Below are 48,941 nucleotides of genomic sequence, written 5' to 3'. Positions count from 1 at the left end.
TTTCGAAATTCAATTGTTACTTAAAGGCTTAGAGGCGACCAATATTTGCTTGTTGTAAATCTTTGAACCCGGTAAAACGGTCTTACATAGGTTAGCATTTCATTAATGATTTATTGCATCATTAGAATGATCTTATTTCTGAAAATTTGCAGCACTATTTGTATTTTTTTGGGTATAAAAAACAATATTTAGTAAACATTAAATTAATAACTAAATAATATCAAATCAGGTGATTGTCTGATAATTCTTGGATCTGGTATACAATAAGCATCATTTATAATTTAATTATTGTCGAATTTATATTACTTTTTTAAAGTATTTCGTTTAAATAAATTAAAAAATAGCGATCTTAAAATGAAATTTTTAAAATTATTTAGCTGTTAGTCAGTGTGTTAATTATTTTTTCAGCCCTATCCTTTAATTTTACATAATTTAACGTTTCCACTTTATCTTTTCTTGAAAAAATATATATATTTGTTCTTACCCTTTCGAGGGTATGTTTTTCATAGGTAGATGTAGGGTCGAATACTTGTATTCGGCCCTTTTTTGTTTTTTGGAGAATTTAAAAATGTATGTTTGTGGTATGATAAAGAAGAAAGTTGTTGTTGCAGTTACTGGTGCCAGTGGATCAATTTATGCTAAAGTTTTGTTCGATAAATTGATAGAACTTCAAGATCAAATTGAGGCTGTTGGTGTGGTAATGAGCGATAACGCAAAAGAAGTTTGGCAATTTGAATTGGGAAACCAGAACTATGCCGATTATACCAATTTTACTTTCTTCAGCAAAAACGATTTTAATGCACCCTTTGCCTCAGGTTCAGCTAAGTATGATACCATGATTATTGTGCCCTGTTCCATGGGAACATTAGGTCGCATTGCACATGGCATATCAAACGATTTGATTTCAAGAGCGGCTGATGTGGTTTTAAAAGAACGCAGAAAACTGATTGCCGTAGTAAGAGACACACCATTCAGTTTGATTCATATAAATAACATGAAAACAGTTACAGAGGCAGGAGGAATTATTTGTCCGGCGAATCCATCTTTCTATAGCTTACCAAAAACAATTGAAGAAGTAGCCGGAACAGTGATCAGCAGGGTGCTGGATTTGGCTGGTTTTGAGCAGGAAAGTTATCGCTGGCAGGAAAAATAGCTCCGTTTCAATTGCATGGTGATAGCTGAGAATTGCGAATTGATCACCTAATGTTATCTCACTGTAATTTATCAGTTCAGCAGGATCCATTCTGTCAACTCCGAACTTATTTCTTATCTTTGCAGGCTCAATGAAAAAGGTCGCGTTTTATACATTAGGTTGTAAATTAAATTTTTCTGAAACCTCCACAATCGGTCGTTTATTTACCGATGCAGGTTATGCTGTGGTTGAATTTCAGGATCAGGCTGATGTGTATGTGATCAACACTTGCTCTGTTACGGAGCATGCGGATAAAAAATGCCGTAAAGTAGTTAAAGAAGCTTTAAAATATTCTCCAAATGCTTTTATCACCATTGTTGGGTGTTATGCTCAGCTCAAGCCACAGGAAATTGCTGAGATTGAAGGGGTGGATATGGTTCTGGGTGCAGCGGAAAAATTTAGAATTGTAGAATATATTACTGATTTGACCAAGCAACCAAAAGCGGTGGTTCATCAGCAAAACATAGAAAAAGTAAACCATAATTTCATTGCATCTTATTCTATCGGCGATAGAACGCGTACTTTTTTAAAAGTGCAGGATGGATGTGATTATCCTTGTACCTATTGCACTATTCCATTGGCGCGTGGTGCCAGCCGGAGTGATACCATTGAGAACGTGGTGAACAGGGCTAAAATGATTGCAGAAAGTGGGGTAAAAGAAATTGTGCTTACCGGTGTTAACCTTGGTGATTTTGGCATTCGAAATGGCGAAAGGGAAGATAAGTTTTTTGATCTGGTAAAAGCATTAGATGAGGTTGACGGCATTGAAAGAATTCGCATTTCATCTATAGAACCAAATCTGCTTAGTAATGAGATTATTGAATTTGTAGCCCTATCTAAACGTTTTGTGCCTCATTTTCATATTCCCTTACAATCCGGATCTGATAAAATTCTGGGCTTGATGCGTCGCCGTTACCGTAGCGATTTATACGTGGAGCGGGTAGCAAAAATTAAAGAGGTAATGCCGCATTGCTGTATTGGTGTGGATGTAATTGTTGGCTTCCCCGGCGAAACCAAGGATGATTTTAGGGATACCTATCAGTTTTTAAACCAGCTGGATATCTCTTATTTGCATGTATTTACCTATTCCGAACGTGAACTGACCGTTGCAGCCGAAATGAAAGGTATTGTATCCGGTAGCGAGCGTAACGAAAGAAGTAAGATGTTGCATATCCTGTCGGATAAAAAACGCAGGGCTTTTTATCAGTCGCAGATTGGCAGTAATGCAGAAGTGCTGTTTGAAGCTGATCAAAAAATGGGTTATATGCATGGATTTACCAAAAACTATGTAAAAGTACGCGCTAAATATGATCCGGTAATGGTAAATGAGCTAAAGGCTGTTAAGCTTCTCGAAATGACCCCGGATGGTGAGGTTGAGGTGGCTGAATTGGAAACAGCTTACGCACATCATTAGCATTTAATTAACATGCTGAATTTAGTTTAGTACCCTTTAAGTCAATATCCTCAAACAAGTTTAAGAAAACGTTTTTCTCGTAAATCGTTAATTGCGAGGAGGTAAACCCGGCTTTTTGGGAAGCAATCTGCTTTTGTGGCATCTATGACGAAGATTTCAGCAAATGAAAAATCTGATTCGCAATGACGAATTTTTTATGGAAGCTTGTACCAGTTCCAATGCTAAATTGATAGCAGCCGACTTTACCGACACTTATTAACAATTAATCTGCTTTTTCTTTTCATCTTTAGTGCTTTAGTCTTTCCGCTTTAGCCTTTCAGCTTTCTTTCCTATCTTCGCAACAAATTATTTGTATGTTTCCTACCGTCTCCCATTTTTTAGAATATTTATTTGGTATTAACCTGCCATTGCCGTTTAATACTTTTGGCGTTTTTGTAGCGCTGGCCTTTGTGGCCGGGTATTGGGCTTTTACCAAAGAATTACAGCGGAAGGAGGCATTAGGAATTCTTCATCCCATTACTAAAACAATTATAATTGGCAAGCAAGCCACCACCTCTGAGCTGATCATGAATGCCTTATTCGGGTTTTTGATTGGCTACAAACTGGTATATGCCCTCCTAAATTATTCTTTGTTCGTGAGTGATGCCCAATCCATTCTGATGTCGGCCAGGGGCAATATTATTGGTGGTTTATTATTCGCCGCTTTATTTGCCTACTGGGATTATAAGGAAAAAGATAAAACAAAATTAGATCAGCCAAAAGAAACTAAAGTAACCATACATCCTTACCAGATCATGAGCAACCTGATTGTATGGGCCGCAATATGGGGTTTTCTAGGGGCTAAATTTTTTGACAATTTAGAATATTGGGATGATTTTGTTCAGCATCCTATTGAGCGTTTGCTGTCATTCAGCGGTTTAACCTTCTATGGCGGGTTGATTTGTGGTGGTGCAGCAGTGCTGATTATTGCCAGAAAAAATGGAATCAAGCCTTTGCATATGCTGGATGTTGGTGGGCCGGGCATGATGCTGGCCTATGCGGTAGGGCGTATTGGCTGTCATTTATCGGGCGATGGCGATTGGGGAATTGTGAACCCACATCCAAAACCTTTCTCTTGGTTGCCTGATTGGTTGTGGTCATATACCTATCCAAATAATGTTGTGGGTGAGGGTATTCCCATCCCGGGCTGTACAGGTAAATTTTGCAATGAGCTGGCACAGGGCGTTTATCCTACGCCATTATATGAAGTAATTGTATGTTTAATCCTTTTTGCCTTCCTGTGGAGCATTCGCGATAAAATTAAAGCACCAGGCCTGATGTTCGGTATTTACATGATTCTGAATGGTATTGAACGCTTTTGTATCGAACTGATTCGGGTAAACTCGAAGTACCATGTATTCGGATTATCGTTTACACAGGCAGAGATGATTTCGACGTTCCTGGTTATTGGAGGGATTGCTTTAAGTGTTTATGCACTCCGGAATAAAAATGTGGTCAGTTAATTTAGGCAAAAGCTTAATCAATCAACATCCAGCTATTTTTAATATAAATTTATGAATTACGAATTAATATGTAATAAGGTCATCTCCATTGTCAGGCTAACCGGAAATTTCATCCGCAAAGAATCCTTACAATTTGATGCGAGTAAAATAGAATACAAGGGTTTAAATGATATGGTTTCTTATGTTGATCAGACAGCAGAAAAGAAACTGGTTCAAAACCTTGAAAAATTAATTCCCGATGCGGGTTTCATTACAGAAGAAAAAACGATGACCAGGGTTGGAAAGACCTATACCTGGATTATCGATCCTTTAGATGGGACTACCAATTTTATACATGGCATTCCTGCCTACGGGATCAGTGTTGCTTTGTATGAAGATGGTTTACCTGTTATCGGTGTGGTTTATGAATTGAACAGAAGTGAGATGTTCTATTCTTATAAAGGTGGCGAAGCTTTTATGAATAAGAAACAAATTCATGTTTCTAACAATCCAGATCTAACTTCCAGTTTGCTGGCTACTGGCTTTCCGTATTATCAGTTTGATAAACAAACTCAATATTTAAAGTTGCTGGAAGAAATGATGCAGAAATGCCATGGCGTTCGCCGCATTGGTGCTGCAGCAATTGATCTGGTTTATACCGCCTGCGGTCGTTTCGATGCTTTTTTCGAATACAATTTACAACAATGGGATTTTGCAGCCGGATGTTTTATTGTTCAGCAGGCTGGTGGACAGGTTTTTGATTTTTCAGGTGGAGATGAATATTTTACCAAACGCGAAATACTGGCCACCAATGGCAAACTGACTGCTGAAATGCTGGAAGCGATTAAGAGGCACTTTGTACTATAAGTTGCTTTTAAACCTGGGTAGCAGTACCGTCATCATCTGAAATAAGATCGTAACGTAATTAGTATCAATATTATCTAACAAGAGTTTTTTTTAGTTCATTTAAATAAAGAATGGCTCGCTTTTCGGCGAGCCATTCTCATTATGATAATCTACTATGAAAAATGGGCAATTATAAGGCTTCAGATACCACTTCAGTCACTTCAGGAACCATTCTCTGTAACAGGTTCTGAATGCCTGATTTCAGCGTAATGGTTGAAGATGGGCATCCACTGCATGATCCTCTGAGTTCTACGGTTACCACACCCTCATCAAACGATTTATAGGTAATGGCACCACCATCCTGCTCCACAGCCGGACGGACGTAATCATGTAAGATTTGCTGAATTTTTATTTCAGTTTCCGTACCTTCAAAAGATGGCGCTTCTTCCGAAGTGGCTTCTTTAATTTTTAATTCAGATTCTACCGCACCTTTTACAAATTCCTTTAAAATGGCTTCAATATCAGCCCATTCCGCATCATCTGTTTTGGTAATAGTTACAAAGTTGCTGGCAAAAAACACGCCCGACACAAAGTTGAATTTAAATAACTCTTTGGCGAAAGGAGAATGCTCTGCACTTTCTTTTGTGGCGAAATCCTCACTACCGTTAATCAGCAGCTTATTTACCATGAATTTCATGGTAGCCGGGTTAGGAGTCTGTTCTGTATATACGTTAATCGTCATGTCTTAATCAATTTGAATAAACAAAATTAACAATTACTCATTAATAAAGCTTTTACAGGCTGTCTGTTTAGCGTCAATTTAATTGCTTAGAAAATGCCTGTATAGTTAAATGGTGTGATGGTCCGCAACTGCACTTTTACGGCTTCTGCCACTTCCAATCCTTCAATAAACACAGCGATACTGTCTGCATTAATTTTGGAGTGGGTTCTGGTTAGTTCCTTCAGGGCTTCATATGGGTTTGGATAATTCTCCCTGCGTAAAACGGTTTGAATCGCTTCAGCCACAACTGCCCAGTTGGCATCAAGATCAGCATGTAAAGCAGATTCATTTAGTAAAATTTTGTTTAATCCCCTTAAGGTGGATTGAATGGCAATAATGGTATGTCCGAAAGGAACGCCAATGTTTCTTAGTACCGTAGAATCTGTTAAATCTCTTTGCAAACGTGAAATCGGAAGCTTGGCTGCAAAAAATTCGAATAATGCATTAGCAATCCCGGCGTTTCCTTCAGCGTTTTCAAAATCAATTGGATTTACTTTATGCGGCATAGCCGATGAGCCAATTTCTCCGGCTTTGATTTTTTGTTTGAAGTAGTTTTTGGAAATGTACGTCCAGATGTCACGGTCTAAATCAATGATAATGTTATTTATGCGCTTCAGGGCATCACATTGTGCAGCAAACTGATCGTAATGTTCAATTTGCGTGGTATGTTGTGCCCGGGTTAAGCCCAAAGTTTCCTGAACAAACTGATTGGAAAAATCAACCCAGTTTACTTGTGGATAAGCGATGTGATGTGCATTGAAATTTCCTGTTGCACCACCAAACTTTGCACTGTTGGGAATCGACTTTAGGTTTTCCAGCTGGATGTTCAAACGGTCTGCAAAAACAAGAAATTCCTTTCCGAGTTTTGTTGGAGAGGCCGGCTGTCCATGTGTATGTGCCAGCATGGGAATGTCTTTCCATTCGGCAGCCAACGCTTCTATCTTTGCAATCAATGTGGAAATTGCCGGATAATAACTTTCTTCTAAAGCCAGTTTAATAGAGTAGGGGATTGCCGTATTGTTGATGTCTTGAGAGGTAAGTCCGAAATGGATAAATTCTTTATATTCCTGAAGGGCCAGGCTATCAAATTTATTTTTAATAAAATATTCCACCGCTTTCACGTCATGGTTGGTAACTTTTTCTGTTTCCTTAATTTCTAAAGCATCAGTTTCAGAAAAATTTTCATGAATTTTACGTAAATCTGTATACTGGTTTTTATCAAATTTTTCCAGTCCAGGAAGGTTAGCCTCGCATAATGAAATAAAATATTCAATTTCTACAAAGACACGATATTTAATTAAAGCTTCTTCAGAAAAGTAAGCGGATAAACTTTCGGTAGTTTTTCTATATCGGCCATCTATTGGCGAAATGGCTTGTAGTGATGTTAAATTCATTATGCGGATTATTTTTGCCGCAAATTTACTACAATTGATGGAATTTCCGGACTTTCAGCTTGAAAGAAATCCCTTTATGAAAAGAAAACATACTGAATACTGTAATGTGTAACTTATATTGGCTTAGGGTGTGGAGTTGCAACCAAGAGCAAAATGGTTTTTGGTTTGCTTTTTCATGAAAAAAGGTATTGATTCGAAAATCAATACCTTTTTATTTAATAGGAAGATTAAACTAGTGTTTAACTTCTTCAGTAGTTTTAGTAGTTGCTTTTACAGTAGTATCTTTTACAGTAGAATCTTTAACAACAGTATCAACACCTGTTGTATCTGTAACGATTGTAGAAGAATCAGTTAAAGTTGTATCAGCACCATCAGCTTTTTTTTCTGAATTACATGCTGCAACTGATAAAGATAAAGCCAGGGCTAAAAAGCCTAATTTGAATGTATTTTTCATTTTAATTATGTTTTAGGTGAATATATACCTTTATATACCCATTATGTAAAAAGGTAACCCTGTAAAATAGAAAAAAAATAAAAATGGCCTTAAAAATTAATTTAAGGCCATTTTTATTATAATTAAAGTCAGACTAGTGTTTAACTTCTTCAGTAGTTTTAGTAGTTGCTTTTACAGTAGTATCTTTTACTGTAGAATCTTTAACAACAGTATCAACACCAGTAGTGTCAGTAACGATAGTAGAAGAGTCAGTTAAAGTTGTATCAGCACCTTCAGCTTTTTTTTCTGAGTTACAAGCAACAACTGATAAAGATAAAGCTAAAGCTAAGAAGCCTAATTTGAATGCATTTTTCATGTTAAATATTTTTTTAGTAATTAATTAATTTACCCTTAATACAGTTAAATCAAAAAGGTAACCCAAAAAGGCTAAAAAAAGTAAATAAAAATAAAAATGGCCTTGAAAGATACATTCAAGGCCATTTTTTATAAATAAAGTCAGACTAGTGTTTAACTTCAGTTTTAGTTGTAGTCGCTTTTACAGTAGTATCTTTAACTGTAGAATCTTTAACTGTAGTGTCTTTTGCAGTAGTATCAGTAACGATAGTAGAAGAATCAGTTAAAGTTGTATCAGCACCTTCAGCTTTTTTTTCTGAGTTACAAGCAACAACTGATAAAGATAAAGCTAAAGCTAAAAAGCCTAATTTGAATGCATTTTTCATTTTGAATTTTTTTTAAGTAATTAATTTTCTTGTTAATACCGCAAAGGTAGAAAGGTAACCCGGTTTTTTTTAAAAAAGTAAAAATATTTTTTCCATGCCAATCCAAGGCATAACGTTGATTAAACTTATTATAGCCTATAATTTTTTTTGTCTAATATTGGGTTACCATTTACCGAAAAAAGTATTAACCAGTGAATAACAGTTTAAAGAGTTCAGTTCCAACGGATAGGGAAGTTATTTTAGGTATTTTAAATAACTCTGCAGATACACTTAACAAGTTATATAAGGCATATTATGCAATGGTTTTGCAATTTATCCTGAATAATAGTGGCGATGAAGATGATGCAAAAGATGTGTATCAGGAGGCTATCATTATTTTATATAACAAAATTAAGGAAGGAAATTTTGAACTCAGCAGTAAACTTAAAACATACATATATTCGGTTTGCCGGAGGATTTGGTTAAAAAAGCTTCATCAGCGAAGCAAAAAAACGGGCAATATTACCGACTATGAAGATGTATTTGCTGTTGAGGAAGATGTGGAGCAACATGAGGAAAAAGATGCTGCTTTTGTGAAAATGCAATCGGCTTTGGATCACCTCGGAGAACCTTGTAAAACCATTATTCAGGATTTTTATATCCACAGTTTATCCATGCAGGATATTTGCGAAAAGTTTGGTTATACCAATACGGATAATGCAAAAACACAGAAGTATAAGTGCCTGCAGCGGTTAAAGAAAATATTTTTTCAACCATAAATATTGAAATGAGAAACGATTTAGAGTTAGATGCGATTATTGAAGATTATCTTTTAGGTAAACTGAATCCACAGGAAACTTTGGCTTTCGAACAACTGCGTATAAGTGACCCGGCGGTGGATCATAAGGTGGTTTCTCATAAGTTCTTTCTGGAATCTATGGATATGTTTGCTGAACAGATTCGACTGAAAGCGCAATTAAATCATATTCATGGAGAAATTGATGTGGAAAGTATCGCTTCTTCACTCAGACCGCATCCTTCGCGGGTAGTGCAGCTCTGGAGAAAACATAAATCTGCCATTGCTGTTGCCGCTTCTTTTCTGGTTTTATCTTTAGTTTCGGTTTATTCCATCCAGCACAATACCAAACAAAAAGAACAACTTGTGTTGTTGAGCAACCAGGTTAATAAAGCGATTAAAACGCAAAACAGTTTAATCAGGAAAATAAACAACAATGCCACCATTCCTGGAAAGCCAGCCATCCAGAATAGTTTTGGAGGTACGGGCTTTGCCATTTCTACCAATGGTTACATTCTGACTAACCTGCATGTTATTAACGGAGCTGATTCTTTATATGTTCAGAATAATAAGGGAGAATCATTTAAGGTAAAATCAATTTACACCGATCCCCAGAATGATATCGCTATCCTTAAAATAAGCGATAAAAATTTCAGCCATTTATCATCCATACCTTATACCATTAAAAAGAATACCAGTAGTATTGGAGAAACAGTTTATACTTTAGGCTATCCTAAAGATGATGCAGTTTTAGGAGAAGGTTATGTCAGTTCGAAAAATGGTTTCGTAGGTGATACCACTCAATATCAGGTTTCTATACCAGTGAATCCAGGAAATAGTGGTGGTCCGCTTTTAGATTCGAATGGTAATTTAGTGGGGATTATCAGTGGCAAGCCAGATCAAACTGAGGGGGCTGCATTCGCCATCAAATCTAAATATATCTTGGAAGCCATGAGGGCAATTCCTCAGGATTCATTAGGAAACAACCGGCTTTCATCCAACAAGAAAAGCATGCTTTCCGGTTTAAAACGTACAAAGCAAATTGAGAAATTGCAGGATTATGTTTTTATGATTAAAGTGTACAATTAATAACCCAAACAAATTAATATTGTTGAGACCCTGAAGCTAACTACTTTAGGGTTTTTTTGTGTTTATAATTTGGATGTATTAAATAATATATTGTCTATGTATTTACTATAGTATTGATTAGATTTGTTTAATTCAATTTAAAAAATAAAATTATGAGTATAAGATTAGGCGATACCGCACCGAATTTTCAGGCAGAAACTTCTATCGGAAAAATTGACTTTTATGAATATTTAGGAGATAGCTGGGGTGTTTTATTTTCTCACCCAGCTGATTATACACCTGTTTGTACTACAGAATTAGGAAGAACCGCTGCATTAAAGGGTGAGTTTCAAAAGCGTAACGTAAAAGTATTGGCATTAAGTGTTGATACTGCTGAATCGCATAAGGGATGGATAAACGATATTAATGAAACCCAGCATACCTCTGTAGAATTTCCGATTATTGCCGATCCGGATAAAACGGTTGCGAATCTTTATGATATGATTCATCCAAATGCATCCGAAACTTTAACCGTAAGATCACTGTTTGTGATTAGTCCTGATAAAAAAGTTAAATTAATCATTACTTATCCTGCATCAACAGGAAGAAATTTCAATGAAGTTTTAAGGGTAATTGATTCATTACAGCTTACCGCTCAGTATGCCGTTGCTACACCTGCAGATTGGAAAGATGGTGAGGATGTTATTGTAGTAAACAGTATTAAAACAGAGGATATTCCTGAAAAATTTCCAAAAGGACATCAGGTAATCAAACCTTATTTACGGACCACACCACAGCCAAATAAATAAACATATAAAAACCCCGCCCATACGCAACATTATCGTTAACATACCTGTATTTATGTTGCTCTTAAGGTGTATTTATTATATTTGATTGTTTTGTTTTGAAAAATTAACGCTTAATCCAGCTAATTGAATACCAAATTTTTAAGGAAATGAAAAACAAAGCGTAAAAGGTTATTTATTTATCATTATTTTTATTTTTTTATGGCAACCGGAAAAGTTAAATGGTTTAATACACAAAAAGGTTTTGGATTTATTATTCAGGAAGATAACAAAGATCTTTTTGTTCATTTTAAAGATGTTTTAGGTGGGATTGATAGCCTGAAAGAAAACGATAAAGTTGAATTTGAAGTGGCTGAAGGCCGAAAAGGTTTGCAGGCGATAAATGTAAAGAAAATTTAGGGCCAACACCTTAAACCTATTAATAAAAAAGCCTTTCAGTGCATGATGAAGGGCTTTTTTATTAATAGTGCTGTATAATTTTGGATTTGATAATGAGATATGCTTCTTTTGCGGTCTTGGTAAAGATTAGAAACTGATCATGATCCGGCTTGATTTTATATTTTTTAGCCAGGTTTTCAGGTTCAGCAGGATAGTTCCTTACGATAATATTACCGGTTAAATCAGTTGCTTTTTTTAATTCTGCCGCTGCCAGGATCGACTGGATTTCGAAGATCCTTCCGGGAAAAAGATGATTAACGGAATGGCCAACATAAAGCTGCGTTTGTGGATGCAGTTTCGTTAAATTATAAGTTTGCCCAATCAGATTAAATGCTCCAGATTTAAGTAAGGCTGCATCAGGTTCATATAAATATTTAAAGTCAGAGATTTCATCCGCATATTGTGGATTGACATGGCTTTCTGATTTTTTAAAAGAAAATACCTTTTCTTTTTCGTTGAGTGAAACAGAAAAAATGGTTGGCTCACCTTTAAATTCATGATCAATAATCCATAACAACTCCTTGCATTCATTTTTTATACTTACAATATGAATTTCACTAACTTGTTTAAGTTCATTTAAACCTGCCGTAATATCCAGCAGAGGAGCTGTTTTAATCATCAGCCGCTGCGATTTTTGTAATAATAAATCGAGATGAGTGTTTACATCAGGCGTACAGTCTTTCAACATAAATACTTTGCCTGATCCAGCCCTGCGGGCAGGGTCTACATAAATGGTATCATATTGTTTTGTCGTTTCAGTCAGATATGCTATGCCATTCACAGGTTTGAAATGAATGTTGTCTGATTTTAGCACCCTGGAATTATAGGCCGCTATACCTGATAACTCCGTATTAATTTCACAATGGGTAACGGTATCCAACTGTTTGGCAAAGTAATGCGCATCTACACCAAAGCCACCCGTGAGGTCGATTAATGAACGTCCTGCAGCTAATTTTGATTTGTATCTGGCCGTAATTTCTGATGATGTCTGCTCAATAGATAAAGCTGGCGGATAGTAAATGCCTGAGGTATGAAACCAGCTTGGTAATTTCTTTTCTGATTTTTTTTTACTCAGAATCTGGCCCGCCAGTTCGGCAGAAGTGACACCCGGAAACTTACTTTTAGCTAAAGCAATTTTGTTAACATCTGCATGGAGGTTGGCATTGATGTATTCCTGTACGGCTTTAGTTAAAAGTTGATCATTCATTTTTTTTAATTAAATCATCAGAAGCATGGTCCGTTTCGTTTGAAAGCGGATGGATACTTAATTTCTGAAAGGCTTATCTTATTAGGCCTTATTTTTCATCACCATTTGGCAGGTATGGCGGCTTTTTACTTCCAGTAATATTTCTTTATCCACCGTAACCCTGTCTATCGTGTTCTGGTTGTAATAACGGATGGTAACTAACTCAAGTCCTTTATTATACTTAATCGTAAATTCGGTGGAAAGATCTTTAATCAGGCATTCGATTCTTTCAGGATGATCGTCAATACTAACCGAAAAACTAATGGCCGAGTTCAGCATGGTATTGATCTTAATCTTATGCTTATGGAAAAGTTCAAAGATATTACTGAGATTTTCTTCGATAATGAAAGAATAGTCTTTTGGAAAAATGGAAATCAGTGCCTGGTTAATCTTAAATATAAAAGAGGGTACAGGCAAAGGATTATTATTTTTGGTAATGGCTGTGCCCTTACCTTCAGGCTGAATAAAAGATCTCACGAATAACGGAATGCCCTTGTTTTGTAAAGGTTTTATCGTTTTTGGATGAATCACTGTAGCACCATAGTAGGTGAGTTCAATGGCATCATGATAGGAAAGCTGGGCAATCAGTTCCGTTTCATCAAACCATTTAGGGTCAGCATTTAAAACACCTGGTACATCTTTCCAGATGGTTAAGGCTACTGCATCCAGGCAGGAAGCAAATATGGCAGCAGAATAATCAGAACCTTCTCTGCCCAAAGTAGTGGTATAGTTTTCACTTGTACCACCAATAAAACCCTGGGTAACTATAATATTCTGCTCAAGTAAAGGTACAAGGTCTTTCTGAATGATCTGGCTGGTCTTTGTCCAGTCAACTTTTCCTTCCCGATAGGTATTATCGGTTTGGATAAAATTCCGGGCATCTGTCCACAAGGCTTTATTGCCACATTCATTCAGCCAGGCTGCTACGATTTTTGTGGAAACCACCTCGCCGATAGATACAATCTGATCGTAAATATAATCTGCATCGTTATCCGGTTCCTCTTCGATTAACCAATCAATTTCTACAAAGGTGTTGGCCACATCATCATAAATGGAATGTGATTTGCCTTCAAAAAGTTCTTCAATAATCTGAAAATGGAAGTGTTTAATTTCCTCAAAGCGTACAGATGTATCCTCACTTCCATTCAGATAAGCTGCTGTTAATTCTTCCAGCTTATTTGTGATTTTCCCCATTGCAGAAACCACGATCAGTAATTTACCGTTCTGATAATCGCGTACAATGGCTGAAAGGTTTTTTATGCCAGCAGCATCTTTTACTGAGGCACCTCCGAATTTGTAAATATCCATATTAAAATGCCTTAACCTGATCTGTAGAAAGTGAGGCGTTTAACCATCCGCTTTCTAGATGTGCTTGATACTTATGATAGAAATTAATAGCGGGTTCATTCCAGTCTAACACCTGCCAAACCATTCCGCTATAGTTTCCGCTTTTAGCGGTTTCAATTACTTTTTCAAAAAGTATCTTTCCAATGCCCCGGCCCCTGAACTCCTCTGTCACAATAAAATCTTCTAGGTATAACCTACAGCCTTTCCAGGTCGAATAGCGGGTATAATATAAGGCAAAGCCAATAACCTGATCATTTACTTCTGCAACAAATGCTTTCCAAACCGGGTTTTGCCCGAAGCCTGCTTCCATAAAATGCTCAGGACTTACGGTAACTTCTTCCGGTGCACGTTCATAAACCGCCAGCTCATGAATAAGTTCCATCATCCGGCTGCAATCTTTAGCTTCTGCTACTCTTATTTTTAAATTCATGAAGGATTTTCTGAGGTGTTTTTAAAATGCTTGATGATGCGCTTCCCGAAAATACTGCTTCCGATGCGTACCATCGTGCTTCCTTCTTCTATCGCGATTTTATAGTCGGCACTCATCCCGGTTGAAATCTCTTTAAAAGAATCTTCATTTTTGAAAAAGCTCGCTTTTAATCCGTCAAAAAACACCTTCAATTCATTAAATTCGATTGTAATTTGCTTTTCGTTTTTGGTGTTTGTTGCAATCCCCATTAAACCGGTAATGCGAATGTTTTTCATTTCAGCGTATTCAGCTGAGCGAAGTAATTCAATAGCCTCATCATGGGCAAGTCCGAATTTAGTTTCTTCATCTGCAATATAGATTTGCAGCAGACAGTCAATAACCCGTTTATGTTTAAGCGCCTGCTTATTAATTTCCTGTAGTAATTTCAAGCTGTCCACACCATGAATCAGGCGAACGAAAGGGGCAATATATTTTACCTTATTGCTTTGCAGATGACCAATTAAATGCCATTCAATATCTTCGGGAAGCTGTGCCTGTTTATCTACCATCTCCTGAACCATATTTTCGCCAAAAATACGTTGTCCTGCCTCGTAAGCTTCTAATATGGTCTCTGCCGACTGTGTTTTTGAAACAGCAATCAGCCTTACACCGTCTGCCTCTACTTCGCTTTTATATTGTTTAAGATTATCAGCTATGCTCATTTATAACTATTTTTGGGTAAAATTAACAACCTTGCCGCAATTTGGGCAAAAAATAATATTTTAATTGAGCATGAAAAGATTAATGTGGGGTTTAATTGTTGCTGTGGTGGGTTTGGGCTGCAAATCCAAAACACCTGAAGGCATCATTGATACGGAAAGAATGGAGGGGATTTTATATGACATCCACGTGGTAGACGGTTATATCTCTACCATTTACGTGCAGGATTCTGCACGCAAAGTGGCGGCTACCTATTATAAGGGGATTTATAAAAAATTTAATACTGATTCTGCACAATATACCAGAAGCTTAAACTATTATTACCAGAACCCTGAAAAATTGCAGGACATCTATAAGGTCATCTCGGCTCGTTTAGACCATCAAAAGCTTAAACTCAAGCAGGCCGACTCATTGATGCAAAAAAAGAGATTTAAAGCAGACTCACTTAAGATTGTTAAAACATTCAAAGCTGATTCTTTATCCATCAGAAAAAAGATGAAAACGGATTCTTTATCCAAAGTTAAAGCTGAAGCACAAATTAAAAAAAAGAAGGCACAAGCTGATTCGCTTATAAACACTAAAAAAAACAGTGATTATAAACCATTATCAGTAGCTGTAAAATAATATGTTATATCCCGAAAATTGTTTAGAACGTTTAGGTTTTGTTGAGATAAGGCAACTCATTAGCAAGCATTGTTTAAGTCCGATGGGCCAATCGATGGTGTTAAAGATGCAGGTGATGAACCGTTTTGATCAGATCGATAAATTTTTACGTCAAACCCACGAGTTTAAAAGTATCCTGCAAAATCAGGAACCATTACAAATCAATACCTTTTTTGATATCAAATCTCTGGTTGATAAGATCAGGGTGGAAGGCACCTATCTCCTGGAAGAGGAGTGGTTTCAGGTTTACACATCATTGCAAACTGTTTTTTCAGTTTTGCGGTTTTTTGAAGAAAGAGCAGAGGTTTATCCAACACTGGAGGCACTTTTTGAGCATTTGCCGATTGAAAAAAATATTCTCCGTAAAATCGAAACCGTTATTGATGCCAAAGGCAAAATCAAGCCAAATGCTTCGAAAGAATTACAGGAAATTACTTCCGCCATTTCACGTGCAGAGCAGGATGTGCGTAAGCGGATGGATTCCATTTACAAGCAAGCCATAGCCAATAACTGGGTAGCTGATGGAAGTTTAACCATTCGCGACGGCAGAATGTGTATCCCGGTTTTAGCAGAAAATAAGCGAAAACTGAAAGGATTTGTACACGATGAATCAGCAACAGGTCAAACGGTTTATATTGAGCCCGAAGAAGTATTTACACTTAACAATAAGCTGCGTGATTTAGAATTTGATAAAAGGCGTGAGATCATTAAGATTTTAGTGGCACTTACGGATGACCTTCGCCCTTATTCCCCCTTATTGCTTTCCTATCATGGCTTTCTGACTAAATTAGATTTTGTACGGGCGAAGGCTTTGTTCGCTTTGGATATTGAGGCTGAAATGCCTGGTTTAATGAAGGAGCCGAAAACAAAACTAATCAATGCCCGGCATCCGCTTCTGGCCATCTCTTTCGCGGCAGAGAAAAAATCAGTAACACCACTGAATATTCATATTGACGCTGAAACCAGAGTGGTATTGGTATCCGGACCAAATGCTGGTGGTAAATCGGTTTGTATGAAAACAGTTGGTTTGTTGCAGATTATGTTGCAAACCGGTCTTTTAATCCCGGTAGATGCCAATAGTGAGGTGGGAATTTTTGAAAATATCTTTGCTGACATCGGAGATGATCAGTCGATAGAAAGTGACTTAAGTACTTACAGTGCTCACCTGAAAAAGATGCGCTATTTTGTGGAGCATGCTTCGCCGAAAACAATGGTTTTAATTGACGAATTTGGTACAGGTACCGATCCGCAGTTTGGCGGACCAATGGCAGAAGCTGTTCTGGAAGTATTAAATAATAAAAAGGTTCGCGGTGTGATTACCACTCACTATTCTAATTTGAAGTTGTTTGCCGGGAACACACCTGGTTTGGAAAATGCGTCCATGCTTTTCGATAATGCCAAAATGAAACCGCTTTACATCCTGGAAATGGGTAAACCAGGAAGTTCATATGCTTTCGAAATTGCGCAGAATATAGGTTTGCCGAAAGAAGTTATTCAGTTGGCCAGAGAGAAAACGGGATCTAACCAAAATCGTGTAGATACCATGCTTGTGGATTTAGAACGAGATAAAAAGAATGTTTACGATGCAAAAGTAAGTCTGGCCAATCAACAAAATAAGGCTAAAAACTTAATCGCAGAAAATGAAAAATTAAGGGCATTTCTGGATGAAAACAGAAGGGTTTTAATTAAAGAAGCAAAGCAGGAGGCGCAGAATATTATTAAAAATGCCAATAAACTGGTAGAAAATACTATCGCTGAGATTAAAGAAAATCAGGCCGACAAAGCCGTTACCAAAGTGCTTCGTCAGAATTTGCAACAGGAGCTGATTAAAAATACCTTACCGAAAGAGCGGCCGAAACCTGCACCTGTTGTAGTGGGTGGTGAAATAAGCATTGGAGACTGGGTAAAGTTTACCGACAGTGAAACTACAGGGGTTGTACTGGAAATTAATCGGAATGAACTGGTTTTGGCTATCGGTGATTTACGTTCTACAGTAAAAAAAAGCCGTGTACAGCGGATTAGCAATAAGGAAGCCAAAAAAGTGGTGCAAAGCAGTGGCGGTTCTTTTGCCGGCAGGATGAATGAGGCTGTTTCCGGTTTCCGTGCTGAACTGGATCTTCGTGGTAAACGAACTGAAGATGCATTGTTTGAAGTAGAGAAATACCTGGATAAAGCCATTATGCTGGGCTTCCCATCTATCAAATTAATTCATGGAAAAGGTGATGGTATTCTAAGAAAAATGATTCGCGAATATCTACGGAAGTATAGCCAGGTAAACCGGATGGAAGATGAGCATGCCGATCGTGGTGGTGATGGAATTACTTATGTTTATTTGAATTAAAAGCGGGGAGTAGGTGAGTTGTGAAGAGGAAATCGGGAATTTAAACGAAAAACATTCGGGTGAATGGGAATATAGAGATAGGAAGTTGAACAAAAAAGTTAAGCGAAAAAACGATTAATTAAAAAAACTACTTCTTTTTATCGCCCGGACATTTTTTGCAGCGTTTTCCTTTTTTATATTTTTCACAACATTTTTTATGTTCAGCTGTACAGCTAAAAATAAAACCCATGCCTTTTTGAAATTCAGGATCTGTTGGGATAATAAATGTTTTGTCTTCGTCTCTCTCGTAAATCATTGCAGAACAAAGGTAAGTGTTGTTTAGATCAATTCCAATTAAATGATAGTCGAAAAAGATTTAAACAGGTAGATGTATGAAATTGATCAGGGCATTTACTAATTTAGCACACTAACCAAAAATTCATAATATGATAAACAAAGTGGTATCAGGCGCTGAAGAAGCGATCAAAGATATTTCAGATGGTGCTACCCTAATGCTTGGTGGTTTCGGCCTTTGTGGTATTCCAGAAAATTGCATTAATGCCCTGGTGAAGAAAGCTGTAACCAACCTGACTTGTATTTCCAACAATGCCGGTGTTGACGATTTTGGCATCGGTTTAATGCTGAAACAGCGTCAGGTAAAGAAAATGATCTCTTCATATGTGGGTGAAAATGCTGAATTTGAACGACAATTGTTAAGTGGTGAATTAGAGGTAGACCTGATACCGCAAGGTACACTGGCTACCCGTTGTTTAGCCGCCGGATATGGAATGCCTGCTATTTTTACTCCTGCAGGTGTAGGTACTGAAGTGGCTGAAGGGAAAGAAATCAGGAATTTTGATGGAAAAGATTACCTGCTGGAATATGCATTTGATGCTGACTTTGCTATCGTAAAAGCCTGGAAAGGAGATTCAGCAGGAAATTTAATTTTTAGATCGACGAGTAGAAATTTTAATCCGGTAATGGCCATGGCTGGTAAAGTAACCATAGCAGAGGTAGAAGAACTGGTACCAGTTGGAGAATTAGATCCCGATCATATCCATACCCCAGGTATCTATGTGCACCGTATCTTTCAGGGAAAAGATTATGAAAAAAGAATAGAACAGCGAACGGTTAGGGTTAAGTCCTGATGCCTTAGTCGAAAGTCTTTAGTCAATAATTATTTAATTATTCCGCTCATTCAAAACTATATATGTCACTATCAAAAGAAGATATCGCGAAACGCATCGCAAAAGAAATAAAAGACGGTTATTATGTAAACCTTGGAATAGGGATCCCTACTTTGGTTGCTAATTATATTCCTGAGAACATTAACGTTGTTTTACAATCTGAAAATGGCTTGCTCGGCATGGGACCATTTCCTTTTGAGGGGGAAGAGGATGCTGATTTAATCAACGCCGGAAAGCAAACCATTACCACTTTACCTGGCTCATCTATTTTTGATTCGGCCATGAGTTTTGGCATGATCAGGGCTCAGAAGGTAGACCTTACCATTCTGGGTGCGATGGAAGTTTCAGAAAACGGCGATATCGCCAACTGGAAAATTCCGGGCAAAATGGTGAAGGGAATGGGGGGTGCAATGGATTTAGTAGCCTCCGCAAAAAATATCATTGTAGCGATGCAGCATGTTAATAAGGCTGGAGAAAGCAAATTATTATCAGTATGTACCTTGCCCTTAACCGGTGTAAAATGCATTAAAAAGATTGTAACCGAACTGGCCGTTTTAAATGTTTTACCTGAAGGCGGTTTTCAACTTGTTGAACGGGCACCTGGGGTAAGTGTCGAATTTATACGCCAATCTACTTCGGGTAAATTAATCGTAGAAGGAGAAATTCCGGAAATGAATCTGGAAGTGTAAACTAAACCAAAAAAGATAGTAGTGATATCGCCATGTAGTATCTAATATTAAGACTTACATTGTAAATAAGAAAAGGATGGTAAAACATCCTTTTCTTATTTAGTATATATTCACCAGAATATTGTTTCGGAGTTCATTTGAAATCTCTTCCGTAATGGTGATCAATTCATCTGGTTCATTGGTATTGTTCATCACCACTTTATTACAGCCTTCCCTATAGGGCAACAGGTATTCCTTATAGGCAGGTACCACATGGTTGTGCCACTTATAAATCACATCATCTTCTGGATAACCGCGTTCCAGGCCATCACGTTTAACACGCCTGTCTAAAGCCACCTGCTCATCAGCATCTACAAAAATGGTATGATCCAGAAGCCCTGAAATTTCTTTAAAATGAAGGATAAAAAGACCTTCAACTATAATAATCGGTGCCGATTTGATCTCCAGGATCTTAACCACAGCCAGCGGATTATTAAAGTTATACTCTTTTTTATAAACTACTTCACCATTCAGCAACTGCTTAATATCTTTTAGAAATTGCTGACTATCTATTGTAGAAGGAAGATCAAAATTATAGAGCTTATTTTCTTCCTGGGTCATGTCTCCGGCAGGAATGTAATAATCATCCTGGGATACCAGTGTGACTTCATCCTGTTTAAAATGATGCAGAAAACAGTTCAGAAAAAAAGTTTTGCCAGATCCGCTACCGCCGGCAATACCGATTACAAATGGCTTTTTGTTTAAACTCATTGCGCACTATAGGTTAAATTGCATAAAAAACGCTTGTCTAAAGCACCCAATGAATCAGCTACAGCTTTAGTCATGACAATAATAACATCTTTTGTGGATTCGTTCTCCGTAAATTTACCAACAACTTTTGCAAAAGTAGTGCGGTTTGTCATTGGGTTGGTGAGTTTAATCACGCGGCCAACAGGCGCAGTGCGGTGCAGCACTAACATTTTGGAACTATCTAAATCTGCATCAGCAATCCATATGGCTGTACCTTTTTCTTCAATCTGGCTTAAGCCATAAACACTTGGATCGCGGCGAAGTTTCGGGTCTTTCACCATCGTGCTGTCTGGCTCATTTTGCTGCTCTTCCCTTGATAAATCATTAACAGATCTTGCCTGCGGAGGTCTTGGAATAATCAATTTCTGATCCTTTTTAATGGTGTTTTCATCCATTTTGTTGGCTGTTCTGATCTGATAAGCCGTAACATTATATTTTTTGGCAATGGTGAAAATAGTTTCGCCATCTGCTACAGTATGAATGATACTCTCCTCTTTTGAAGTGTCAGTTGCTGGCTTTGCAACAGTTTGTTCTGCCTGCTTATCTTTAGGTACCTGAACATCGGTAACAATACCAGCTGGTACTTTTAACACCTGGCCAATGGTAATGGCATTATCAGGCAGGTTATTTAATTTTCTCAACTGATAAGCCGTAATGCCATATTGTTTGGCAACAGTGAAAATGGTTTCGTTTCTTAATACAGTATGTGTACCGGTCGCATCAACAGGTTTTGTTGCATCTGTTACAGAAGTAGGTTGTTCAGAAACACTGACTATCTTATTCTCATCAACATTTTTGGTAGCAGGGATTTTTAACTTCTGTCCAATCCGGAGATTGTTTCCTGAAAGGTTATTGGCCTTTTTGACTTCTTCAACCGTTGTACCATATTTCTCAGCAATTTTGCCCAGAAATTCCTTAGGTGCCACAACATGTTCAATCATGGTTTGTTCAGTTGAAGCAGGAGGTGTTGGTTGTACGGCAGGTATTGGCTGGGCCTTTGCCGTTTGTGCCGGAGTGTTCTGAGTATTTGAAACTGTACTATTTTTAGCCGGAATTTTAAGCAGCTGACCGATGCTTAAATTATTTCCCTTAAGGTTATTTAATTTCTTGATTTCATTAACCGTTGTACCGTACTTTTCAGCAATCGCGTTTAAATTGTCTTTTGCCTTAACTATATACTCAATAACACCTCCGTCAGTTGGAGTCGTAACAGCAGGAGCACTGTTGTCAGATCCCCATGGAATATTGGTTGGCACTTTAATGATTACGCCAACCTGTAAGTATTTATTCTGATTGAATGCTATAATATCTTTTGGTGATACATTGTATCTCCGCCCAACAGAATAATACGTGTCTTTGGCTACAATTTGATGAACGATCAGTTTTTTGCCATTGTTATTTTCGACGCCGATAGAGTCTCTTGCTACGTTAGCTTTCGCATTTGCCACATTCAAGGCAAACAAAACAACAGCAGATAAATATATTTTGTGCATTTATTTTATATAAATTTCTAAGTCAATGAAAGCAATTATACGAATAATATTATAAACCATATCCAGATAGCAAGACCAGTATTTTGTAAAAATACCTTAACCTGTACCTGATTTTGGAAGTATATAATTCATTCACAATTACTTGTAAAGAAGGTTAATTACTGTCTTATCGAATTATAAACGAACATATAAATAAGGTATTGTATCCAGGAGATATTAAGGTTAAAACTTTTGCTGCTTTTAATTGTTACGAACTCATTAAATACATTAAAAACAATTCATATGGACGCTAAAGAAATAAGTTTAAACGAAAAAGAGGTTAAACCGGTCGTTGATCTTTTAAATGATTATCTGGCTAATTATCATATACATTATCAGAAGTTAAGAGGATGCCACTGGAATATTAAAGGACAGAACTTTTTTACGCTTCACGTAAAGTTTGAAGAATTATATACCAATGCGCAATTAACCATTGATGAAATTGCTGAAAGGGTTTTAACGCTTGGAAAACCACCACATAGTCGTTTCGCCGATTACATTCAGGAATCTGACATTAAAGAAATTGATACCATAGGCATGAAAGATCTTGATATGGTTGATGCGATTTTAGATGATATGGCTAAACTAATTGAACTGGAAAGAGAACTTTTAGAAGCTACAGATGAGGCTGGAGATGACGGAACAAACGACATGGTTAACCGTTTCATGCAGTTTAAAGAAAAAAATACCTGGATGTTGCGTTCATTCGCCGGTAAAAAATAACGATAGCAACCAGATCATTGCCTCAGTTAAATAGATTTAATTAATATCTGTTTATCTGAGGCTTTTTCGTTTATCAAAACACTAAATATCTATCTTTGAATATGGCATACAGAAGTTTAGCAGAATGTGTATCTGACCTTGAAAAAAACGGTCATCTGATCAGGATAAAAGAAGAAGTAGATCCATATTTAGAAATGGCCGCCATCCATTTAAGAATTTATGAAAATCAAGGGCCGGCGATCTTGTTTGAGAAAGTTAAGGGGAGTTCCTTTCCGGCCGTATCCAATTTATTCGGAACCTTAGAACGGTCGAAATTTATTTTCAGGGATACTTTACCAAAAGTACAGCAATTGGTTTCCTTGCGGAATGATCCAATGAAAGCTTTGAAAAATCCTTTCAAATATGCAGGCTCCGCAATGTCAGCTTTATCAGCATTGCCGATGAAAACGCCTTCTGCTAAGCACAAATTTTTAAAAACCACAATTGGTGCCTTGCCACAAATTGTAAACTGGCCAATGGATGGTGGCCCGTTTGTAACGATGCCACAGGTTTATACCGAAGATGTAGAGAAGCCGGGCATCCTGAATGCCAATTTAGGTATGTACAGGATCCAGTTGTCAGGTAATGAATACCTTCAGGACAAAGAAATTGGGTTACATTATCAGATCCACAGGGGGATTGGTGTTCATCAATCAAAAGCCAATAAACTCGGCCAGCCTTTAAAGGTAAGTATCTTTGTTGGCGGTCCGCCTTCCCATCCTTTGGCAGCCGTAATGCCATTGCCAGAAGGGTTATCAGAAATGACCTTTGCAGGTGCGTTAGGCGATCGCAGATTCCGTTACTTTTATGATGATGAAGGTTTCTGTATTTCTGCAGATGCTGATTTTATCATTACCGGAATGGTATATCCCAATGAAAATAAACCCGAAGGCCCTTTTGGAGATCATTTAGGCTATTACAGTTTAACCCATCCTTTCCCTTTAATGAAGGTGCATAATGTGTATCATAAAAAAGATGCGATCTGGTCGTTTACCGTTGTGGGGCGTCCACCACAGGAAGATACCAGTTTTGGTGCCCTGATCCATGAAATCACCGGCTCAGCTATTCCGCAGGAAATTCATGGTCTAAAAGAAGTACATGCTGTTGATGCTGCAGGGGTCCATCCTTTGCTTTTCGCCATTGGCAGTGAGCGATATACGCCATATTTAAAAGAGAGAAGACCTCAGGAGATTTTAACCATTGCCAATCATATTCTGGGTAAAAATCAGTTGAGTTTGGCAAAATATGTTTTTATTGCTGCAAGAGAAGATGATGAAAAATTAAGTACCCATCACATCGAAGATTTTTTAATCCATATTTTAGAAAGAATTGATTTTACACGTGATGTACATTTTTATACCAATACCACTATTGATACTTTGGATTATAGCGGCGATGGATTAAACAGTGGTTCTAAAGTCGTTATTGCCGCCGCCGGTGAAAAAAAACGTGAGCTTTGGCGTAAAATCCCTGAGCAGTTAAAGTTAGGTGATGGCTGCTATAAAGCAGAAGTGGCTATACCCGGGGTAATGGTGCTGGAATGTGATAAATATATCAGTGCAGAAAAAACAGCCGCAGAAATCGCTGCCTTAAATATCTCTTTAACCGATCAAAACTTAACAGGTTTGCCGCTGATCATTATCGCAGATGATGCTGAATTTACGGCTGCCAATATTGATAATCTGGTTTGGGTAACTTTTACGAGAAGCAATCCGGCTGCCGATATTTATGGCGTAAATGATTTTACCATTAACAAGCACTGGGGATGTAAGGGATCACTAATTATTGATGCGAGGAAAAAACCACATCACGCACCAGAACTGATCAAAGACATTAGTGTTGAGCAAAAAATAGATGAATTGGGAAAAGAAGGCCAGGCACTTTATGGTCTGATTTAGTTGAATAATTGAAATAAAATCTCGAATTTTAGGCATATCGCTCATTATGCCTTTAAAAATCATTTATATCTGTTGCTTACTTTTTTTAAATGGTTTTGTGCAGGCACAAAATTTTAGGCTGGACAGTGTAGCTATCAATTTGAAACAATATGGTTTAAACTCAGATCATTCCAGTCTGTTTCTTCATTTTGATAAAAATATCTATACCAATAATGATCAGGTTTGGTTTACAGGCTATTTGCTTAATACGGTAGCGGAATCTGAGCGATATCACACCCTTTATCTATCATTGGTGAATAACGCAGACACTTCCATCGTTTTACAGGAAAAGTTCCTGATTAAAGAGGGGATTGCTTTCGGAAGTTTAGCGCTGCCTGATTCATTACCAAGTGGCAGATATCGGTTTGTTGCCCATACAAATATGAAGATTAATGATCATTTCGATGGAGAATTTACACAACCGATTACTGTAAAATCGACCACAATTAATCCCTTAACTGCCAACGTTTCAATTTTTAAAAATTTTGATGAGCAAACGAAAAACGGAACAGTGTTATTGCAAGTTTTATCCGGGAATAATCGCTTTGTAGAAAACGCCGAGATCAATTATCAGATCGGCAATGCTGACGAAACCATCAAAACTGGCAAAGCAAAGAGCAGTGTGATTGGTGAGCTGATGATAAATTATCCCGCTGAAAAAATTACAAAGAAAAACAATTTGCTTAAAATCTCGATTAAAAAGAATAATCACCTAAAGTATGTGAATTTTAACCTGCCAGTGCAAGATGAAAAAATGTATCAGTTCAGTTTTTATCCTGAAGGTGGATATTTAATAGATGGCCTGACAAACAAGGTTGGCTTTGAGCTCAAAACTGAGAATGGAAATGTAGTTCAGGGTACGGCGGTTTTATATGAAAATGAAAAAGTTCTGGATACCATTTATACTAATTTACAAGGTATTGGAAGTTTCGTTTTTCAGCCAAATCGCCTTAAACGTTATCATGCTCAGATAATAGGAACTGGCCTTAATCAATATGACCTGCCCACTATTTTAAAACATGGTGTAGCGCTTAGGCTAAGCGCTGCAATTTCAAATCACGAATTGAAAGCACAGATAGAAAGTAATGATCAGCAGCAGGTTCATGTTGTGGTTCATGATTTTTCAAATATTTTATTGCAATCAAGTTTTGATCTGCAGGCAAATCGTCCTCAAAACATGCGGTTCAAATTAGATTCTATTCCTATTGGTTTGTATGCACTTACGGTATTAAATAATGAATATAAACCCATTGCAGAACGGATCTTTTTTGCGCATTATAATAAGATCAATCGAATTTCTGTAATAACAGATAAGGAAAACTATACCACGAGAGATTCGGTTGAGCTGGATCTGAATGCTATTGGAAGGCAGAATAAACTCCTGCCAGCTATGGTTTCTGTAAGTTGCGTCCAGGCCAATCGATTGTCGATCCATAACAATCAAAACATAACAGACTTTTATTTCTTTCAGCAACTCCTTGCTGATTTGCCAACTCATCAATTTAATCTTAAATATAATGATATCAATTATTTGAATGAGGTGTTAATGGTGAAAGGGTGGAGGAGATACCAATGGCCGACAGAAAGCCTGCCGAATGTTAGGCCGAAGCTCGTTTCATTGGAATATAGTGGTGAAGTATTAAAAAACAGGAAGCAGCTGAAGACACCGCTGATATTAAACACTTTTGCTGGCTCAAATATCAATGTGATTAATACGGATAGTTTAGGGAAATTTAATCTGACCGCTGCTAATTTACTTTCAGAAGATCGTGGTAGAGTTTGGCTAAACATTGGCGATAAGAGATATGCCAATTACGAAGTTCTTTTAAATGATCCTTTAAAGGAGATTAGGAATGAAGTAATAAATCAGAAAATCAGTCTTTTGGTAAATCAAACAACAAAATTGAATGATTTAAATCAATCTATAAATATCACCAATGGCATTACGTTAAAAGATGTCGTGATTAAATCTAAAAAAGACAATTTTCTAAATTTCGCTGAGCATGGACCGAATCGATGTGGTGATTATGTGTGTAGGTATAATATTTTAAACTGCGCAAATCATGCCGGATACCAAGACAATAGAAAGCCACTTAAGGGAAAAAGTTACGCACGATCTGGCGGAGGCACAATCGTTTATGCTGGTTGCACCGATCATGAAGATAAACCGAATTTACGAATGCTGAAAGGTATTCATTTGGCTAAAGAATTTTACACTTCTGATGTTTCCAATAAGAGCGAACCAATTAGTTTCGCAACCATTTATTGGAATTATCAGGTAGTGCTTCACGAGTCGGGAAATACTAGGCTTGTTTTTAATACGGGAGATCTTACGGGGAAATTTAAAATCATTGTGCAAGGCATCACTTCGGAAGGAGTCGCCTATGGGGAAAAAGAGATTAATGTCGCTGAAAAATAAAAAGGGCCTTTGGTGCTTATGTCAAAGGCCCGTTTTGTTGAAAATTATTTAGACTAGAATCTCACTCCAAATGTTAAAAAAACATTGTTTCGGTTGCTTTTTACATCTGCAACTGGCTCTGTGAAGTTATAAAGCTCATATGGAGATGAGTTAAAATTTGTTTTATAGTTTTGATAAGCAACATCAAAATAATAATTATCAATGCGGTAACCAATACCACCGGTATAGTATTGAGCCTGATAAAATGATTTATCACCACCTTTAATACCATTACCATTTAAACCATAACCCGCTCTTAAACTAATTTCCGGACTCACTTTAACCTCGGCACCCACTCTGTAATTCACAGCTTCTTTGTAAAAGTTTTTAACATCCTGATTATTCACATTTATGGTTCTTAAATCGGAACCGTTATCTGCTGAAAAGCGAATCGATGAGTAGTCAACATAATCTACGTCTGCAGAAATCAGGGCCATGCCACCGATAACATAACTTAAACCAGCTGAAGCTTTCAAAGGCGTACGAAGGTTGTAGGTAAAAGTATAATATTGAGGAGCGTTGTTAAAGCTATCCGGTCCGTTATTACTGTTACCACTTAAATTGGCCTGTAGCGTTTCAGCCGTATTATCCTGAATATTCATCCAGGTAGGGGTCTGGAAATTTAAACCAATTCTCAATTCATTAATCGGCCTGTAAATCATTCCTAATTTAAGGTTAAATCCGCCGCCTTTTGTTTCCTGGTTTCTGATTTGAGTCAGATTATAATTTTCATTTCCAGAAAAGCTTTTTTGGGTTTCATTATACCAGTTCGATATACCGGATTCTGTAAAAACAGCATCGCTGATGTATCTGACATTTACAAAACTAGCTGTGGCACCTAAGTATAATTTATTAGAAAAATTTAAAGCACCGGCTACATTAAATTCAGATGTGGAACCGGATCTGTTTTCGATCCAGTTTTGACTGAAGTTATTGTTGCCGAAAGGAGCTGCAGAATAGCTATTCGTAAAGCCTGGTGCACCAAAGTTAATTAAGCTACTTCTGTAGGCATCACCGGCAATCGTTCCGTCAGTACCAAAATCATTCGCCTGATCAACATAAGCATTTCTGATAGAGTTATTATTGTTGATGCCGTTGTAATCAATATTATTTAAGAAATCATTATTACGTGAATAACTTACCCCAAAAACAGTGCTCACTAAGCCTTTATTTACATCTGAACCTTTTGCCTTTGCCGCCGGACTATAAAATACAACGCCTAAATTATTCAGGTTAATCTGACTTTTGTTTGATTTAATGTTATTCCCTAAAAAAGAACTGCTATTATCTACGGAATTAAATTCCGGCGTAATGCTAAATTCTGATTTTGTAAAAAGGCCTAATCCGGCAGGATTAGCACTGATGGAGCCAATGTCGCCACCTACGCCAATTTGAGCACCACCCATACCTTTAAAGCGGGCACTGCTACCATAATTTGTTTGCGAAAAACGAAATGCATCTGGTGCATAACTTTGGGCATACGATGTTCCTATAGTGGCTACTGTAGCCAATATCGTTACTAGGATGTATCTTTTCATTGATTTGTGTGTTGCTAATATTAACCTCTGCCTCCTCTTGATGGTCTTGAGCCACCGCCACCGCCGCCATAAGAACCGCCGCCGCTACTGCCACGGCTTGTTGGAGGGGGAGAATAAGTTGGCCTGCTTTCTGTTCTTTGAGGTTGAGGAGCATAATTTTCATTTCTGCCTGGTCTGCTGTAATTGGCATCCGGTCTTGAATAACCACCTTGTTGTCCGTTAGCCTGACTCCTGGTTGGCCTTCCGGCATTGTTATTAGGTGCATAACCTTGTCTGTAAGCACCATTTTGAGGAGCTACGCCTGATCTGTTGGGTCTGCCCATATTGCTACCACCATTGCTATTTCCATAACCTCTGCTGTTCATGGTATTTCCTGGTCTGGCCCTGTAACTGTTGTTGCCGGTGTAAATACCGCCACCGTAGAAACCACCGCCATAGCCCCAGCCTCCGCCGTACCAGCCACCGCCCCAACCGAAGCGATCATAATAAGAATATGGCCCCCAGTTATTCCAGCCAAAATTGTTCCAGCCAAAACCCATGTTACCATAGTAAAAAGGATTATTCCAGATGCTGCCATAACCAAGTCCTATACCAAAGCCACCGCCCCAGCCACCTAATCCATAACCACTACTCCAGCCTAAACCACCATAACCTAAATAATTGGTGGCGCCATAAGAATTACCATATGAAAAATTATCATAATACGGGTCATAATATCCTCTCCAGCTGGTACCATTAGAAAAGCGATTGATTCTGGAAGAGTAATCCATATCATAATACGGGTTACTGGTACCATAATATTCGTCATAACCATCCTGGTTCTGATTATCATTTTGGTTCTGGGCGTACTGTTGCTGTGGAATAATTTCCACCTCTCTTGCCTTTGCCACAGAATTATAAACATCATCATTCTGGCTGGTTGTAGCCAGTTTGGATGTAGTGCACGACGCCACCAGCCCTGCGGCGGCAATCATAACAATGGGTAAAAAATTGATTGGTTTCATTGTGCTTATATTTAGTTGTGTGTGTACAAATTTAAATAAAATTGACGCTACGGCCATTTAATTGCGCCATTTATTAAATCAGATTAATGTCTTATTATAAATGCCAGCGCTACATAATCGTTTTGTAGGCATAAATTTATAAATTTGTGATCTAATTTCACATTATTTAACACACAAATTACGTTCCAAATACATAACATGAGCAAAGAAATTACAAGCCGTTCAGCAGATTATTCACAGTGGTACAATGATATCGTATTAAAGGCCGACCTTGCTGAGCATTCAGCAGTTAGGGGTTGCATGGTTATAAAGCCTAATGGTTATGCCATATGGGAAAAAATGCAGGCCGTATTAGATAAAATGTTTAAAGATACCGGTCACAGTAATGCTTATTTTCCTTTATTCATACCTAAGTCATTTTTTTCAAAGGAAGCCTCTCATGTAGAGGGATTTGCCACTGAATGTGCAGTTGTGACACACTACCGTTTAAAGAATGATGGAAATGGTAATATTGTAGTTGATGAGACCGCAAAATTAGAAGAAGAATTGATTGTTCGCCCAACTTCTGAAACCATTATCTGGAATACCTATAAAGGATGGATACAGTCTTATCGTGATCTCCCTATTCTGATTAACCAGTGGGCCAATGTGGTGCGGTGGGAGATGAGAACCCGTTTATTTTTGCGTACTGCTGAGTTTTTATGGCAGGAAGGGCATACTGCTCATGCTACAGCGGAGGAGGCCATTGAGGAAACAGAACGCATGTTGCATATTTATGCAGATTTTGCTGAAAACTGGCTGGCTGTACCAGTTATTAGAGGTCGGAAATCGCCCAATGAAAGATTTGCGGGTGCTTTGGATACTTACTGTATAGAAGCCTTAATGCAGGATGGTAAAGCACTACAGGCCGGAACTTCTCACTTTTTGGGTCAGAATTTTGCAAAGGCATTTGATGTGAAATTTACAGGTAAAGATGGTAAGCTGGATCATGTGTGGGCAACTTCATGGGGTGTTTCCACTCGTTTGATGGGCGCACTGATTATGGCACATAGTGATGATTCAGGATTAATTATCCCGCCAAAACTGGCCCCGGTTCAGGTTGTGATCATTCCGATTTACAAGGGTGAAGAAGATCTTGCTAAAATTACAGCCTATGTGAATGAACTGACCATGCGATTGAAAGGCATGGGTGTTTCAGTAAAGTATGATGATCGAGATACCCAGCGTCCGGGCTTTAAATTTGCTGATTATGAATTAAAAGGGGTGCCGATTCGCATTGCTATTGGTGGCAGAGATCTGGAAAATAAAACAGTTGAAATTGCCAGAAGGGATACTAAGCTGAAACAAACGGTGCCACAGGAAGGTCTTGATATTTATATCATCAAATTACTGGAAGACATCCAAACTTGTATGTTCAATAAAGCATTGGAATATAGAGATGCACATATTACGGAAGCCAATTCTTACCAGGAATTAAAAGATTTATTGGATACAAAAGCAGGTTTTATTTCTGCCCACTGGGATGGCACACCTGAAACAGAGCAAAAAATTAAAGAAGAAACCAAAGCAACGATCCGTTGTATTCCATTGGATAACAAATTGGAAGACGGCATTTGTATTTATTCAGGCAAACCGTCTACCCAAAGAGTGTTGTTTGCAAGGGCATATTAATTGGTAATGACAGGGGATGAATTATAAAACTCAATTCTGGATTCCCTGTCTCAAATTTTAAAAAAAAATGAAATTCGGAACAAAAGCAATACATGCAGGTCAGGAACCTGATCCAACAACCGGCGCTGTGATGACGCCTATATATCAAACTTCAACCTACTGGCAGAAATCGCCTGGAGACAATAAAGGATATGAATATTCAAGAGGTACCAATCCAACACGAAAGGCCTTGGAAGATTGCCTTGCAGCTTTAGAAAATGCGAAGTATGGCCTTGCTTTTTCGAGTGGAATGGGTGCTACAGATGCCGTTTTGAAATTGCTTCAACCAGGTGATGAGGTAATTACCGGAAATGATTTATATGGTGGTTCATACCGGATCTTCACCAAAATTTTTACCAAATACGGGATTAAGTTTCATTTTCTGGATCTTTCCAAACCAGAGCATATGTTACCTTATATCAACGATAAAACAAAATTGGTATGGATTGAAACACCTACAAATCCAACCATGCAGATTATTGATATTGAAGGGGTGGCAAAAATTACAAAAGAGAAAAATCTGATCCTGACTGTTGATAATACCTTCGCTTCGCCATATTTACAAAACCCGATTGATTTAGGTGCCGATATTGTGATGCATTCCGTTACCAAATATATTGGAGGCCACTCTGATGTGGTTATGGGTGCTTTGGTAACCAGTGATGAGCAGCTTTACAAAGACCTTTGGTTTATCTACAATGCCTGCGGCGCAACACCAGGACCTCAGGATTCCTTTCTAGTTTTGCGTGGCATCAAAACTTTGCATTTGCGGATGAAAGCGCATTGTGAAAATGGTGAACGTATTGCTCATTTCCTGAAAAACCATCCAAAAGTAGATAAAATTTACTGGCCGGGCTTTGAAGATCATCCTAATCATGATGTGGCAAAAAAACAAATGCGTGGTTTTGGTGGAATGATTTCTATTACGCTTAAAGGAGCAGACCTACAGGAAACATTCAGGATCTCCTCTAATTTTAAGGTATTTACACTTGCTGAATCTTTGGGAGGCGTAGAGTCTTTAATTAATCACCCCGCTACCATGACGCACGGTTCAATCCCTAAGGAAGAACGTGAAAAAGTAGGGGTTACTGATAATTTACTTCGTTTAAGCGTTGGGGTGGAAGATATTGAGGATCTTTTAGAAGATCTTGAGAACGCCCTCGCATAGCTTATTTTTCGGGCAGATGTGATCATTTGCCCGATCTTTTTATATATCCGATTTCTGATTCACACGAATCTATCCTAAGCTGGCTTATCCTTTTTCATCTGCAACCTGCAAATTATATCATTTGATTAATTAATGAAGAAAGTCTGGATGGCTTTTCGTTATCCCATACAAATGCAATTTTTAGAACTAAAAAACTTTCTTGATCAAAAGGTTGAACAATATAATCAGATTGATTTTATTGCGAATGATCCGATTTGCATCCCACATAGCTTTAAAAAAAAGCAAGACATAGAAATAGCGGGTTTTTTTGCTGCAATTTTGGCCTGGGGTCAACGCAAGACCATTATAAATAAGTGTAAAGAACTGCTGCTTAGAATGGATAATGCACCTTATGATTTTATGGTGAATCATGAAGATGGCGATTTAAAACAACTGCTGGGTTTCAAGCATCGTACGTTTAATGATACGGATCTGCTTTATTTTATTTCTTTTTTTAAGCTACATTATCAAAATTATGATAGCCTGGAGCAGGCCTTTTTAATTCCACAAAACGATGCTGGTGGAATATTGGCTACTTCTGTACCCGGCGGCGAGCCCATCAGGCAGTCAACTATTGAAGATTCTTTGAACTATTTTAGGGCCTATTTCTTCTCACAGGAAGATTTTCCGCACCGAACCAAAAAGCATATATCTTCACCAAAACAAAAGTCTACCTGCAAGCGGTTAAATATGTTTTTACGCTGGATGGTCAGAAAAGACGATCATGGTGTCGATTTTGGAATCTGGAACACACTTCATTCTTCAGATTTGATTTGTCCCTGTGATGTGCATGTAGATCGGGTAGGGCGCTTACTAGGCCTAATTCACAGAAAGCAAAATGATTGGCAAACTGCTGTAGAATTGACAGCGCATCTGAAACAATTTGATCCTAATGATCCGGTTAAATATGATTATGCGTTATTCGGATTAGGAGTAGAGAAAATTTTATAAAATAAGTCAAATTTGAGAAATGTCAAGAAAAAATTCTTTTCTTTGGATTAATGTTTTACTGTTCGTGTGTACACGTAGTGAGGCATTTTTTAGCCCTTTACTTAGTTGTTTATAAATGATTGCTGTTAATTTATCTGATGAAGATAAATGGAAAAGATTTAATAATTCTTCTCCATTGATATCGATTTTCAAAAAATTCCATCCTTTGAATAAAGAAATTGAACAGCGCATCAATCAGTATACTTTTCCGGTAAGCTATAAAAAAAATAAATTTATCATGTCGCCTTTAGACCGAAATGAATATTTATTTCTAATCGTAAAGGGAATAGTCAGAGGTTTTGTTAAAGATGCCAATCTGGAAATTACAACCTGGATTTCAAAAGAAAATGAAATTGTAGGTACAATCAGTAATCTATGGGTAAATGCTGATTCAGAAGAATATTTACAGGCCCTGGAAGATGTTGATTTGATTGCTCTTCCGCATGAACTTACAGAATATCTTTTTGAACACTTCCCTGAGGCAAATATTGTAGGCAGGAAAATAATGGAGTTGTATTATCGCTCTGCTGAAGAGCGGGCCTATCTTTGCAGAATCTCATCTGCAGAAAAAAGATATAAGCGCTTTCTGATGTCTTTTCCCGATTTAATTCATCGCGTTTCACTTAAGCACATTGCATCTTTTCTGGCCATTCGTTTAGAAACTTTAAGCCGGATCAGGGCAAAAATCTAAATAAATAAGGTTAATGCCGTTTGTTGAAAATATGTTCTGACTATTACGATTAAACTTGAGTCAGATTATTATTCATCGTTAAATTCATATAGTTACAACTTATTGTGGATTACTATTTAATTTATGATGATGTGATGTTTCATTAACAATAGTTTTGATAATTAAGTTCCTCTCTTCCCATCTTTATTTATCGTACCGGCTCCTGATTTTTTGAGGTTTTCATTGCTATAATTGTAAAAAAGGTGAATGTTTTCGTAATACTTAATTAAAATCAGCTAAAATTCAAATTTTTGAACGTATTTAGCGAAATTAATCGATTTAGTGCAGAGAAAATTCTTGGTATAACGTTTTACTAAAAATAAGTAAGATTTTCATAGCTTGCACGTTATTAAACGGATTGAAGATGCAAATAAATTTTTTTTCGTAAAAAAATGTAAAAACAAGCAAAATTGTATAATAATGTTTACATTTGAGCCATCAATAAAATAGTCTTTTTTTGAAAGGAACGGACTACGGAATATGGTAAAATTGATAATTTTGAGAATAATTACAACTTTATAAACACACAATGAAACCAAAAAATACGGGAAGTACTTTCACTGTACTTATTGCTGATGATCATGAGATTGTTCGCAGAGGGTTAAAAAATTTAATATCTGATTTCTGGTCAGGGGTTGAAATTATCCATGCCAGTACAATGGAAGAGGCATTAGTTGAAGCTCAGAAAGCGCCTAATTTAATTATTATTGATGTTAACCTTCCAGGTGGGAATAACTTAAAGGTAATTGACCAGATTAAATCTGTTCAGGCTACAGCTAAAATCTTGGTTTTCTCTTCACTGAATGAAAATATTTATGCTGTTCCATATTTAAAGTCTGGTGCTTCAGGTTATTTGACTAAGAATGCAGAAGAATCTGAAATTGTAACGGCTATTACCACGATTTTAGCAGGAAGCCGTTATTCGAGCAGAAATGTTAAAGAAAACATGTTCAACAGCATTTTAGGAAACGATGCCGATAATCCATTTACTAAACTGTCTGGTAGAGAATTAGAAGTGGCAGAACTTTTGACCAAAGGAATAGGCGTTTTAGATATTTCTAATCAGCTGAATTTACAAATGGGAACTGTTAGTACTTATAAATTAAGATTGTTCCAGAAGCTGAAAATCAAAAGTATTATTGAACTCGCTGAGAAAATGAGTATTTACGAAAAATAGAAAGAGTTTAACTCTTTCTATTTTTTATGGGTTTGTTTTTTAGCCGTACCTGTTCCATTTTCATCTGCTGATTCATTTGGGGTATCCCCTGATTGTCCGTATTTTTCAGATGCGCCTTTACCATTCTGATCAAATGTGGCTTTCTCTTTTGATGTGCCTTGTGTTTTATCGCTGGTATTATCTTTTGTGCTCATATTATTAATATTTATATAATTATTAGGATAACATATTAAAAGATGTAATAGTTTTATATTAATGTTGGAATATTAATATCAATATTTATTATCCGAAGTTTTTTATGCATACTTTTGTCAACTTTAATTGCATATGTTGCCATAACTATATGTTTTCTCGTTGAGAATAAATATTTTTGTTTATACCAATCAAACTTTTAGTTATTTTATGTCAACTCAAATTGATAATCCGCCATCAAGGGTATGCCCAGTGTGCCCTTCTTGTAAAAATCCGGAAACATCCAGGGTGCCAAGAGGATTTATTTTTAAGGTACTAATGCCATTTGTTCAGGTAAGGCATTTTAAGTGCTACAGATGTTTTAAGAAATTTTATGTTTTTTCACGTTAACTGAATATGTTTTATTCAGTAATTGGTTTAGAATTACATGTTATGAACAGTGTCTAAAAATACGATCTTATCATCTGAAATGACATTAATTTGTGTTCGCCTGATCTTTTATTCTTATAAACGATTTATTTAAGGTTATATCTTTATAATCTTATAGCAAGTCGTATATCTTTTTTTAGCTGTTCCTATCAAGTAAATGTCGTCTCCTATAGGACTTTAATTCTGATACTAACTGAATCAGATATTTAACCTGTTTGCTCCAGCCAGATATATTGTTAATTCACGCTGTTTTTAAGTTGTACTTCCTATATCTCAAAAAAAACGTTTGATAATTATCAAAGTCTTTGATTTTATGTATAATTAATAATGCAAAAATACAGGCATTAATTTTTTAATTGAGATTCTTTCCGGATATTTGCAGCCTTATTTTAAATAAGGAGATGTAAGTTTCATAATGAACTTAAAGCATCTTCTTTATAAGATAGATAGGTATTAACTGTGCCTTAAAACCAAAAAACTACTGCAACATCTTATTGCTGCAATTTAATATTCTATTCCTGTATGATTAAAGTTTTATTTCATTTACGTATTTACCTACGTAATGATTTTGCACCTATTGTGTATGAAACAAATAGGTTTATAAATTGTTTTATAAAATTTATTTTTATTTTTTTTCTGTTCTCTGCATACGCTGTTGATGCATTTTCGCAGTTTACCATTACAGAGAATTTTAGGGGATCTGGTTCTCCGCAAATCATTATAGGTGGTCCTGGCGGAGCAGATGGTACGGCAATTTTAACTTCAGGAGTAGCTGATCCGCTTGGTGCCGGATGGTTGCGTTTAACCAATTCAACTGTTAATCAGCGTGGCTATGCCTATGTAGACAAATCTTTTCCCTCAACATTAGGTGTATTGATCGACTTTGAATACAAGATGTGGCGCAATGCGGCAAACAGTGAAAATAATTATAATGGAGGTGATGGTATTGCTGTATTCTTATTTGATGCCAGTCAGCCTTTCAGGTTAGGTGGCTTTGGAGGGTCTTTAGGTTATGCTCCCAATATTCAATCAACCCCTCCGGTTCTTGATGGCTTAGCCGGCGGCTATATTAGTGTAGGTTTGGATGCGTTTGGTAATTATGGAAATGCCATCGAGGGTAGAAATGGTGGTTTTGGTACGAGCGAAACAGCTAATACCGTTGTTGTAAGGGGCATTACCACGTCAAACAGAACTGAGCAGACTGTTGACGGCATATTACCAACCAATAGATTTTTAACCGGGGTACGTTTAGGAAATAGAAATGGTAATATTGGTGATATCAGACTAAGAAATGAAATTGATTATAATATAGGTACAGGACCAGGAAATTCATTTTCAGATACCAGGCCCACCGACGAACAATTTTTTAGGAGAGTACAAATTGAAATCAAGCCGGAATCAGGGCAATACCGGGTAATTGTGAGAATGGAAAAATCTGCTGAAGGTCCATTTGTAGAATTGATCAATTATTTATCTCCTGACGTGCCGCCGGCAACGCTGAAAATGGGTTTTGCAGCATCAAGCGGTGGCGCTTTCAACTATCATGAGATCCGCAATTTACTGGTGACTACACCTGGTAACATCAGGGTTGTGAAACGTGCAAACCGTGACATTCTTCAGGCGGGCACAAATAACGAGGTAACCTACACGCTAGATGTCATCAATGATACCAATGCCGCATTGACTAATGTGCAATTCAATGATCAGCTGACTGATGCCAAGGGTAATGCGCTTTCCAACGGGGCATTCACCATTAACAGCATTATTCCTACCGGATTTACAAGTGCTAATTTTACACCTGCCAGCCCAAATACAACTGGCCGGATTGCCGGTAGTTTTGATATTGCCGCAAACGCGTCTGCTAAAATTGTTGTCTCGGGATCGCTGAATACAATACCAACCGGTAATGTGCTTAATAACACCGTTAATATTACTACTACGGATATTCAGGATCAGGATATAAATAATAATACATCAGTGGCCAGTATTCCTGTTCAGGCAACAGGAACAGATGCTTTCATCGATAAAACAGCTGATCGTTATTGTCTGAATACTTCTGGTAATACGACGACGACTTTTACCATGCGGGCTGGTAACGTTGGCAACAGGCCGATGGAAAATCTTTCCAATACTGCAATTGGTAACCATTTGGTCATTACGAAAACTATACCTTCAGGATATACCTTTACTGCAGGTTCAAGTACCGGCTGGGATATTTCACAATCAGGATCTACAGTAACCTATATCAGTAATCAGCCGATAGACGTTCAAGGGGGCAGGTATTATAATTTCCCTATCACTTACAGTCTCACAGGCTCAGGAAATTATAATGATGAAGCCAAAATTGCCTATAGTAACTATAACACGGCAAGTGCTTCAAGTGATATCGAACCGCCTGAAAATACCTCAAATAATACGAGTATCACAAGGCTTTCCACACCGGTAAATCCTGTAATAGTTAAAAGTTCAGTAACGTATTGCCAGGGTACAACTGCGTCGTCATTAGTTTCTTCTGTTTCTACCCCGCCTTCGGGTGATACTTTATTGTGGTATACAAGTATAAACGGAACTTCGAGTGTCAATGCTCCAATTCCCGGAACGTCAGCAGTAGGCAATACAACTTATTATGTGAGCCAAACCAATGGAAGCTGTGAAAGTGATAAAATTCCGATCGTAGTTACGATAACTCCTGCATTAACAGCTGGAACGATTTCAGGAGATCAGACATTTTGTACAACAGGTGATCCTGTGGCTTTCACACAGTCTGCTCCATCAGGAGGATCAGGTAGCTATAGTTACCAATGGCAGTCCTCTACCACAAGTTCAACAGCGAACTTTACAGATATATCAGGCGCTAATTCGGCTGTTTATGATGCACCAGTTATAGGTCAAACTACATATTTCAGAAGGATGGACAGTGCTACAGGGGGGGGATGCGATCCGGTACCAACAAATGTCTTAACCGTTACCATACAATCTACATTAAGCAATAATATCATCACAGCACCTGTCATCACGGCTTTCTGTGAAAGTGGCGATCCGGGAAATATTACCGGTACTGTGCCTGTTGATGGTTCAGGCAGCTACAATTATCAATGGCAGTCTAGTTTGGATAATTTAAATTTCACCGACATCAGCGGAGCGACTCAGCTATCTTACGACCCTGGCGTGCTCACTTCAACTACCTATTTCAGGAGGCAGGTCACTTCTGGAAGTTGCGCCATCCCAACAGTAAGCGGAGTTGTTCAGATCACAGTTAATCCTTTGCCAACTATTTACAATGTAACAGGCGGAGGTATTTATTGTGCAGGCACGGCAGGTGTAGAGGTCGGTTTATCCAACTCACAAACGGGTGTAAGTTATCAACTGCAAATGGCCGGTATCAATACGGGAAATCCAGTTTTGGGAAATGGTTCTGCTATTTCGTTCGGTAATCAAACCGGGGCCGGTACTTATACCATAACAGCCACCAGTTCTACTACGCCAGTTTGTATACAGACCATGAATGGCAGTGCGACAATTAACATTACCAATAAGCCATCGGCCAATACCTATGCGGTAACTACCAATGAAGATGTCATGTTAACTGGGAATGCAACCACAACAGACCCGGATGGCGATCATTTAATTTATACGAAGGCTTCAGATCCGGCACATGGAACCGTTACGATTTCTGAGACAGGTACATATAGTTATGCGCCCGGATTGAATTATAATGGCACTGATTTCTTTACCGTTTTGGTGAACGATAATGTATGCGGAACTTCATTGGTAACTGTTAATATCACAGTTGTTCCTGTAAACGATGCACCTGCATTTATCAAAGGCAGCAATCAGCTGGTTAATGCAAATTCAGGTTTGCAAACTGTAACCGGATGGGCGTCAGGAATCAGTACCGGTCCGGTGAACGAATCGGCTCAAGTTGTTGATTTTATTACCAGTAATGATAACAATGATTTATTTAGTGTTCAACCAGCTGTATCTTCTAACGGAAATCTAACCTTTACACCTTCGGGTAACTTTGCCGGCAGAGCGACTGTATTAGTAGCCATTCATGATAATGGCGGTACTGAAAACGGTGGCGTTGATCAGAGTCGGATACAAACCTTTGTTATTGAAGTTAAACCTGTTGGTACTGCTGATGAGATCACCACCCTGACAAATACACCAGTTATTACTACCGTAAAAGGGAATGACGGTGCAACAGCGACCAATAGTACAGTTTCCGCTACCAATGGTACCCACGGTTCAACAACTGTTGATGTTTTAGGAAAAGTAACCTATACCCCGAACAGTGGCTATACCGGAACCGATACTTATACTTATACGCTCACTACAGCTGATGGTGTGATGAGTGACCCTATTTTAGTTAAGGTGGTTATTTATCCCACAGTGGTATTATCAGGCCCTGCCTCGGTAAATGAGAACGCAGAAACTGTTAATTATACGGTCACCCTTTCCGGAACAGCGGGTACCGTTCTGGCATCGCCGGTTTCGGTTGTTACCGCAATTATTAATGGTACAACAAGTTCCAATGATTATAATTTCAGCCCGCAAACACTTACATTTCCTGCAGGTACGGTATTAGGGCAGCCAGGCAGTACCATTACTTTTCCGGTGATCATTAATGATGATGGTATCAATGAAGATGATGAAAATTATACCATCACCATTCAGAACCTAAATGGTCCGGCATCTCTTGGAAATGCGGCTGTACAGACTACTATTCTTGATAACCGCCCACTTATAGCCACTATAAAGGCAGGAAATGATGGTAATGAAAATGGTACTATCAATGGAACGTTTATCATTACATTGAGCAAGCCATCTGCTACCAATACTGTAATCAGTTATACTTTAAGCGGCACAGCGAGAGAAGGAGAAGACTATACTCCAGTGGTAAAAACAGTGACAATCCCGGCAGGTGCAACTTCAGCAGTGATTCAAATTCCGGTGCTTGGCGATGGTCTAATCGAAGGAAACGAAACTGTAATGGCTACGTTGACTACCTCAACCAATCCATCGCTGGTGATCCTTCGCGTACCTGCAACCATCATGATCATCGACGGAACAACCGGAACGGTTACCGTAGCCGGAACGAAAGATGGTGCAGAACCATCAACTCCGGGGCAATTTACCTTTACGCTTAGTCAGGTTTCTACAACTGATACCAAAATAGATTTTGTTGTATCAGGAACAGCAACTGCAGGATCAGATTATACTTCGCTAGGTTCTTCAATTGTCATCCCGGCAGGTGCAACATCAGTGACCTTAAACGTGCCTGTGCTGGACGATAACCTCAATGAAGGAAATGAGACCGTCGTTTTAACGATGGTTGGCGTTACTGATAATCCACGCATTACCGCAATAACAACACCTGCGGTAGTCAATATCAGAGACAACCGGGCTCCTGTTGCGAGTGCTCCTGGAATTACCACGACTCAAAATACACCGTTTAATGGAGTTATTACGGCATCTGATCCAGATGGCGACGTAATAACATTCAACACTTCAGTAACACCAGCTCACGGAACGGTGACCCTTAACGGAAACTCCTATGTGTATACACCGGCAACAGGATATACCGGCACAGATTCATTCACCGTTACAGTAAGTGATGGTAAAGGTGGAGTAGCTACCGTAACCATTCCGGTAACAGTAACCCCAATAAATATACCTGCCATTAGTTCTATTGCATTAATTAAAACAGCTGCATTGAACGGTAATCAAATCACTTATACATTTCTGATCAAAAACACAGGAACAGTAACTTTAAACAGTGTAACCTTAACAGATTCCAGGCTTGGGATTAATAATAAGGCAATTGCTGTTGCAGGCGGTTTGCTTCCTGGAGCAACGGTAACTGATGCAGCTGTTTATACGATTACACAAACAGATAAAGATCTGGGTGCAGTAACCAATACCGCAACCGCAAATGCAAAAACAGCTGACAATGTTAATGTGAGTGATATTTCAGGTACACAGGAAAACAATGATGCCCCTACGGTTACCAGTTTTCCTAAATCTCCAAAAGCAGTTGATGATGCCGCGGTGGTGACGGCAAATGCACCGGTAACCATCAATATTATGTTAAATGACGATGCCGGAAGTTCGACTTTTGTAAAATCAAGCATAGAAATTGTAAGTCAGCCTAGAAATGGCCGCATAGTGATAAATGCAGATGGTACAGTAACCTTTACGCCAAATACAGGCTTTACCGGTAGTGATACCTTTACCTATAGGCTAAAAGATGCCAATGGATACTATACCAATATTGCATCAGTAGTAATTACGGCCAGTTTTACAGAAATTACAATTCCAAACCTGTTCACGCCAAATGGTGATGGTGTTAATGATGCATTTGAAATTATTGGCTTAAGTCAATATCAGTCAAATGAACTGCAAATCATTAACCGTTGGGGAAATGAAGTCTTCCATACGAAAGGATATCAAAACAACTGGACCGGTGAGGGCTTAAATGAAGGTACTTACTATTACTTGTTGCGTGTTAAAAAAACCGGAAGTAATGAAGTGGAAGTATTTAAGGGGTACACTACATTAATCAGGGCATTTAAAAATTAGAAAATGACTTTTAAGAAGTTATCCCGTTAAAAGGTGGACTTCTGTTAAGGATATTAAAATGATGAAAAAAATATTATTGTTAATCGGTTGTTGCGTTTTATTTCTCTCGCAGCATTCGGTGGCGCAGCAGGATGCGCAGTTTAGCCAGTACATGTTTAACGGGATTTATATCAATCCGGCTTATGCTGGTTATAAAGAAGTACTGAATGTACATAGCTTTTACAGAAGTCAGTGGACAGGTATTTCCGGGGCACCGCGCACCATGTCATTAGCCGTAGATGCCACGGCAAACAGCCAGAATGTGGGACTTGCACTCCAGGTCTCAAGCGACAAATTAGGTGCACAAACGAATCTGAGTATTTATGGGAATTATGCTTACCGGATACGGATGAATGATGACGGGAGTTCAAGACTTGCTTTAGGATTAGGTGTAGGTATGATACAATTGGGTATTGACGGATCGATGCTCAACCCAAATCATACAGAGGTTTTTCAACCCGTTGGAGTGCAGCGTACAATCGTCCCTGATGCACGCGCAGGTGTTTATTTTGCTAATGATCGCTATTATGCTGGTTTATCGGTTGATAACCTGATTGCTACTTACATCAATGTTGATCGCTATGCTTTTATTTCCCAACCAAAACCCCATTACTATTTAACCGCGGGCGCATTATTTCCACTGTCTGAAGATTTTCAGATCAAGCCATCGTTTTTGCTTAAAGACGACCGGGGAGGGCCCACCAGTTTAGATCTAAATGCATTTTTAATGATTAAGGAGGTTTTGTGGGTAGGTGGTTCTTACCGTACCGGATTAAAAATTTACGACAAAAGTTACCTTCAAAAAGATCTTAGTCAGCGAAATTCAGCAGTTGCATCCATTCAGATTTTTCCTTCAGAAAAGCTGCGGATTGGCTATGGCTATGATTTTTCCATTGGTGCATTACAAGGCTACAGCGGAGGCACGCATGAAATATCAATTGCTTATTCCTTTATTAAGCCAAACATCAGGTTGGCTACACCGAGGGTATTTTAATTAAATCGACTATTAAAGGAATTTTTAGCTATTATAATGAATAAAAAACTACAAAAAATATATTTTACCGTTTGTTGCGTGTTGGCTTTATCAGGGTCAGTAAATGCCCAGTATATATTAAAATCTGCAGATCACCAGTTTGAGTTGTTTAATTATGCGAAGGCTATTGATTTATATGAACAAGCTTTTAGAAAAAAGGAAAATTTACATACGGCAGAGCGTTTGGCCATGGCATATGCCTTTATCAATAATTATAAACAGGCCGAAAGCTGGTATGCCATAGCTGCAAAAATGCCGGGGAGCAAGCCTGAAAATCTACTGGGTTATGCCAAGGCACTTCAAAGCAATTCAAAATATAACGCAGCTAAAGTTCAGTATACATCATATATTAAGCTCGGTCAGAACATTTCCAAAGAAGATGCAAACGTTTGGCTGGCTTCCTGCGATTCGGCTTCAAAATGGATGAAGAATCCCCGGCAAGTTGAAATAATTAATCAGAAAGAACTGAACAGTCCGCAGTCTGACTGGGGATCTGTTGGATATAATGGTGCCATTGTGCTTACGTCAGACCGAACTGCAGTTACTCCCGGTTTGGTATCAGAATCGCCCTTTTTAAGATTTGATGGTGCAAGAATGCCTGATCAAAAGATCTATGGCTGGACAGGTAATGGTTACCTGAAATTGTATATCAAAACTTCTTCTACAGACAGTTTAAAAATGTTTCCTCTGCAAACCGGTGCCCGTTATCATGTGGGCTCAGCCACTTTTACTGCTGATGGAAATACGATGTACTTCACGATGACAAAGATTCCCGAATCCTTAAAGAAGATAAAAAATAAACCCAGTACTGTAAATGTGTCTATTTATAGCAGCGTGAAGGATGCCAGTGGGAATTGGGGAGCACCGGTGGCTTTTGTGCATAATGCGATCAACGAATATTCTGTTGGTGATCCTTTTATTTCTGGTGATGGCAGGAGTCTGTATTTCTCTTCAAACAAACCCGGTGGGAAAGGTGGGACAGACATTTATGTTTGCTTGAAAAATGATACAGGTAAGTGGGGCAGTCCGGTCAATCTGGAGCAAATCAATACAGCAGGCAATGAACGTAGCCCCTTTGCTGTAGCTGGGAATAATTTGTATTTCGCAAGTGATGGCCATGTTGGAATGGGCAGTCTTGATGTTTTTCACGCATTAAAGAATACTGCAGGCGCCTGGCAGGTTGAAAATCTGGGTTATCCTTTCAACTCGCCTCAGGATGATTTTGCCTTTAGTTTAAATCAGAAAAGCGGCGTGGCACATCTGTCGTCAAACCGTTCGAATGGGATGGGTAGCGACGATATTTATCTGCTTGATCTGAAGTCTGTCCGTGCTGTTGAACTGACTGGAAAAATTTATGATCGTAAAAGCAAACAACCTGTTGCCGGTGCATTGGTTACCTTGACAAGAATTAACGGAGGAAGTTCAAAAGTAGAAACTGATAATCAGGGGGAATATAAATTTAGTTTATCAGCCGGATCAGCTTACACAGTGTCGGCAGAGGCGAGTCATTTTCGTACTGATGCCGTAAACCTTGACATAGTCTCTGTCGATAAGGTATCGGCGATCGTTCAGGATCTGCACCTGGAGCCGATAGAATTAGAAAAGGAAATCAGGTTAGAAAACATTTACTATGACTTTGAAAAATGGAATGTCCGTCCTGATGCGGCAATTGAACTGGATGCACTTGTCAAAATTATGAAAGACAATCCAACCATCTGGATCGAGATCGAATCGCATACTGATAGCCGCGGTCATGATGCCTTTAACTTAAGGTTATCGCAAAAGCGTGCTGAATCTGTAGTGGAGTATATCATTTCAAGGGGCATAGATAAAAACCGGATTGAAGCAAAAGGCTACGGAGAAACAAGGTTAATCAATTCATGTGCTAATGGGATGGCTTGCAGCGAGGAAGAACATCAATTGAACAGGCGTACAGAATTCAAAATTGTTAAACAATAAGAGGTACACTCAGGTTACCATAATAGTAAATTAATTTTTTTAAATGCGCTGGCAGAAATGTCAGCGCATTTTTTTGTGTTTTAAATTAAAATTTGAAATGCGCTAACGCTGCTTAGCTACAGGTAACCTGTTGGATGTGTGATTTCACTGCGGCTAATATTCTCAAATAATTTAAACTAAAAATGTTAGTATTTTGTTGGTAATTAAACTTGCAAAGAAAGTATTTAAGCTAAATTTATTAGTATTTTTGTTTAGAGGTAAATACGAAAATAATTTAAACGGCTAGGAGAATGACGGACAAGGACAAGCAAATTATTCACATGGACCAGGATGCTTTTTTTGTGTCAGTAGAGTTGAAGAAGAATCCTAAACTCATTGGTAAACCTGTTATCGTAGGCGGAAATTCTGATCGGGGGGTGGTTACTTCCTGCAGTTATGAAGCCCGGAAATTTGGTGTGCATGCAGCTATGCCTGGCCGGATGGCAAAGCAACTTTGTCCACAGGCTGTTTTTTTAAGAGGAAATATGGATGATTATTCAAAAGCCTCACATGAGATTACGGAAATCATTTCCGAACGTGTTCCATTGTTTGAAAAAGCGAGTATTGATGAGCATTATATCGATATGACGGGGATGGATAAGTTTTTTGGCTGTATGAAATTTGCTTCCGAACTCCGGCAAACCATTATCAGGGAAACCGGTTTACCCATTTCTTTTGGTTTATCGGTTAATAAAACGGTTTCTAAGATTGTGACCAATGAGTGTAAGCCGGATGGCGAAATGGAAATCCCCTTTCCCGGGGTTCGCCCATTCCTAAACCCGCTGGCCATTTATAAAATACCTGGAATAGGTGATGCCACGCATAAAAAACTGAGTGAAATGGGGGTGCGTAAAGTGCAGACTTTAGCTGAAATTCCTCAGGAACTGATGTTTAAAATTTTAGGTCAGCATGGCCTGGGCATCTGGCAAAAAGCCAATGGAATTGACTTTTCTCCTGTTGTTCCTTATCGCGAAAGGAAATCCATCGGTACCCAAACTACTTTCGAAAACGATAGCATGGATATCTCAAAAATGAAGGCCATACTGAGTGGGATGGTTAGCAATTTAACTTATGAACTCCGCAGTCAGCAAAAATTAACTGCCTGCATTACCGTTACCATCCGTTACGCCAATTTTGAAACTGTAACCCAGCAGGCCAGGATTCCATACACTGCACTTGATTCTTTTTTAATTAGCAAGGCGCATGATTTGTTTAAGAAACTGTATTCCAAAAGGATGTTATTGCGCTTAATCGGGGTTAAACTTTCTCATCTTGTAAGTGGATTTGAACAAATTGGCCTGTACCATACCTCAGAAGAAGAGTACGACCTGTATCAGGCAATGGATAAGGTCAGAAATCATTATGGCATTGAATCAGTAGTTAAGGCCTGTATTGTCAAGCGACCCGAACGGGACGAATATGGAAAGGTGATCAAATATAATCCCCGAAAAAAGCACCTGGAAAAACAATCAGAGGAAGAAAGTGAACCCGTTGAAGCGCGTAAAAAATCAAGAATCAGAACTTTTATCAATTCCGATTTGGGTACAGCTACAAAGTTGGATGGATAGTGGTATTTGCAAAAATAGAGGTAGAAATGGGAATAGAGGGATAGGATTAAGGAAATGTCACTAGGAAATAGCGCATTGAACAGCTATAAACAGAGGACAACAGGCGGAAAACATTAAACGGCAAACGAACAACGCTGAATGACAAACGAATAACAAACAACAAAATGTTCTTAAACGTACATTCTGCATATAGTTTAAAATATGGAACAATGGATATCCCAACTATTGTTTCGAAGGCCCGTGCTTTGGGTATTCATCAGATGGTGTTGACAGATATCAATAATTCTACCGGGGCAATAGAATTTATCAGAACCTGTTATAAGCAGGAGATTGCCAGGGCACCTGATGAAACACAGTCAGGAAATATGCCTTATCATTTAAAACCAGTTGCTGGTATTGAGTTCCGGAAAGATGATCAGCTGTTGTATTTTGGTATCGCAAAAAATAAAGAAGGGATGCGAGAGCTTAATGAATTTCTAAGCATCCATAATATCGAAGGAAGAGCTTTACCCGATGATGCGCCTGTTTTTGAGCATGTTTTTGTTATCTATCCGTTTATCAAAAGCTTTAACCGGGTTTTAAAAACGAATGAGTTTGTTGGGATTAAAAGCAGCCAGCTAAATTACCTTTATAAACATAGTTTACTGCAGCAAAAGGAAAAACTGCTAATCTGGCATCCTGTTACGGTGGGATGTAAGATAGAGCACCGCTTGCACCATTATTTACGCGCAATTGAACTGAACACGCTGTTAAGTATGGTGCCCGAGGCATCTAAATGTGGTGATGATGAAGTCCTGATTACAGAAAAGGCATTGAAAGCAAAGTTTGAAGCCTTTCCCTTTATAGCTGATAATACGCAACGGCTTATAGATGCCTGTGACCTGAGCGTTTATTTTGAACCACAGGTGAAATCTAAAAACAGGTTTTCATATACCAAAGAAGGTGAAATATTTGATCGCATCCTGCTCCGGCGAATTGCTTACAAGGGTTTGGCCTACCGCTACGGAAATGATCACCCGGTTGCCAGGGCAAGGATGGAAAAAGAGTTGAGTATCATAGAGTTTAAAAACTATTGTGCCTATTTTTTAATTACATTTGATATCGTTCGCTATGCGATGGGTCGGCATAAGTTTTATCACGTAGGCCGGGGCTCGGGGGCCAACAGTATCGTAGCCTATTGCATGCGGATTACAGATGTCGACCCCATTGATCTTGATTTATATTTTGAGCGTTTTTTACATGAGAAACGCACCAGCCCACCTGATTTTGATATCGATTTTGCATGGGATGAGCGGGAGGTAATTCAAAAGTATATTT

Annotated in this window: 39 protein-coding genes (1 of these 39 only partly in view); 25 read left to right on the top strand and 14 right to left on the bottom strand. The window is 38.2% G+C overall.

Going from position 1 to position 48,941, the window contains the following annotated elements:
* The first annotated feature begins 583 nt into the window (after nt 1–583).
* The 4 genes from CBW18_RS19410 to CBW18_RS19395 all read left to right on the top strand — a co-directional run bounded on the left by CBW18_RS19410 (nt 584) and on the right by CBW18_RS19395 (nt 4,954).
* Nucleotides 584–1,153: a UbiX family flavin prenyltransferase gene (locus CBW18_RS19410; protein ID WP_088303024.1), complete on the top strand. Its 570-nt coding sequence runs from the start codon at nt 584–586 to the stop codon at nt 1,151–1,153.
* A gap of 130 nt (nt 1,154–1,283) precedes the next feature.
* A complete protein-coding gene (mtaB, locus tag CBW18_RS19405; RefSeq protein WP_088303023.1) occupies nt 1,284–2,606 on the top strand; it encodes a tRNA (N(6)-L-threonylcarbamoyladenosine(37)-C(2))-methylthiotransferase MtaB in 1,323 nt (440 codons plus the stop codon).
* Between the two features lie 353 nt (nt 2,607–2,959).
* A complete protein-coding gene (locus CBW18_RS19400) occupies nt 2,960–4,108 on the top strand; it encodes a prolipoprotein diacylglyceryl transferase (protein ID WP_088303022.1) in 1,149 nt (382 codons plus the stop codon).
* A 51-nt stretch (nt 4,109–4,159) separates the two neighbouring features.
* Nucleotides 4,160–4,954, top strand: coding sequence for an inositol monophosphatase family protein (locus CBW18_RS19395; protein ID WP_088303021.1), 795 nt, complete (start codon nt 4,160–4,162; stop codon nt 4,952–4,954).
* 169 nt (nt 4,955–5,123) lie between these two features.
* Here the strand turns inward: CBW18_RS19395 and CBW18_RS19390 are convergent, their stop codons facing one another.
* The 5 genes from CBW18_RS19390 to CBW18_RS19370 form a co-directional block, all read right to left on the bottom strand.
* Nucleotides 5,124–5,675: a NifU family protein gene (locus CBW18_RS19390; RefSeq protein WP_088303020.1), complete on the bottom strand. Its 552-nt coding sequence runs from the start codon at nt 5,673–5,675 to the stop codon at nt 5,124–5,126.
* Between the two features lie 86 nt (nt 5,676–5,761).
* A complete protein-coding gene (purB, locus tag CBW18_RS19385; RefSeq protein ID WP_088303019.1) occupies nt 5,762–7,108 on the bottom strand; it encodes an adenylosuccinate lyase in 1,347 nt (448 codons plus the stop codon).
* Nucleotides 7,109–7,340: 232 nt separating this feature from the next.
* Nucleotides 7,341–7,562, bottom strand: coding sequence for a hypothetical protein (locus CBW18_RS19380; protein WP_088303018.1), 222 nt, complete (start codon nt 7,560–7,562; stop codon nt 7,341–7,343).
* Nucleotides 7,563–7,695: 133 nt separating this feature from the next.
* Nucleotides 7,696–7,917, bottom strand: a complete 222-nt coding sequence (locus tag CBW18_RS19375) for a hypothetical protein (RefSeq protein WP_029284797.1) — start codon at nt 7,915–7,917, stop codon at nt 7,696–7,698.
* Nucleotides 7,918–8,062: 145 nt separating this feature from the next.
* Entirely contained in the window at nt 8,063–8,281 is a 219-nt protein-coding gene (locus CBW18_RS19370) for a hypothetical protein (protein WP_088303017.1), read from the bottom strand.
* A 191-nt stretch (nt 8,282–8,472) separates the two neighbouring features.
* Between CBW18_RS19370 and CBW18_RS19365 the strand changes: the two genes are divergently transcribed.
* The 4 genes from CBW18_RS19365 (at nt 8,473) to CBW18_RS19350 (ending at nt 11,329) form a co-directional block, all read left to right on the top strand.
* Complete coding sequence (locus tag CBW18_RS19365) at nt 8,473–9,039, top strand: RNA polymerase sigma factor (RefSeq protein WP_088303016.1); 567 nt, start codon at nt 8,473–8,475, stop codon at nt 9,037–9,039.
* Nucleotides 9,040–9,047: 8 nt separating this feature from the next.
* Nucleotides 9,048–10,145 (top strand): serine protease, encoded by a 1,098-nt coding sequence (locus CBW18_RS19360; protein ID WP_088303015.1) that lies wholly within the window; start codon nt 9,048–9,050, stop codon nt 10,143–10,145.
* A gap of 152 nt (nt 10,146–10,297) precedes the next feature.
* Complete coding sequence (locus CBW18_RS19355; RefSeq protein WP_088303014.1) at nt 10,298–10,933, top strand: peroxiredoxin; 636 nt, start codon at nt 10,298–10,300, stop codon at nt 10,931–10,933.
* Nucleotides 10,934–11,131: 198 nt separating this feature from the next.
* Nucleotides 11,132–11,329, top strand: coding sequence for a cold-shock protein (locus tag CBW18_RS19350; RefSeq protein WP_088303013.1), 198 nt, complete (start codon nt 11,132–11,134; stop codon nt 11,327–11,329).
* A gap of 61 nt (nt 11,330–11,390) precedes the next feature.
* Here CBW18_RS19350 and CBW18_RS21485 read toward each other — a convergent pair whose 3' ends face one another.
* The 4 genes from CBW18_RS21485 to CBW18_RS19330 all read right to left on the bottom strand — a co-directional run bounded on the left by CBW18_RS21485 (nt 11,391) and on the right by CBW18_RS19330 (nt 15,092).
* Complete coding sequence (locus tag CBW18_RS21485; protein WP_088303012.1) at nt 11,391–12,575, bottom strand: class I SAM-dependent methyltransferase; 1,185 nt, start codon at nt 12,573–12,575, stop codon at nt 11,391–11,393.
* A gap of 81 nt (nt 12,576–12,656) precedes the next feature.
* Nucleotides 12,657–13,922, bottom strand: coding sequence for an aspartate kinase (locus tag CBW18_RS19340; protein WP_088303011.1), 1,266 nt, complete (start codon nt 13,920–13,922; stop codon nt 12,657–12,659).
* Between the two features lies 1 nt (nt 13,923).
* Nucleotides 13,924–14,391, bottom strand: a complete 468-nt coding sequence (locus CBW18_RS19335; protein ID WP_088303010.1) for a GNAT family N-acetyltransferase — start codon at nt 14,389–14,391, stop codon at nt 13,924–13,926.
* Entirely contained in the window at nt 14,388–15,092 is a 705-nt protein-coding gene (locus CBW18_RS19330; RefSeq protein WP_088303009.1) for a YggS family pyridoxal phosphate-dependent enzyme, read from the bottom strand. Before CBW18_RS19330 ends, CBW18_RS19335 begins: the two co-directional genes overlap by 4 nt.
* Nucleotides 15,093–15,162: 70 nt before the next feature.
* On the opposite strand from CBW18_RS19330, the gene CBW18_RS19325 reads away from it, so the two are divergent.
* The 4 genes from CBW18_RS19325 (at nt 15,163) to CBW18_RS19310 (ending at nt 19,949) form a co-directional block, all read left to right on the top strand.
* On the top strand, nt 15,163–15,714 hold the full coding sequence (locus tag CBW18_RS19325) for a DUF4296 domain-containing protein (protein ID WP_088303008.1): 552 nt from the start codon (nt 15,163–15,165) through the stop codon (nt 15,712–15,714).
* 1 nt (nt 15,715) lies between these two features.
* Complete coding sequence (locus CBW18_RS19320; RefSeq protein WP_088303007.1) at nt 15,716–18,094, top strand: endonuclease MutS2; 2,379 nt, start codon at nt 15,716–15,718, stop codon at nt 18,092–18,094.
* A gap of 425 nt (nt 18,095–18,519) precedes the next feature.
* Nucleotides 18,520–19,221, top strand: coding sequence for a CoA transferase subunit A (locus CBW18_RS19315; RefSeq protein ID WP_088303006.1), 702 nt, complete (start codon nt 18,520–18,522; stop codon nt 19,219–19,221).
* A gap of 62 nt (nt 19,222–19,283) precedes the next feature.
* On the top strand, nt 19,284–19,949 hold the full coding sequence (locus CBW18_RS19310; RefSeq protein WP_088303005.1) for a CoA transferase subunit B: 666 nt from the start codon (nt 19,284–19,286) through the stop codon (nt 19,947–19,949).
* 99 nt (nt 19,950–20,048) lie between these two features.
* Here the strand turns inward: CBW18_RS19310 and CBW18_RS19305 are convergent, their stop codons facing one another.
* On the bottom strand, nt 20,049–20,699 hold the full coding sequence (locus CBW18_RS19305; protein ID WP_088303004.1) for a uridine kinase: 651 nt from the start codon (nt 20,697–20,699) through the stop codon (nt 20,049–20,051).
* The gene (locus CBW18_RS19300; RefSeq protein ID WP_088303003.1) at nt 20,696–22,231 is read right to left on the bottom strand and encodes a LysM peptidoglycan-binding domain-containing protein; all 1,536 of its coding nucleotides are present in this window, start codon (nt 22,229–22,231) and stop codon (nt 20,696–20,698) included. Before CBW18_RS19300 ends, CBW18_RS19305 begins: the two co-directional genes overlap by 4 nt.
* Nucleotides 22,232–22,513: 282 nt before the next feature.
* Between CBW18_RS19300 and CBW18_RS19295 the strand changes: the two genes are divergently transcribed.
* The 3 genes from CBW18_RS19295 to CBW18_RS19285 all read left to right on the top strand — a co-directional run bounded on the left by CBW18_RS19295 (nt 22,514) and on the right by CBW18_RS19285 (nt 27,388).
* Nucleotides 22,514–22,993 carry a Dps family protein gene (locus CBW18_RS19295; RefSeq protein WP_088303002.1) on the top strand — a complete coding sequence of 160 codons (480 nt, stop codon included), beginning with the start codon at nt 22,514–22,516 and terminating at the stop codon, nt 22,991–22,993.
* A 101-nt stretch (nt 22,994–23,094) separates the two neighbouring features.
* On the top strand, nt 23,095–24,930 hold the full coding sequence (locus CBW18_RS19290; RefSeq protein WP_088303001.1) for a UbiD family decarboxylase: 1,836 nt from the start codon (nt 23,095–23,097) through the stop codon (nt 24,928–24,930).
* Between the two features lie 46 nt (nt 24,931–24,976).
* Entirely contained in the window at nt 24,977–27,388 is a 2,412-nt protein-coding gene (locus tag CBW18_RS19285; protein ID WP_088303000.1) for a hypothetical protein, read from the top strand.
* 53 nt (nt 27,389–27,441) lie between these two features.
* On the opposite strand, the gene CBW18_RS19280 is transcribed toward CBW18_RS19285, so the two are convergent.
* Both CBW18_RS19280 and CBW18_RS19275 read right to left on the bottom strand, forming a co-directional pair.
* Nucleotides 27,442–28,965, bottom strand: coding sequence for an OmpP1/FadL family transporter (locus CBW18_RS19280; RefSeq protein ID WP_088302999.1), 1,524 nt, complete (start codon nt 28,963–28,965; stop codon nt 27,442–27,444).
* A gap of 20 nt (nt 28,966–28,985) precedes the next feature.
* Complete coding sequence (locus tag CBW18_RS19275) at nt 28,986–29,969, bottom strand: hypothetical protein (RefSeq protein WP_088302998.1); 984 nt, start codon at nt 29,967–29,969, stop codon at nt 28,986–28,988.
* A gap of 198 nt (nt 29,970–30,167) precedes the next feature.
* Between CBW18_RS19275 and proS the strand changes: the two genes are divergently transcribed.
* The 5 genes from proS to CBW18_RS19250 all read left to right on the top strand — a co-directional run bounded on the left by proS (nt 30,168) and on the right by CBW18_RS19250 (nt 35,783).
* On the top strand, nt 30,168–31,640 hold the full coding sequence (gene proS, locus CBW18_RS19270) for a proline--tRNA ligase (RefSeq protein ID WP_088302997.1): 1,473 nt from the start codon (nt 30,168–30,170) through the stop codon (nt 31,638–31,640).
* 67 nt (nt 31,641–31,707) lie between these two features.
* Complete coding sequence (locus tag CBW18_RS19265; RefSeq protein ID WP_088302996.1) at nt 31,708–32,847, top strand: cystathionine gamma-synthase; 1,140 nt, start codon at nt 31,708–31,710, stop codon at nt 32,845–32,847.
* Nucleotides 32,848–33,018: 171 nt separating this feature from the next.
* A complete protein-coding gene (locus tag CBW18_RS19260; RefSeq protein ID WP_088303030.1) occupies nt 33,019–33,837 on the top strand; it encodes a TIGR02757 family protein in 819 nt (272 codons plus the stop codon).
* A gap of 205 nt (nt 33,838–34,042) precedes the next feature.
* Nucleotides 34,043–34,567 (top strand): Crp/Fnr family transcriptional regulator, encoded by a 525-nt coding sequence (locus CBW18_RS19255; protein WP_253249089.1) that lies wholly within the window; start codon nt 34,043–34,045, stop codon nt 34,565–34,567.
* A gap of 568 nt (nt 34,568–35,135) precedes the next feature.
* A complete protein-coding gene (locus tag CBW18_RS19250; RefSeq protein WP_088302994.1) occupies nt 35,136–35,783 on the top strand; it encodes a response regulator transcription factor in 648 nt (215 codons plus the stop codon).
* Nucleotides 35,784–35,800: 17 nt separating this feature from the next.
* On the opposite strand, the gene CBW18_RS21480 is transcribed toward CBW18_RS19250, so the two are convergent.
* Nucleotides 35,801–35,977: a hypothetical protein gene (locus tag CBW18_RS21480; protein ID WP_172406585.1), complete on the bottom strand. Its 177-nt coding sequence runs from the start codon at nt 35,975–35,977 to the stop codon at nt 35,801–35,803.
* 949 nt (nt 35,978–36,926) lie between these two features.
* Here CBW18_RS21480 and CBW18_RS19245 point away from each other — a divergent pair.
* From CBW18_RS19245 to dnaE, 5 genes are all read left to right on the top strand, one after another.
* On the top strand, nt 36,927–42,986 hold the full coding sequence (locus CBW18_RS19245; RefSeq protein ID WP_088302993.1) for an Ig-like domain-containing protein: 6,060 nt from the start codon (nt 36,927–36,929) through the stop codon (nt 42,984–42,986).
* A gap of 58 nt (nt 42,987–43,044) precedes the next feature.
* Entirely contained in the window at nt 43,045–44,019 is a 975-nt protein-coding gene (locus tag CBW18_RS19240) for a type IX secretion system membrane protein PorP/SprF (RefSeq protein WP_253249088.1), read from the top strand.
* A 36-nt stretch (nt 44,020–44,055) separates the two neighbouring features.
* On the top strand, nt 44,056–46,017 hold the full coding sequence (locus CBW18_RS19235; protein WP_088302991.1) for an OmpA family protein: 1,962 nt from the start codon (nt 44,056–44,058) through the stop codon (nt 46,015–46,017).
* A gap of 290 nt (nt 46,018–46,307) precedes the next feature.
* The gene (gene dinB, locus CBW18_RS19230; RefSeq protein ID WP_088302990.1) at nt 46,308–47,624 is read left to right on the top strand and encodes a DNA polymerase IV; all 1,317 of its coding nucleotides are present in this window, start codon (nt 46,308–46,310) and stop codon (nt 47,622–47,624) included.
* A gap of 164 nt (nt 47,625–47,788) precedes the next feature.
* Nucleotides 47,789–48,941 carry the 5' portion of a DNA polymerase III subunit alpha gene (gene dnaE, locus CBW18_RS19225; RefSeq protein WP_088302989.1) on the top strand. Its footprint extends 1,859 nt past the window's final position, so the window shows 1,153 of its 3,012 coding nt (coding positions 1–1,153); its start codon is at nt 47,789–47,791; its stop codon lies off the right edge, out of view.

This window comes from Pedobacter sp. AJM (assembly GCF_002197755.1).
Classification (GTDB): Bacteria; Bacteroidota; Bacteroidia; order Sphingobacteriales; family Sphingobacteriaceae; genus Pedobacter.
Note: the sequence above shows the minus strand (reverse complement) of the source record. Positions and strands in the feature narration are given on the sequence as shown.

Excerpts from the sequence above, each read along its gene's own strand:
- CBW18_RS19410 (WP_088303024.1), top strand. The coding sequence starts at position 584 with ATGATAAAGAAGAAAGTTGTTGTTGCAGTTACTGGTGCCAGTGGATCA.
- mtaB (WP_088303023.1), top strand. The coding sequence starts at position 1,284 with ATGAAAAAGGTCGCGTTTTATACATTAGGTTGTAAATTAAATTTTTCT.
- CBW18_RS19400 (WP_088303022.1), top strand. The coding sequence starts at position 2,960 with ATGTTTCCTACCGTCTCCCATTTTTTAGAATATTTATTTGGTATTAAC.
- CBW18_RS19395 (WP_088303021.1), top strand. The coding sequence starts at position 4,160 with ATGAATTACGAATTAATATGTAATAAGGTCATCTCCATTGTCAGGCTA.
- CBW18_RS19390 (WP_088303020.1), bottom strand. The coding sequence starts at position 5,675 with ATGACGATTAACGTATATACAGAACAGACTCCTAACCCGGCTACCATG.
- purB (WP_088303019.1), bottom strand. The coding sequence starts at position 7,108 with ATGAATTTAACATCACTACAAGCCATTTCGCCAATAGATGGCCGATAT.
- CBW18_RS19380 (WP_088303018.1), bottom strand. The coding sequence starts at position 7,562 with ATGAAAAATACATTCAAATTAGGCTTTTTAGCCCTGGCTTTATCTTTA.
- CBW18_RS19375 (WP_029284797.1), bottom strand. The coding sequence starts at position 7,917 with ATGAAAAATGCATTCAAATTAGGCTTCTTAGCTTTAGCTTTATCTTTA.
- CBW18_RS19370 (WP_088303017.1), bottom strand. The coding sequence starts at position 8,281 with ATGAAAAATGCATTCAAATTAGGCTTTTTAGCTTTAGCTTTATCTTTA.
- CBW18_RS19360 (WP_088303015.1), top strand. The coding sequence starts at position 9,048 with ATGAGAAACGATTTAGAGTTAGATGCGATTATTGAAGATTATCTTTTA.
- CBW18_RS19355 (WP_088303014.1), top strand. The coding sequence starts at position 10,298 with ATGAGTATAAGATTAGGCGATACCGCACCGAATTTTCAGGCAGAAACT.
- CBW18_RS19350 (WP_088303013.1), top strand. The coding sequence starts at position 11,132 with ATGGCAACCGGAAAAGTTAAATGGTTTAATACACAAAAAGGTTTTGGA.
- CBW18_RS21485 (WP_088303012.1), bottom strand. The coding sequence starts at position 12,575 with ATGAATGATCAACTTTTAACTAAAGCCGTACAGGAATACATCAATGCC.
- CBW18_RS19340 (WP_088303011.1), bottom strand. The coding sequence starts at position 13,922 with ATGGATATTTACAAATTCGGAGGTGCCTCAGTAAAAGATGCTGCTGGC.
- CBW18_RS19335 (WP_088303010.1), bottom strand. The coding sequence starts at position 14,391 with ATGAATTTAAAAATAAGAGTAGCAGAAGCTAAAGATTGCAGCCGGATG.
- CBW18_RS19330 (WP_088303009.1), bottom strand. The coding sequence starts at position 15,092 with ATGAGCATAGCTGATAATCTTAAACAATATAAAAGCGAAGTAGAGGCA.
- CBW18_RS19325 (WP_088303008.1), top strand. The coding sequence starts at position 15,163 with ATGAAAAGATTAATGTGGGGTTTAATTGTTGCTGTGGTGGGTTTGGGC.
- CBW18_RS19320 (WP_088303007.1), top strand. The coding sequence starts at position 15,716 with ATGTTATATCCCGAAAATTGTTTAGAACGTTTAGGTTTTGTTGAGATA.
- CBW18_RS19315 (WP_088303006.1), top strand. The coding sequence starts at position 18,520 with ATGATAAACAAAGTGGTATCAGGCGCTGAAGAAGCGATCAAAGATATT.
- CBW18_RS19310 (WP_088303005.1), top strand. The coding sequence starts at position 19,284 with ATGTCACTATCAAAAGAAGATATCGCGAAACGCATCGCAAAAGAAATA.
- CBW18_RS19305 (WP_088303004.1), bottom strand. The coding sequence starts at position 20,699 with ATGAGTTTAAACAAAAAGCCATTTGTAATCGGTATTGCCGGCGGTAGC.
- CBW18_RS19300 (WP_088303003.1), bottom strand. The coding sequence starts at position 22,231 with ATGCACAAAATATATTTATCTGCTGTTGTTTTGTTTGCCTTGAATGTG.
- CBW18_RS19295 (WP_088303002.1), top strand. The coding sequence starts at position 22,514 with ATGGACGCTAAAGAAATAAGTTTAAACGAAAAAGAGGTTAAACCGGTC.
- CBW18_RS19290 (WP_088303001.1), top strand. The coding sequence starts at position 23,095 with ATGGCATACAGAAGTTTAGCAGAATGTGTATCTGACCTTGAAAAAAAC.
- CBW18_RS19285 (WP_088303000.1), top strand. The coding sequence starts at position 24,977 with ATGCCTTTAAAAATCATTTATATCTGTTGCTTACTTTTTTTAAATGGT.
- CBW18_RS19280 (WP_088302999.1), bottom strand. The coding sequence starts at position 28,965 with ATGAAAAGATACATCCTAGTAACGATATTGGCTACAGTAGCCACTATA.
- CBW18_RS19275 (WP_088302998.1), bottom strand. The coding sequence starts at position 29,969 with ATGAAACCAATCAATTTTTTACCCATTGTTATGATTGCCGCCGCAGGG.
- proS (WP_088302997.1), top strand. The coding sequence starts at position 30,168 with ATGAGCAAAGAAATTACAAGCCGTTCAGCAGATTATTCACAGTGGTAC.
- CBW18_RS19265 (WP_088302996.1), top strand. The coding sequence starts at position 31,708 with ATGAAATTCGGAACAAAAGCAATACATGCAGGTCAGGAACCTGATCCA.
- CBW18_RS19260 (WP_088303030.1), top strand. The coding sequence starts at position 33,019 with ATGCAATTTTTAGAACTAAAAAACTTTCTTGATCAAAAGGTTGAACAA.
- CBW18_RS19250 (WP_088302994.1), top strand. The coding sequence starts at position 35,136 with ATGAAACCAAAAAATACGGGAAGTACTTTCACTGTACTTATTGCTGAT.
- CBW18_RS21480 (WP_172406585.1), bottom strand. The coding sequence starts at position 35,977 with ATGAGCACAAAAGATAATACCAGCGATAAAACACAAGGCACATCAAAA.
- CBW18_RS19245 (WP_088302993.1), top strand. The coding sequence starts at position 36,927 with ATGATTAAAGTTTTATTTCATTTACGTATTTACCTACGTAATGATTTT.
- CBW18_RS19240 (WP_253249088.1), top strand. The coding sequence starts at position 43,045 with ATGATGAAAAAAATATTATTGTTAATCGGTTGTTGCGTTTTATTTCTC.
- CBW18_RS19235 (WP_088302991.1), top strand. The coding sequence starts at position 44,056 with ATGAATAAAAAACTACAAAAAATATATTTTACCGTTTGTTGCGTGTTG.
- dinB (WP_088302990.1), top strand. The coding sequence starts at position 46,308 with ATGACGGACAAGGACAAGCAAATTATTCACATGGACCAGGATGCTTTT.